General features: G+C 61.5%; 50 protein-coding genes, 1 tRNA gene and 1 pseudogene (1 of these 52 running past the window's edge). 24 read left to right on the top strand and 28 right to left on the bottom strand.

Annotated features, from left to right (window positions below; all coding sequences use genetic code 11):
- The 3 genes and pseudogenes from ABIA45_RS19680 to ABIA45_RS19670 form a co-directional block, all read left to right on the top strand.
- A pseudogene (locus ABIA45_RS19680) lies at window positions 1-1221 on the top strand (NAD-dependent malic enzyme) (it extends 380 nt beyond the left edge of the window).
- 387 nt (window positions 1222-1608) lie between these two features.
- Complete coding sequence (locus tag ABIA45_RS19675; protein ID WP_157284698.1) at window positions 1609-2127, top strand: septal ring lytic transglycosylase RlpA family protein; 519 nt, start codon at window positions 1609-1611, stop codon at window positions 2125-2127.
- Between the two features lie 101 nt (window positions 2128-2228).
- Window positions 2229-2384 carry a hypothetical protein gene (locus tag ABIA45_RS19670; RefSeq protein WP_172787410.1) on the top strand — a complete coding sequence of 52 codons (156 nt, stop codon included), beginning with the start codon at window positions 2229-2231 and terminating at the stop codon, window positions 2382-2384.
- Between the two features lie 303 nt (window positions 2385-2687).
- Here ABIA45_RS19670 and ABIA45_RS19665 read toward each other — a convergent pair whose 3' ends face one another.
- The 3 genes from ABIA45_RS19665 to ABIA45_RS19655 all read right to left on the bottom strand — a co-directional run bounded on the left by ABIA45_RS19665 (window position 2688) and on the right by ABIA45_RS19655 (window position 4473).
- Window positions 2688-3008 (bottom strand): hypothetical protein, encoded by a 321-nt coding sequence (locus ABIA45_RS19665; RefSeq protein WP_275519361.1) that lies wholly within the window; start codon window positions 3006-3008, stop codon window positions 2688-2690.
- Between the two features lie 84 nt (window positions 3009-3092).
- Window positions 3093-3365, bottom strand: coding sequence for a hypothetical protein (locus tag ABIA45_RS19660; protein WP_275508461.1), 273 nt, complete (start codon window positions 3363-3365; stop codon window positions 3093-3095).
- Window positions 3366-3507: 142 nt separating this feature from the next.
- Entirely contained in the window at window positions 3508-4473 is a 966-nt protein-coding gene (locus tag ABIA45_RS19655; RefSeq protein WP_404653292.1) for a LysR substrate-binding domain-containing protein, read from the bottom strand.
- Between the two features lie 60 nt (window positions 4474-4533).
- Here ABIA45_RS19655 and ABIA45_RS19650 point away from each other — a divergent pair, with 60 nt between their 5' ends.
- Complete coding sequence (locus ABIA45_RS19650) at window positions 4534-5922, top strand: MFS transporter (RefSeq protein ID WP_404653291.1); 1389 nt, start codon at window positions 4534-4536, stop codon at window positions 5920-5922.
- An 85-nt stretch (window positions 5923-6007) separates the two neighbouring features.
- On the opposite strand, the gene ABIA45_RS19645 is transcribed toward ABIA45_RS19650, so the two are convergent.
- Complete coding sequence (locus ABIA45_RS19645) at window positions 6008-8692, bottom strand: alpha/beta hydrolase fold domain-containing protein (RefSeq protein WP_404653289.1); 2685 nt, start codon at window positions 8690-8692, stop codon at window positions 6008-6010.
- Window positions 8693-8883: 191 nt separating this feature from the next.
- On the opposite strand from ABIA45_RS19645, the gene ABIA45_RS19640 reads away from it, so the two are divergent.
- Together ABIA45_RS19640 and ABIA45_RS19635 are read left to right on the top strand one after the other, a co-directional pair.
- Window positions 8884-9132, top strand: a complete 249-nt coding sequence (locus ABIA45_RS19640; RefSeq protein WP_036025032.1) for a hypothetical protein — start codon at window positions 8884-8886, stop codon at window positions 9130-9132.
- A 77-nt stretch (window positions 9133-9209) separates the two neighbouring features.
- On the top strand, window positions 9210-10694 hold the full coding sequence (locus ABIA45_RS19635) for a carboxylesterase/lipase family protein (protein ID WP_404653288.1): 1485 nt from the start codon (window positions 9210-9212) through the stop codon (window positions 10692-10694).
- 7 nt (window positions 10695-10701) lie between these two features.
- Here ABIA45_RS19635 and ABIA45_RS19630 read toward each other — a convergent pair whose 3' ends face one another.
- Window positions 10702-10881 carry a hypothetical protein gene (locus ABIA45_RS19630; protein WP_036006694.1) on the bottom strand — a complete coding sequence of 60 codons (180 nt, stop codon included), beginning with the start codon at window positions 10879-10881 and terminating at the stop codon, window positions 10702-10704.
- A 154-nt stretch (window positions 10882-11035) separates the two neighbouring features.
- Between ABIA45_RS19630 and ABIA45_RS19625 the strand changes: the two genes are divergently transcribed.
- A complete protein-coding gene (locus tag ABIA45_RS19625; protein ID WP_404543302.1) occupies window positions 11036-11830 on the top strand; it encodes a DODA-type extradiol aromatic ring-opening family dioxygenase in 795 nt (264 codons plus the stop codon).
- 48 nt (window positions 11831-11878) lie between these two features.
- On the opposite strand, the gene ABIA45_RS19620 is transcribed toward ABIA45_RS19625, so the two are convergent.
- The 3 genes from ABIA45_RS19620 to glgC are packed head-to-tail and all read right to left on the bottom strand — an operon-like array spanning window position 11879 to window position 14885.
- On the bottom strand, window positions 11879-12139 hold the full coding sequence (locus ABIA45_RS19620) for a SemiSWEET transporter (RefSeq protein WP_036006700.1): 261 nt from the start codon (window positions 12137-12139) through the stop codon (window positions 11879-11881).
- Window positions 12140-12171: 32 nt separating this feature from the next.
- Window positions 12172-13626 carry a glycogen synthase GlgA gene (gene glgA, locus ABIA45_RS19615; protein WP_271543738.1) on the bottom strand — a complete coding sequence of 485 codons (1455 nt, stop codon included), beginning with the start codon at window positions 13624-13626 and terminating at the stop codon, window positions 12172-12174.
- On the bottom strand, window positions 13623-14885 hold the full coding sequence (glgC, locus tag ABIA45_RS19610) for a glucose-1-phosphate adenylyltransferase (RefSeq protein WP_157284691.1): 1263 nt from the start codon (window positions 14883-14885) through the stop codon (window positions 13623-13625). Before glgC ends, glgA begins: the two co-directional genes overlap by 4 nt.
- A gap of 341 nt (window positions 14886-15226) precedes the next feature.
- Here glgC and ABIA45_RS19605 point away from each other — a divergent pair, with 341 nt between their 5' ends.
- The 3 genes from ABIA45_RS19605 to ABIA45_RS19595 all read left to right on the top strand — a co-directional run bounded on the left by ABIA45_RS19605 (window position 15227) and on the right by ABIA45_RS19595 (window position 18449).
- Window positions 15227-15682 (top strand): hypothetical protein, encoded by a 456-nt coding sequence (locus tag ABIA45_RS19605; protein WP_404653287.1) that lies wholly within the window; start codon window positions 15227-15229, stop codon window positions 15680-15682.
- Between the two features lie 634 nt (window positions 15683-16316).
- The gene (locus tag ABIA45_RS19600; RefSeq protein ID WP_271543743.1) at window positions 16317-17162 is read left to right on the top strand and encodes a CmcJ/NvfI family oxidoreductase; all 846 of its coding nucleotides are present in this window, start codon (window positions 16317-16319) and stop codon (window positions 17160-17162) included.
- A gap of 117 nt (window positions 17163-17279) precedes the next feature.
- The gene (locus tag ABIA45_RS19595; protein ID WP_404653284.1) at window positions 17280-18449 is read left to right on the top strand and encodes a Gfo/Idh/MocA family protein; all 1170 of its coding nucleotides are present in this window, start codon (window positions 17280-17282) and stop codon (window positions 18447-18449) included.
- A gap of 200 nt (window positions 18450-18649) precedes the next feature.
- On the opposite strand, the gene ABIA45_RS19590 is transcribed toward ABIA45_RS19595, so the two are convergent.
- The 4 genes from ABIA45_RS19590 to ABIA45_RS19575 form a co-directional block, all read right to left on the bottom strand.
- Window positions 18650-19960, bottom strand: a complete 1311-nt coding sequence (locus tag ABIA45_RS19590; RefSeq protein WP_157284164.1) for an ABC transporter substrate-binding protein — start codon at window positions 19958-19960, stop codon at window positions 18650-18652.
- 149 nt (window positions 19961-20109) lie between these two features.
- The gene (locus ABIA45_RS19585; RefSeq protein WP_404655707.1) at window positions 20110-20490 is read right to left on the bottom strand and encodes a hypothetical protein; all 381 of its coding nucleotides are present in this window, start codon (window positions 20488-20490) and stop codon (window positions 20110-20112) included.
- A 171-nt stretch (window positions 20491-20661) separates the two neighbouring features.
- Window positions 20662-21765, bottom strand: a complete 1104-nt coding sequence (locus ABIA45_RS19580; RefSeq protein WP_404653283.1) for an NAD(P)/FAD-dependent oxidoreductase — start codon at window positions 21763-21765, stop codon at window positions 20662-20664.
- A gap of 279 nt (window positions 21766-22044) precedes the next feature.
- A complete protein-coding gene (locus ABIA45_RS19575) occupies window positions 22045-23277 on the bottom strand; it encodes an SMP-30/gluconolactonase/LRE family protein (protein WP_036006753.1) in 1233 nt (410 codons plus the stop codon).
- 179 nt (window positions 23278-23456) lie between these two features.
- Between ABIA45_RS19575 and ABIA45_RS19570 the strand changes: the two genes are divergently transcribed.
- From ABIA45_RS19570 to ABIA45_RS19550, 5 genes are all read left to right on the top strand, one after another.
- On the top strand, window positions 23457-23720 hold the full coding sequence (locus tag ABIA45_RS19570) for a hypothetical protein (RefSeq protein ID WP_271544286.1): 264 nt from the start codon (window positions 23457-23459) through the stop codon (window positions 23718-23720).
- A gap of 390 nt (window positions 23721-24110) precedes the next feature.
- Window positions 24111-25673: a 2-isopropylmalate synthase gene (locus ABIA45_RS19565; protein WP_036037552.1), complete on the top strand. Its 1563-nt coding sequence runs from the start codon at window positions 24111-24113 to the stop codon at window positions 25671-25673.
- A gap of 290 nt (window positions 25674-25963) precedes the next feature.
- A complete protein-coding gene (locus tag ABIA45_RS19560) occupies window positions 25964-26968 on the top strand; it encodes a TRAP transporter substrate-binding protein (protein WP_271543753.1) in 1005 nt (334 codons plus the stop codon).
- Between the two features lie 198 nt (window positions 26969-27166).
- Complete coding sequence (locus ABIA45_RS19555; protein WP_157284152.1) at window positions 27167-27763, top strand: Spy/CpxP family protein refolding chaperone; 597 nt, start codon at window positions 27167-27169, stop codon at window positions 27761-27763.
- Between the two features lie 166 nt (window positions 27764-27929).
- A tRNA-Lys gene (locus tag ABIA45_RS19550) sits at window positions 27930-28005 on the top strand.
- A gap of 384 nt (window positions 28006-28389) precedes the next feature.
- Here ABIA45_RS19550 and ABIA45_RS19545 read toward each other — a convergent pair.
- Window positions 28390-28641 carry a hypothetical protein gene (locus ABIA45_RS19545; protein ID WP_404653282.1) on the bottom strand — a complete coding sequence of 84 codons (252 nt, stop codon included), beginning with the start codon at window positions 28639-28641 and terminating at the stop codon, window positions 28390-28392.
- Window positions 28642-28907: 266 nt separating this feature from the next.
- On the opposite strand from ABIA45_RS19545, the gene ABIA45_RS19540 reads away from it, so the two are divergent.
- The 3 genes from ABIA45_RS19540 to ABIA45_RS19530 all read left to right on the top strand — a co-directional run bounded on the left by ABIA45_RS19540 (window position 28908) and on the right by ABIA45_RS19530 (window position 30928).
- A complete protein-coding gene (locus tag ABIA45_RS19540) occupies window positions 28908-29501 on the top strand; it encodes a hypothetical protein (RefSeq protein WP_404653281.1) in 594 nt (197 codons plus the stop codon).
- 112 nt (window positions 29502-29613) lie between these two features.
- Window positions 29614-30216 carry a hypothetical protein gene (locus ABIA45_RS19535; protein WP_404653279.1) on the top strand — a complete coding sequence of 201 codons (603 nt, stop codon included), beginning with the start codon at window positions 29614-29616 and terminating at the stop codon, window positions 30214-30216.
- A 376-nt stretch (window positions 30217-30592) separates the two neighbouring features.
- Window positions 30593-30928: a DUF3768 domain-containing protein gene (locus ABIA45_RS19530; RefSeq protein WP_404653278.1), complete on the top strand. Its 336-nt coding sequence runs from the start codon at window positions 30593-30595 to the stop codon at window positions 30926-30928.
- Between the two features lie 446 nt (window positions 30929-31374).
- Here the strand turns inward: ABIA45_RS19530 and ABIA45_RS19525 are convergent, their stop codons facing one another.
- The 6 genes from ABIA45_RS19525 to ABIA45_RS19500 all read right to left on the bottom strand — a co-directional run bounded on the left by ABIA45_RS19525 (window position 31375) and on the right by ABIA45_RS19500 (window position 38574).
- Window positions 31375-31830 carry a DUF6527 family protein gene (locus ABIA45_RS19525; protein ID WP_404653276.1) on the bottom strand — a complete coding sequence of 152 codons (456 nt, stop codon included), beginning with the start codon at window positions 31828-31830 and terminating at the stop codon, window positions 31375-31377.
- Complete coding sequence (locus ABIA45_RS19520; RefSeq protein WP_404653275.1) at window positions 31827-32996, bottom strand: ThiF family adenylyltransferase; 1170 nt, start codon at window positions 32994-32996, stop codon at window positions 31827-31829. The genes ABIA45_RS19525 and ABIA45_RS19520 overlap by 4 nt, the downstream gene beginning before the upstream one ends.
- A complete protein-coding gene (locus ABIA45_RS19515) occupies window positions 32971-33714 on the bottom strand; it encodes a multiubiquitin domain-containing protein (protein ID WP_404653273.1) in 744 nt (247 codons plus the stop codon). Before ABIA45_RS19515 ends, ABIA45_RS19520 begins: the two co-directional genes overlap by 26 nt.
- 99 nt (window positions 33715-33813) lie before the next feature.
- Window positions 33814-37209 carry a UvrD-helicase domain-containing protein gene (locus tag ABIA45_RS19510; protein WP_404653272.1) on the bottom strand — a complete coding sequence of 1132 codons (3396 nt, stop codon included), beginning with the start codon at window positions 37207-37209 and terminating at the stop codon, window positions 33814-33816.
- A 1-nt stretch (window position 37210) separates the two neighbouring features.
- Complete coding sequence (locus tag ABIA45_RS19505; RefSeq protein ID WP_404653271.1) at window positions 37211-37792, bottom strand: hypothetical protein; 582 nt, start codon at window positions 37790-37792, stop codon at window positions 37211-37213.
- Window positions 37789-38574, bottom strand: coding sequence for an RNA polymerase sigma factor (locus ABIA45_RS19500; protein ID WP_404653269.1), 786 nt, complete (start codon window positions 38572-38574; stop codon window positions 37789-37791). The genes ABIA45_RS19505 and ABIA45_RS19500 overlap by 4 nt, the downstream gene beginning before the upstream one ends.
- Window positions 38575-39082: 508 nt before the next feature.
- Between ABIA45_RS19500 and ABIA45_RS19495 the strand changes: the two genes are divergently transcribed.
- The gene (locus tag ABIA45_RS19495; protein WP_404653268.1) at window positions 39083-39262 is read left to right on the top strand and encodes a hypothetical protein; all 180 of its coding nucleotides are present in this window, start codon (window positions 39083-39085) and stop codon (window positions 39260-39262) included.
- A complete protein-coding gene (locus tag ABIA45_RS19490; RefSeq protein ID WP_404653267.1) occupies window positions 39253-39900 on the top strand; it encodes a DUF5677 domain-containing protein in 648 nt (215 codons plus the stop codon). Before ABIA45_RS19495 ends, ABIA45_RS19490 begins: the two co-directional genes overlap by 10 nt.
- A gap of 52 nt (window positions 39901-39952) precedes the next feature.
- Here the strand turns inward: ABIA45_RS19490 and ABIA45_RS19485 are convergent, their stop codons facing one another.
- On the bottom strand, window positions 39953-40702 hold the full coding sequence (locus ABIA45_RS19485; protein WP_404653265.1) for a hypothetical protein: 750 nt from the start codon (window positions 40700-40702) through the stop codon (window positions 39953-39955).
- A gap of 209 nt (window positions 40703-40911) precedes the next feature.
- Between ABIA45_RS19485 and ABIA45_RS19480 the strand changes: the two genes are divergently transcribed.
- Entirely contained in the window at window positions 40912-41745 is an 834-nt protein-coding gene (locus ABIA45_RS19480) for a hypothetical protein (RefSeq protein ID WP_404653264.1), read from the top strand.
- Window positions 41746-41934: 189 nt separating this feature from the next.
- On the opposite strand, the gene ABIA45_RS19475 is transcribed toward ABIA45_RS19480, so the two are convergent.
- The 5 genes from ABIA45_RS19475 to ABIA45_RS19455 form a co-directional block, all read right to left on the bottom strand.
- Window positions 41935-42789, bottom strand: coding sequence for an endonuclease/exonuclease/phosphatase family protein (locus ABIA45_RS19475; protein WP_404653263.1), 855 nt, complete (start codon window positions 42787-42789; stop codon window positions 41935-41937).
- 332 nt (window positions 42790-43121) lie between these two features.
- Window positions 43122-46475, bottom strand: coding sequence for a P-loop NTPase fold protein (locus ABIA45_RS19470; protein ID WP_404653261.1), 3354 nt, complete (start codon window positions 46473-46475; stop codon window positions 43122-43124).
- 504 nt (window positions 46476-46979) lie between these two features.
- On the bottom strand, window positions 46980-47453 hold the full coding sequence (locus ABIA45_RS19465) for a hypothetical protein (RefSeq protein WP_404653260.1): 474 nt from the start codon (window positions 47451-47453) through the stop codon (window positions 46980-46982).
- A 351-nt stretch (window positions 47454-47804) separates the two neighbouring features.
- Window positions 47805-49670 (bottom strand): esterase/lipase family protein, encoded by a 1866-nt coding sequence (locus tag ABIA45_RS19460; protein ID WP_404653258.1) that lies wholly within the window; start codon window positions 49668-49670, stop codon window positions 47805-47807.
- A gap of 368 nt (window positions 49671-50038) precedes the next feature.
- Complete coding sequence (locus ABIA45_RS19455) at window positions 50039-51229, bottom strand: hypothetical protein (RefSeq protein WP_404653256.1); 1191 nt, start codon at window positions 51227-51229, stop codon at window positions 50039-50041.
- Between the two features lie 837 nt (window positions 51230-52066).
- Here ABIA45_RS19455 and ABIA45_RS19450 point away from each other — a divergent pair.
- The gene (locus tag ABIA45_RS19450; protein ID WP_404653254.1) at window positions 52067-52414 is read left to right on the top strand and encodes a DUF2958 domain-containing protein; all 348 of its coding nucleotides are present in this window, start codon (window positions 52067-52069) and stop codon (window positions 52412-52414) included.
- A gap of 492 nt (window positions 52415-52906) precedes the next feature.
- Here ABIA45_RS19450 and ABIA45_RS19445 read toward each other — a convergent pair whose 3' ends face one another.
- Both ABIA45_RS19445 and ABIA45_RS19440 read right to left on the bottom strand, forming a co-directional pair.
- On the bottom strand, window positions 52907-53491 hold the full coding sequence (locus ABIA45_RS19445; RefSeq protein ID WP_404653253.1) for a hypothetical protein: 585 nt from the start codon (window positions 53489-53491) through the stop codon (window positions 52907-52909).
- Between the two features lie 87 nt (window positions 53492-53578).
- Window positions 53579-54316 carry an HNH endonuclease gene (locus ABIA45_RS19440; protein ID WP_404653252.1) on the bottom strand — a complete coding sequence of 246 codons (738 nt, stop codon included), beginning with the start codon at window positions 54314-54316 and terminating at the stop codon, window positions 53579-53581.
- Between the two features lie 14 nt (window positions 54317-54330).
- Here ABIA45_RS19440 and ABIA45_RS19435 point away from each other — a divergent pair, with 14 nt between their 5' ends.
- Window positions 54331-54492 carry a hypothetical protein gene (locus ABIA45_RS19435; RefSeq protein ID WP_404653250.1) on the top strand — a complete coding sequence of 54 codons (162 nt, stop codon included), beginning with the start codon at window positions 54331-54333 and terminating at the stop codon, window positions 54490-54492.
- Between the two features lie 89 nt (window positions 54493-54581).
- On the top strand, window positions 54582-55991 hold the full coding sequence (locus ABIA45_RS19430) for a DUF2130 domain-containing protein (RefSeq protein WP_404655705.1): 1410 nt from the start codon (window positions 54582-54584) through the stop codon (window positions 55989-55991).
- A 103-nt stretch (window positions 55992-56094) separates the two neighbouring features.
- Here ABIA45_RS19430 and ABIA45_RS19425 read toward each other — a convergent pair whose 3' ends face one another.
- Window positions 56095-56499 (bottom strand): hypothetical protein, encoded by a 405-nt coding sequence (locus ABIA45_RS19425; RefSeq protein ID WP_404653249.1) that lies wholly within the window; start codon window positions 56497-56499, stop codon window positions 56095-56097.
- Window positions 56500-56821 lie beyond the last annotated feature (322 nt).

The following is a 56821-nucleotide window of genomic DNA, read 5'->3' as shown; positions in this document are numbered from 1 at the left end:
CCAGGCCAGGCTGATCGTCGTCACCGACGGCGAGCGCATTTTGGGACTTGGCGATCTCGGTGCCAACGGGATGGGTATCCCCGTCGGCAAGCTCTCGCTCTATTCGGCCTGCGCCGGCGTGCATCCGGAAGCGTGCTTGCCGATCGTGCTTGATGTCGGCACCAACAACGAAGAGCTGTTGAACGATCCCTATTATCTCGGCCTGCGCGAGCGGCGGCTGACGGGCGAGGCCTATGACAGCTTCGTCGACGAGTTCATGCAGGCCGCGCGAAAGACGTTTCCGGGCGTGCTGATCCAGTTCGAGGACTTCGCCAATCATTCGGCGTTCAAGCTGCTGCACAAATATCGCGACGAGGCCTGCGTCTTCAACGACGACATCCAGGGCACCGCGGCGGTGGCGCTCGCCGGCCTGTTCTCGGCTCTGCGCATCTCCGGCGGCAAGCTGAAGGATCAGAAGATCCTGTTCCTCGGGGCGGGCGAGGCGGCGACCGGCATCGCCGATCTCGTGGTCTCCGCCATGATGGCGGAAGGCGCGTCCGAGGCGGACGCGCTTCGCCGCAACTGGCTGGTGGATTCCCGCGGTCTCGTCGTCAGCGGCCGTGAAGGCCTTTCTGGCCATAAGCTCCGCTATGCCCATGCCGGTCAGGCGCCGATCGCCGACTTCCTCACCGCGATCAAGACGCTGAAGCCGACGGCGATCATCGGCGTCGCCGCGGTCGGCGGCGCCTTCACGCCCGACGTGCTCAAGGCGATGGCCGAGCTCAACGAGCAGCCGATCGTGTTCGCGCTCTCCAACCCGACCTCGAAAGCCGAGTGCTCGGCGGAGGATGCCTATCGTTACACGGAGGGACGCGCGCTGTTCGCCTGCGGCAGTCCGTATGATCCGGTCAAGCTCAACGGCCGCAGCTTCGTGCCGCGCCAGGGCAACAATTCCTACATCTTCCCGGGCGTCGGCCTCGGCGTCATCGCCAGCCGCTCGCGCCTCGTGACCGACGAGATGTTCATGGCGGCGGCCCACGCGCTCGCCGATTGCGTCGGCAAGGAGGACCTCGCTCAGGGCAGCCTCTATCCGGCACTGCCGCGCATCCGCGAGGTCTCCGTGCGCATCGCGGCGGCGGTTGCGGATGTGGCCTATCAACGCGCGCTCGCCGACGGACCCGCGCGCCCCCCAACGACGTGAAGGCCCTGGTCCAGTCGCAAATGTACGAGCCGAAGTACTGAGGGCCAGGCCGACGGTTGATCTGGTTAGGCGCTCGCCAGGCTTTTGGTATTGCCGCGGCTCGTTCACCTCTCCCGCTTGCGGGAGAGGTCGGCGCGAAGCGCCGGGAGAGGGCTTTCTCCTCTTGGGGAGATTGTCCCATTGCGGAAGCACACCCTCTCCTCAACCCTCTCCCGCAAGCGGGAGAGGGAGCGGACCTCCGTCGTTGCGCAATCAAGCCTCATTTCATCGCGCCTAAAGGGGGCCGATCTGTCCCGATTCTGAACAGGTCACTGTGGTGGAATCGCCACAGCTGGCGCGAAACGAAGGCGGCCCCAGAGCCGCTTTTGTTCCGACAAGGTTCTGCCCTCATTGCCCACCGAAACTTGGGGTTGTTCGGAGGGCGCATCATGTCTCGCATTGCAAGTGCCGAAACTGCCCGGATGTCGCTGGCGAGCTCGAGCCGGTTGTTGGTCGCAATCCTTGGGGCCGCATCGCTCGCCGCCTGCTCGCAATCGCCGGTCGGCCGTCAGAAAGCCGATCTCGCCGGAACAACCCGGCAAGCCGCGGTCGAGCGCCCGCACAGGGTGGCGGCGCTGCATCCGCGCCCGATCAGCCGGGCGCGCGTCCCCGACCGTGACGCAAAGCAAACCGCTTCGCACGGTATCGCCAGCTTCTATTCGGATACGCAGACCGCGAGCGGCGAGAAGTTCGACAGGAACGAATTGACCGCGGCGCATCCCACCCTGCCGTTCGGCACCAAGCTGCGCGTTACCGAGACCTCCTCCGGCCGTTTCGTTACGGTCAGGGTCAACGATCGCGGGCCCTTCGTGCGCGGACGCGTGGTCGACATCTCGCCGTCCGCCGCCGAGGCGCTCGGCATGGTCGACAAGGGCATTACCAATGTCAGGCTCGAAGTCGTGCAATAGGGCGCCACGCGTCGCGACCGTGCGGGACGCTTAACCGGCTGTTAGCGGCTTCTCAAGCACCATGGCTGTCCGCACAATTCGGGGCTTTGGGGGGGCGACGCTTGAACACGATCCAGCATCTCGAAGATCAGGCTGCGCGCGCCGAGCGGCTCGCCAAACGGATCACGGATACGCTGACGATCGAAAAGCTGCTGACCTTCGCGGGCGAACGCCGCCGCGAGATCGAGGTCATCGCCGGCAAGCACCGCCGCAACTAAAGCGCGATGCGGTCAGGTTTGATTGCTACAAGGAAGGTGCATTTCCTCTCCCGCAAAGCGCAGGGCTATCGCATACGACTTGTGACGGCGGCCTGCGCGCACGCCTCGTCCTTCGAGACGGCGCTGACGCGCCTCCTCAGGATGAGGCTAATCAGCATCAGTACTCGTTGAAACTGCTGACGCGCACTCCGCCCCATCCTGAGGAGCCCGCCCAAAGCGGGCGTCTCGAAGGATGGACGCAATGCGATAGTCTTTCCCGCAAGCAGGGAGGGAGCGCACCTCCGTCCTTTCGGCAAGCGAGCTTCATTTCATCGCGCTTTGAGAATGGCTTTCGATGAAGTCGCTGAGATAATCGGGGAGCTCTATTCCATAGATGTCGCAGCGCGCGCGGATCTCGCCGGCGACGTCGCACGAGATATCCCTCATCCAGTGCTCGAGCGTGTTGAACGAGATCACCTTGATCGGGTCATTGAAGCAGCCGGCGACGAGCTCGCCGATCGTGGCGTCGAGATCGCTACGCTCGATGCGGATTTCGGTCGCCTCGTCACGGCGATCGACCACTACGAACAGGGTCTGGTCCGCTCCGTAAGGCACGATCGGTGATGATACGCCGGCGTCAAACATCTCGAGGCGCTCACGTCATTGCTTTGATCCCTGACAACGGGAAGAACCGGAAGAAGGTTCCTGCTCGCGCGCTTGTGAGGGGCGTCAGAGAAATTCTCTCAAGCGCGACAGCTCGAGGACGTGTTCGGGGGAGAGGATTTCGGTGACGAGCGGCGGCTGCGCCACGGTGCGGATCTCGTAGAGATGGCGGGTCGTCGCCGGCTTCTGCATGAAAGCCGAGATGCAATCGTCGAGCGTGCCTTCGATGAGCTGGTAGGGCTCCCGGTCAGGCTGGCGCTGATTGGCTAGTGATGGCCATTTATGCAGCACCGCAAGCGCGCCGAAATCGACCTTTGAATCCCCGACCACGTCCCCCATCGCCCTGCCTCACGCAAAACACGACCCCAGCACACGTGCTCGCGTGCCGGGGCCCATAAACCTATCGCTGCATCTCAATGCCACGAAGCCCCAACGCGGCAGCCGGGAAATAGTTCCCGGCCAATGCGCTCCGGCGCAACGCTCAATCGCTGGGAATCTTCGGAATGTGCAATATCCAGCGGACAAACGCCTTCACCCGGGGATCTTTGGCCATTGCCGCGGGCCAGCGCACGATTTGAGCCTTGCTCGACGGCAAGTCCCATGATGGCGGAAGCACCCGTACCAGCCTGCCGTCCCTGAGCGCATCCTGGACCAGCAGCGAACGCGCAAGCACGATCCCATTGCCGGCCAGGGCCGCGGCTATGGCGGTGGCTATCGTCGCAAAACGTATCTTGGCGGGTGGCGGGCGGCCGAGGCCCAATCGTTCAAACCAGGAGGTCCATGACCATTCGACCCCGCGGTCGTCGCCGGTCGGGCCCTTGTGCAGGAGCGGCAAGGATTTGAGGCGCGTCACGTCGGTCAGTGGCTGCTGGCCAGGCAGCAGGCGTGGGTGGCAGACGGGGTAAACATGCTCGCGAAATAGCAAGCGCTGCGTCGACGTTGGCCTCAAGCCCGCCGCTGGTTGCCACACAACCGCTACGTCGAGATCGGTCGACCTCGCATGTGCGTCGGCTTCACGTACGGCCAGCTCAACCGGTATGCCCGGATGCTCTAGCGCAAAATCGGGCAAGCGGCGCACGAGCCAATAGTCGGCAAGCGCTGCACCGACGCCGACTTTCAACGCCGGCGGCGGAGCGGCGGCGCGACAAAGCGCACGAAAATCCGCCATCCTGTCGAGCAAACCGGCCAACTCGTTCGAGAGCGCAATACCGGCGGGCGTGGCGCACAAGCCACTCGGCTGCCGAATGAGGAGGGGCGTCCCGACGAAGTCCTCGAGCTTGCGCAGCCGATGACTGACCGCGCTCTGCGTGAGCCCGAGCTCCGCGGAGGCGCGCGTGACGCTCGCATGTCTCAAGGCTGCCTCGAACGCAATCAGCCCGTCAAAGGGAGGAAATGAACGCATTGCATCATCATGAATCATTTTCATACCGATGTGAATGCATTGCATTGGCGCAGGCCTCGCCCCCGCATGCATATCGGTACCAGACGCTTTCAAGATGGGACAACGATGATCACGCCTGAACCCGACCTGCAGTCCAGAGGCCGTTGGCACGACCTGCTGCCGGCGATGATGCTCGGCATGGCGGCCTTTCTGACGCAATTCGACGTGACCGCGGTTGTTGTCGCGATGCCGGCCATGGCCGCCGAACTCGGTTTCGGCAGCGCTGCCTACGCCTGGGTGATGGATGCCTATAGTCTGGCATTTACCGGTGGGCTGCTCGCTGCGGGCGCGCTGGCCGACAAGTATGGACGTCGACGCGCTCTGCTTGGCGGCAACGTCGTGTTCCTGGTCGGATCGATCATTTGCGGCTTCGCGGCGGGCGGTTCAATGCTGTGGGCCGGGCGCGCAGTTCAAGGCCTCGGCGCGGCGTTCGTCATCACGGGTGGCATTGCGCTGCTTGCGAATGCCTATGCTCGGCCTGACGAGCGCGCCCGCGCCTTTGCATTCATGGGCGTGCTCTCAGGCATCGCCATGGCGCTCGGACCAGCGCTCGGGGGACTTGTTTCGGCCTGGTTCGGATGGCGCTGGATCTTCCTCGCCAATATCCCGCTTTGTCTGCTCACGCTTCTGGCCGTTCCGCGGTTGGTCGCAGAGTCGCGTGATCCCGCCGGCCGCCCGCTGGACTGGAGCGGTGTCGTGCTTCTCACCCTTGCGCTTGGTATTGCGATCGAGAGCCTGCTGGAGGGAGGTGAAGTGCCGGCCCGGATTGCAGCGGGGCTCGGATTGAGCGCCTGTCTGCTCGCCATCTTCGTGATGCAGCAGCGCCGGCGGCCCGTTCCGATTTTCGACCCCGCTGTGTTCATGCGGCCGGTCATGGTCGGCATTTCCTCGCTGCTGATTGCTGTTTCCGTCGGATACTGGGCGGTTCTCGTCTATCTGCCTCCGTTCCTGAACGCAGCGTTCGGCTGGGCAGGCCCGTCCGTTGGCTTCGCAATGCTCTTGGCGACGTTGCCGATGCTTCTGCTGCCGCCCTATGGTGCTCGCCTCGCAACACGCTGGGGCTGGCGCCGGCTGTTCGCGACGGCGATGCTGGCGCTGCTGGCAGGAGATCTCATTCTGGTCCTGGCGGCGAGCGGCTGGCTGCTGAATGCGCAAGTCGTTCTCGCTGCGGCGGCGACCGGAATGCTGTTGACCGGGATTGGCGCAGTCCTGGCGCATCCGCAACTGTCGAGCGCTGTCGTTGCGCTGGTGCCCCCGGCCCAAGCGGGCATGGCCTCGGCGGTCACCGTGGTCATGCGGCAGGCCGGATTTGCACTCGGCATCGCAGCGCTCGGTGCGATTCTATCGGAGGAAGGAACGGCTGCCGATTATGCGTGGCCGTGGCTTGTTGCGGCTCTTGGATCAGCAGGCGGCCTCATCGCCGCAGCGATGTTGCTGCCCGACCAGCAGCCTTAGCTGTATCCGGCGCATACAGCCGGCTGCCGGCGCCACACCAATCGCGACGCCGGCCGGGAAACGGTTCCCGGCGGCCTGTCGCCACTCAGCTCGCGGCCGCCGCGATCCTGCGCCCGGGGCTGTCATGCTCCTGGTTGTTCTCGCCGCGGCGGACCTCCGGCGGCAGCCCGGCAAAGCGCCGCAAGGCCTCCGCCATCTGCACCCGGCCCGACACGCCTGTGATCACCACGTCCACCATCGCGAAGGACGAGTGGAAGTGGCCGCGCGCCTTCAGTTGCTCGACCGGCACGCCCGCTGCGGCCATTGCCTCGGCATAGGCGATGCCCTCGTCGCGCAGCGGATCGAACTCGCAGGTGACCACGAGCGCCGGCGGCAGGCCGGCAACCTTGCCGCGCAGCGGCGAGACCCGCGGGTCGGTACGGTCCGCCGGCGAGCAGTAGAGGTCCCAGAACCAGTACATCAGCGAGCGCGTCAGGAAGTAGGCGGTCCCATTTTCGTCGTAGGAGGGCCGATCGAAGCTGCAGTCGGTGACCGGGCAGACCAGAAGCTGGCCGGCGATGGCTGGCCCGCCGCGGTCGCGCGCGAGCTGGCAGGTGACGGCCGCGATGTTGCCGCCGGCGCTCCAGCCGGCGACCAGTACTGGGCCCGGCTTGCCGCCGAGCTCGGCGGCGTGCTCGGCGATCCAGCGCGTGGCCGCATAGCCGTCCTCGGCGGCCGTCGGGAAGCGATGCTCCGGTGCGTGGCGATAACCGACGCTGACGAACATCATGCCGGTCCGCCGCACCATGTCGCGGCAAAACGGCTCGTCCGATTGCTCGTCGCCGAGCACCCAGCCGCCGCCGTGGAAATAGACAACGACCGGGTGCGGTCCCGGCGTCGCCGGCTTGTAGACGCGGTAGGGCAACGCACCGCCCGCGACAGGCAGGGTGCCGTCGACGATCTCGCCGATTGGCCGACCCGCAGGGCGGCCCTTGTTGAACTCGTTGACGAAGGCGCGGGCGCCGAGCGCGCCCATCGACTCGATCGGCGGCAGGTTGAGCGAGGCGAGCAGGTTCAGCACCAGCCGCACGTCCGGCTGCAGCCGCACCACCTCGCCGTCATTGCATTGCACGGCGCCCTTGGGGCCGGTGAGCTTGAAGCCGAGCATGCCGCGGCTGACCACCTCGTCGCAAATGCTGCGATAAGGGCCGACGCCGCCGGTATAGGGCATCAGGCCCTGCACCTTGCCGGGCACGTTGGCGCCCGTGTACCAGGTGTTGGCGAGACGGTGCAGCGTCAGCATCGAGCAGTCGGCCATGTGCCTGTTCCAGCCGGCCTGTGCCGTCTCGGTCGGCTCGATTGTGGTGAAGCCGGCATCGCGCAGCGATGCAAGGCGATCGACCACCCAGTCGACATGCTGCTCGATCGACACCGCCATGTTCGACAGCACCGACGGGCTTCCGGGTCCGGTAATCATGAAGAAGTTCGGGAAGCCCTCGACCGTGAGGCCGAGATAGGTCTGCGGTCCCTGCGCCCAGACATCGGACAGCGACTTGCCACCGCGCCCGGTGATCGGATGCACGGCACGGATCGCGCCGGTCATGGCATCGAAGCCGGTTGCGAAGACGATGACGTCGAGGTCGAAGCTGCGGCCGTTCGTGGAGATGCCGCTCGCGGTGATCGCCTTGATCGGCTCCTTGCGCAGATTGACCAACGTGACGTTCGGCCGGTTGTAGGTTGCGTAATAATTGGTCTCGAGGCAGGGGCGTTTCGCGCCGAAAGGATGGTCGTCCGGCATCAGCGCCGCGGCGGTCTCGGGATCCTTGACGGCGACGCGGATCTTTTCGCGGATCAGGTCCTGGACGATCTTGTTGCCGTCGACGTCGACGGCCTGGTCGGCCCAGAGCTGCGTCAGGATGTGGACGAGGTCGCCCGCTGCCCAGGCGCGCTCGAACCGCTCGCGGCGCTCGGCATCGCTCAATTGCCAGCTCACGACCGTCTGCTGCGGGTAGGGCACGCCGGCCATCGACTGCCGCGCCTGCTCGCGATAGGCGGCGCGGTCGCTCTGCAGCAGGCTCAGGCGGTCCGCGGGCGCCGGGCCGTTATGCGCCGGCAATGCGAAATTAGGTGTGCGCTGGAACACCGTCAGATGCGCGGCCTGCTCGGCGATCACAGGGATCGACTGGATCGCCGAGGAGCCCGTGCCGATCACGGCGACGCGCTTTCCGGTGAGATCGACGCCGTCATGCGGCCAGCGTCCCGTGAAATAGACCTCGCCCTTGAAGTCCTTGACGCCGTCGATCTCCGGCGGCTTTGGCGCGGAGAGGCAACCGGTCGCCATGATGTAATGGCGGCAGGAGACGGGTGGCCCATTGTCCGTAGTGATGAGCCAGCGCTCGGATGCTTCGTCCCACCTGGCTTCGGTGACCTTGGTCTTGAAACGGATGTCGCGGCGCAGATCGTAGCGATCGGCGACGAAGCCGAGATAGCGCAGGATCTCGGGCTGGGTCGCGTATTTCTCCGACCAGGTCCAGGCGGTCTCGAGCTCCGGATCGAACGTGTAGCTGTAGTCGATGGTCTGGATGTCGCAGCGCGCGCCCGGATAGCGGTTCCAGTACCAGGTGCCGCCGACATCGCCGGCCTCGTCGAGCCCGACTGCCGAGAACCCCGCCTTGCGCAGGCGATGGAGAAGGTAGAGGCCGGCAAATCCGGCGCCGACCACGGCAACATCGACCTGCTGAGCGGTTCCGCGCTCATCGGAGGCACGTGTGGCAACCATTGCGTCAGGCATGGTATTCCTCCCGGATGTCTTGTTTTGGCGGCAGGCTATCGCCGCAGGCTCAGCTTGTCATTACAGCAAGTGCAATCTCAGGGTGGTCGTTTGCGGCGGCTTCGTGACCGCGCGAAGGTTGCGGCACCACACGCACCGCGATGCACAATGGCCGTGATCGCCCGGGGTAATCAGCCATCGTCCTTCTGTGTATGCTTGCGCTTACAAGCCACGCGTACCGCCCGGGCGTCATGACAGAGTTGAGTGAGCGAACCAGAGCGAACATGGACGTCGTCCTCGAGCAGACATGCCGGCAACTGCCGCATGGCGGCGATCACGACAGCCGCAGGTTCATCGCCGAGCGCCTGATCGAGGCGGCACGGGCGGGCCACTCCACGCTGGGCGAGCTCGGCATCGTCGCGCGCCACGCGCTCGCGGAGCTGATTGGCAAAGGCGGTTAGGCTCAAGGCGCGAGGCTTGCCTTGCCGACGGCTCTGGACATAACCTGCCGAAACCCTTCATCGAGATGGTTGCGAAGATGCGGGCCTTGCTTGCATTCGTTGCGGCTATTGCAGTCTTGTGTGGCGCCGGTTCGGCCGCCGCTCAGCCGGTCGGACAGTTTCCATTCGCGCTGACCCGTGAAGGGCAGATGCTCGGCGCCGTGGAAGGCGAGGTGGCCTCCTTCAGGGGGCTGGCTTACGCGGCGCCCCCGGTAGGCGCGTTGCGCTGGCAACCGCCGCAGCCGACGACCGAAAGCTCGGAGATGCGCACCGCTTACGAATACGGCGCGCCGTGCCTTCAGCCGGCGCTGCCGGCGGCGAGCGAGGATTGCCTGACGCTGAACGTGTTTCGTCCTTTCGGGGTCGACGGCCCGTTGCCGGTGATGGTGTTCATCCCTGGCGGCGCGTTCGTCACGGGCACCGCGAACGATCCGCTGTTCGATGGCGCCAAGCTGGCGCAGGCGGGCCTCATCGTGGTCACCGTGAATTATCGCCTCGGCGCGCTCGGCTGGCTCTCGCATCCCGCGCTGTCGGACGCCGGCTCCGGCAATTTCGGCCTGATGGACCAGATCGCCGCGCTGCACTGGGTGCACGACAACATCGCGGCCTTCGGCGGCGATCCCGGCAACGTCACGCTGTTCGGCAGCGATGCAGGCGCGACATCGATCGCGCTGCTGATGTTGTCCGCGCAAGCGCGCGATCTCTTCCACAAGGCCATTCTGCAATCGGTGCCCGGCCGCGCGCGCCTGCGTTCGGCAGATGAGGCCGAGGCCGTCGGCCGGGAGTTCGTGGCCGCGCTTTCGGTGAACATGGATCTGCGTGCAGTCGAGCCGCGGCGCCTGCTGGCCGCCGAGAAACAATTGCTGGAGACATCGCCAAGCAGCTTTGCACCGATGATGGATGGACGTCTTGTGAGCGAGGACCTCGCCGCAGGTTTTGCGGCCGGACGCCAAAGCCGCATTCCCCTGATCGTCGGCTCGAACCAGGATGAGACCGGCTCGGAGAACGAGACCGCGATCAAGGAGGAGCTTGCGCCGCCGGGCGCGGGCGGCGGCGAATTGCGCAAGCTCTATCCCGATCTCACCAGACCGTCGGATCTCGCGGCAAGAATTTACACCGACAAGGTCTTTTCCGAGCCGGTGCGGCTGCTGGCACGTCTGCACGCGGCAGGCGGCGCGCCGACCTTTCGCTATCGCTTCGCCTATGTGCCGGAGGCCAGGCGCGCCAATCCGGACGTCGGCCACGGGCGCGAGCTGCAGTTCATCTTCGGTGCGGAAGGCGTGCCCGGTGCGGGCATCCTGTCGCGGCGCGATCGCGAGGTCGCAGGCCGCATGCGCGCCTATTGGATAAACTTCGCCCGAAGTGGCGATCCCAATGGTCCCGACCTACATGGTCCCGACCTGCCACGCTGGGACGCAGCTGGCGGCGATCGCCTGCTGCTGATCACGAACGATGGCATCGCGAGCGGTGACGATCCGTTCGCGGATCGCCTCGATCGGCTCGCAAATGAGGGCAGGAGATGAATCGGATTTAAGCCGCGAGCTCGACGCGCGGCGCCGGGCTGAGCCGGTCTTCCTCCAGATAGTCCATCGCGCCGTCCTTCTCGACGGCATAGAACTGCTGGCCATCCCGCGACTTGAAGGCGGCGCGGACGACACCGCGGCGGCCCTTGTCACTGTTGACGACGTCCCCCAGCGCAAACTTCCTCATCGCACGTCTCACTTGTCTTCAGGCCGACTGCTTCGGCCCAGCGGGGATTCTGGGCGGCAAATCGTTAACGACTTGCTAACCATGCCGCTTTGCCTATGCTCACCGCCGATCGTGCGGACCGCTCGCACGCGCCTGTTGTCAACGAGACGAGCCGATGACGCGATTTCCGACCCTGTTCCTGTCGCATGGCGGCGGCCCCTGGCCCTTCATGGAGGACAGGCGGGTGCAATACGCCAGGACTGCCGAGGCGTTCGCGAACCTGCCGCAGCTTCTGCCCGAGAGGCCGAAGGCGGTGCTGGTCATCACCGGGCATTGGGAAGCCGACGCCTTCACGGTCTCGACCTCGCCGCATCCACCGATGGTGTACGACTATTACGGTTTCCCCGAGCATACCTACCAGCTCAAATATCCGGCGCCGGGCAAGCCCGAGCTTGCCGCGCAAGTGAAGGCGCTGCTCGCGCACGCCGGCCTCGATTGCCGCGAAGATCCCGACCAGGGTTTCGATCACGGCACGTTCGTTCCGCTCGGGCTGATGTATCCGAATGCCGACATGCCGATCGTGCTGCTGTCGCTGAAGTCCAGCTATGACGCGGCCGAGCACGTCAAGGTGGGGCAGGCGATCGCATCCTTGCGCGACGAAGGCATCCTGATCGTCGGCAGCGGCCTGACCTATCACAACATGCGCGGCTTCAACCGTCCGGAGTCCAAGCCCGTCTCGTATGATTTCGAGGCCTACCTGAACGAGGCAATCAGCAACCCCGATGCGGCGCGCCGCAATGCCATGCTGGTCGATTGGGAGAATGCGCCGAGCGCCCGCCTTGCGCATCCGCGCGAGGATCATCTGCTGCCGCTGATGGTGGCGGCCGGTGCTGCGGGAAGCGACGTCGGACGGCGCGTCTTCGTCGACGAGGTCGCGCATGTGGCGATGGCCTCGTATGTGTTTGGGTAATGATCTCTTCTCCGTCGTCCCACAAGCGGGGAGAGGCGAAGAAAAGCCTCACCCATATCTCAGCTTCATTACCAGAATGCCGCCGGCAAGAACCATGGTGACGGCGTTCGCCGCGACCAGAGGGGCATCGCCTGAAAGCAAGCCGTAGATGAGCCAGAGCGTGAGGCCCAGCATCATGACCAGAAACATGCCGAGGGAAATGTCGCGCGCCGAGCGGGTCTTCCAGACCTTGATGAACTGCGGCGCGTAGGCGACGGTGGTGCAGGTGGCGGCGGCAAAGCCGAGCAGCTTGATCGCGAAGGGGTCCATGTCCGGCTCTATAGCATGGATTCGGCTCTGCCTCACGCGCGGGCCGTCATCAGCCCGCGGTACAGCGCGGCATAGTCGCCGGCGCGGTTGCGCCAGGAGACGTCGGTCGCAAGGCCGCTGCGTTGCAAGCGGCGCCAGGTCAGCTTGTCGTGGAAGGCGGTGTTGGCCTTGCGCAGCGTGCCGGCGAGGGCATCCGCCGTCACGGGGGCGAACTTGAAGCCGGTGGCATCGTGGCCGGACGCGTCGGCCTCGCCGATATCGACGATGGTGTCTTCGAGGCCGCCGACGCGCGAGACGATCGGCACCGCGCCATAGCGCAGCGCGCAGAGCTGGGTCAGGCCGCACGGCTCGAAGCGCGACGGCACGATCAGCGCGTCCGAGCCGGCCTGGATCAGGTGCGCCAGGATTTCGTCATAGCCGATCACGACGCCGATCCGGCCCGGATTGGAGCGGGCCGCGGCCTGGTAGCCATCCTGCAGATCGCGGTCGCCGCTGCCGAGCAGCGCGAGCTGCATGCCTTCGCGCAGGATGGTTGGGATGGCTTCCATCAGGAGATCGAGCCCCTTCTGCCACGACAGCCGGCTGATGACGCCGAGCAGTGGCGCTTCGTCCGAGGAATCGAGATTGAACTGCTGCTGCAGCACCGCCTTGTTCGCGGCCCGGAAGGTCAGGTCTTCCGCGCCGAAGCGGTAGGCGATGTGCGGATCGGTTTGCGGATTCCAGACCTCGGTGTCGATGCCGTTGAGGATGCCGCTCAGCACGCTCGATCGTTCACGAAGCAGGCCGCCGAGGCCCATGCCGCCTTCGTCGCTCTGGATTTCCTTCGCGTAGGTCGGCGATACCGTGGTGATGCGATCGGCAAGGCGCAAGCCGGCCTTCAAGAAGCTGATGCCGCCGAAATATTCCAGTTCGCTGACGTTGAAGGCATGCCAGGGCAGGCCGATCGATCCGATCAGCTCAGGGGCGAACTTGCCCTGGTAGGCCATGTTGTGAATGGTCATCACGGTGCCGGGCCGCGGACGATTGTCGTAGTGCAGATAGGCCGGCGCGAGCCCCGCCTGCCAATCGTGGGCGTGCACGACATCGGGCACGAAGGCCGGCGCGAGGCCGTGGCCGATATCGGCCGCCACGCGCGACAGCGCGGCGAAGCGCACGCCGTTGTCCGCCCAGTCGATGCCATCGGTGGTGACATAGGGGTTGCCCGGCCGCGCATAGAGATGCGGCACGTCCAGCACGAACAGATCGAGCCCGGCATGCGAGCCCGCCAGCAGCCGGCCGGGGCCTCCGAAATAATCCGGCCAGCGCCGCAGTTCCTCTGTGCCGGACAAAAGGCGCATCACGTCGGGATAGCCCGGCAGCAAGGTGCGCATCTCGACGCCATGCGCCTTCAGCGCAACCGGCAGCGCGCCCGCAACATCTGCGAGGCCGCCGGTCTTGATGAGGGGATAGACTTCAGAGGCGACCGCGAGGACGCGAACAGGCATCATGTATTGAGCCTGTCGATCATCGGCTGGGTGATCAGCGAGATGCCCTGCTCGGTGGTGCGGAAGCGCTTTCCGTCGAACTCGGGATCCTCGCCGACGACGAGCCCTTCCGGGATCTCGACGCCGCGGTCGATCACGACGTTCCTCAAGCGGGCGCCGCGGCCGACATTCACGTAGGGCATGATCACCGCGTTCTCGACATTGGCGTAGGAGTTGATGCGCACGCCGGTGAACAGCAGCGAGCGGCGCAGCGAGGCGCCGGAGATGATGCAGCCGCCGGAGACCAGCGAACTCACCGCCTGGCCGCGCCGGCTCTCCTCGTCATGGACGAATTTCGCCGGCGGCGTGATCTCGGCATAGGACCAGATCGGCCAGGCGCGGTCGAACAGGTCGAGCTCGGGCACCACGTCGGTGAGGTCGATATTGGCGGCCCAATAGGCGTCGACCGTGCCGACGTCGCGCCAATAGGCGGGGGTGTCGGTGCCGGAGCGAACGCAGGAGGTCGAGTATTGGTGCGCCATCGCGCGGCCGTTCTTGACGAGGTAGGGAATGATGTCCTTGCCGAAATCGTGGTTCGAGTTCGGGTCCTCGGCATCGCGCTTGAGCTGATCGAACAGGAATCTCGCGTCGAACACGTAAATGCCCATGCTGGCGAGCGAGACGTCCGGCTTGCCCGGCATCGGCGGCGGATCTTTCGGCTTCTCCAGGAACTCCTGAATCCAGCCGTTCTCGTCGACATGCATGATGCCGAAACCGGAGGATTCGGTCCGCGGCATCTCGAGGCAGCCGACGGTGACGTCGGCGCCGCTCTCGACGTGCTGGCGCAGCATCACCTCGTAGTCCATTTTGTAGATGTGGTCTCCGGCCAGCACGACGATGAAGCGGCAGGCGTGGGATTCGATGATGTCGATGTTCTGGTACACCGCGTCCGCCGTGCCGACATACCACATGCTCTCGGAGACGCGCTGGCTGGCGGGGAGGATGTCAAAACTCTCGTTGCGTTCGGGGCGGAAGAAGTTCCAGCCCATCTGAAGGTGCCGGATCAGGCTGTGCGCCTTGTATTGGGTCGCCACCGCGATACGGCGGATGCCGGAGTTCACCGCGTTCGACAGCGCGAAATCGATGATGCGGGATTTGCCGCCGAAATAGACCGCCGGCTTGGCGCGGCGGTCGGTCAGCTCCAGCAGGCGGCTGCCGCGTCCTCCGGCCAGGACAAAGGCCAGCGCCTGACGGGCAAGCGGCTCGGGTCTCGCGGCACTCATGTGATCCTCCCACAACTCTGGCGCTCGCGAGAAGCCTCCCGGCCGCGCACATTGGAACCGATAGTAATGGCACGAATAGTAAATCGTGAAGGTGGTTGTTGGTTGCGAATGCACGGGAAGCTTAATGCCTTGCCGGGTGATCGGGCCTCAGCCACCGTCGCGCGGCTGTCACAGGCGGCGACGTCGCCGGGCACCGGTTGATCAGAACGGAGGCAAGCGTCTTGTGCGGTGCACGCAAACTCCAGGCTTTGAAATTCAATGCTTTGACTTGGCGCGAGGATGTCCGATCATGGCGCTGCGATCCTTTATTCCAAGCGAAAGGTCAGACAGGGAGTAAGACGATGAGGATCTGGAAAACGGCAATTGCCTGTTCGTTGGCCGGCGTGGTCATGGCGGCCCAGATCGGGCAGGCCACGGCAGGCCCGATGCCGACCAATGTCGCGGCGATGAAGGCTGCGGCCGGTGATAATGTCACACCGGTGCATTGGCGCGGCGGTGGCTGGGGCTTTGCCCTCGGTGGTCTCGCAGCCGGCGCGCTCATCGGCGGCGCCATCGCCAGCAGCGCGCCTTACGGTTACTATGGCAGACCCTATTACGGTGGCTACGGCTATGGATATCCGGGCTACGGCTATGGTTACGCCCCCGCCTATTACGGCGGCTACGGCTACGCACCGGTCTATCCGCGATATTATCGGCCGTACCGTCCGTATTACAGCTATGGCTATTACCGGCCGTACCGGGTTTACCACCGCCCGTTCGGTGTCTATCCCCGTCCCTACTACCGCGCCTATTGGTGAGCACCGCGCGGCTAGAATGACAGCCACACGATCAGGCTCATGCATGCAACATGCATGAGCAGGATCGCGGCGAGATGCAATGGCGGGCTTGAGGTGAAGCCTGTGCATTCGGTGGGCTCCGCCTAGTTCGATCCCGCGGCCGCGAAGCTGCGGTCGGCGGCTGCGGTCAGCGAAATGGCCGACCGATCGATGATGGCGTGGGCGCCGACGAGCAGGCTACGATCGATCTGTATTTCCGCTGGAGACTGATCAAGCAGAAGCTGGACGCAGCGGAGATCGTGGGCCGTTCATTCACGGACGCAATCGAAGGCGAAAATGTAATGCTCCGTCGTCATTCCGGGGCGCGACGAAGTCGCGAGCCCGGAATCCATTCATCGACAGACATTGCGGCTCGATGGATTCCGGGCTCGCCCTTCGGGCGCCCCGGAATGACGACTGTGGGTGTGAGAGCTCACGAGTCACTCAAGCATTCGTGAAGCGCGACGAGCACGTTCCAGCGCAATCGCCTTCTTCGAAATATTCCTTCTGCATTCTCACCGCCCGACAACACCCTCATTGCTATTTGCACCGCAGCTCTTGCGGCATGGCGCACTCCCGCAAAGATCAATCCGACGACCACATCGGGAGACCGGCCATGGGCCTGCAAGAAACAAAAATCGAATCGCTTCCCTTCGTCACTGCCGAACTCAACTATCTCGCACCGATCGAAGGCAAGCCGCGTACCTACGCGTTTGATCCGCCGCCGGGTGAGCCCAAGAGCACTTCGCTGCCGGAGCCGCATAAGGTGCCGATCTTCGATGCGCGGCTTATCGCGCAGAACTTCTCGCTGGATCGAGAGGGCTTTGCGTTGGTGCGTCACCCGACGCAGGTGAAGGATTTCTACAACGAGGACGAGGTGAGGGCGGTCTACTATCCCGCCGTGGAGGCCTTTCTGCGCGCGACGCTGAAGGCCGACCGCGTCGTCATCTTCGATCACACCGTGCGCAAGCGTGTTGAGGGCGCGCCTGATATCCGCGACGGCGGCCCGCGTCAGCCTGCCACGCGCGTCCATGTCGACCAGACCATCACGTCCGGCGCCAACCGCGTCCGCGAGCATCTGCCTGATGAAGCCGAAGAGCTGCTGAAGGGGCGCGTGCAGGTGATCAATCTGTGGCGGCCGATCCGCGGTCCCTTGCGGGATTCACCGCTCGCCATGGCCGACGGAACCACGGTCAAGCCGGAAGACCTCGTCGCTTCCGACCTGATCTATCCCAACCGCCGCGGCGAGACCTATTCGGTGAAGTACAATCCGAACCACCGCTGGTTCTATTTCCCGGAGATGATGCCCGACGAGGCGCTACTGCTGAAGTGCTACGATTCCGCAACCGACGGCCGCACCCGTTTCGGGCCGCATACCGCATTCGTCGATCCGACCACGCCGGCCGATGCCGCGCCCCGCGAGAGCATCGAGGTCCGCACGCTGGTGTTCCACCAGCAGTAACAAAGTGTGATGGCCCTGCCGGGTCCATGCATCATGGGCGCGGGCGTCGTTCAGGTCTCGGTGGATTAGGCCCCCGAGCACGCTATAGTGCCGCCCAAAGCAAGACAGGGGGGCGCTATGACTGGGATCAAGGTGGGACTCGTCGGCTGCGGCTTCGTGTCGGAGCTGCACATGTATGCGTTCCGGCGCGTCTATGGCGTTGACGTCGAGGTCGCGGCGGTTGCTGCCCGCGGCGACAAGGTTGTCGCGTTTGCCGGGCATCACAATATCCCGCGTGTTTACCGGAGCTTCGCCGAGCTGATCGCCGACCGCGATCTCGACGTCGTCGACATCTGCACCCCGCCCAATCTTCACGCCGAGATGATCGTCGCCGCCATGCAGTCCGGCAAGCACGTCATCTGCGAAAAGCCGTTCGCCGGCTATTTCGGCCGCGAAGGCGATCAGCAGCCGATCGGCAAGCACGTGCCGAAGGCGCTGATGTATGAGCGCGTGATCGAGGAGATGGACAGGACGCGCGCCGCGATCGAGCGCACGGACAAGCTCTTCATGTATGCCGAGGACTGGATCTACGCGCCGGCCGTGACCAAGACCGCCGAGATCATCAAGGCGACCAAGGACAAGATCCTGTTCATGAAGGGCGAGGAGAGCCATTCCGGCTCGCACGCCGCGCATGCCGCGCAATGGGCGATGACCGGCGGCGGCTCGCTGATCCGCATGGGCTGCCATCCCCTCTCGGCCGTGCTGTATCTGAAGCAGGTCGAAGCCAAGGCGCGCGGCGAGCGCATCCATGTGGCCAGCGTCACCGGCGATGTCGGCAACGTCACCGCCGGGCTCAAGCCGGAGGAGCGCAGCTACATCAAGGCCAATCCCGTCGACGTCGAGGACTGGGGCACGCTCACCGCCACTTTCTCGGACGGCACCAAGGCGACGGTGTTCTCCGGCGACATGATCATGGGCGGCGTGCGCAATCTGATCGAGACCTATACGAGCGGCGGCTCCCTGTTCGCCAACATCACGCCGAACAATCATCTGATGAGCTATCAGACCAACGAGGAGAAGCTCGCTTCCGTCTACATCACCGAGAAGGTGGACCGCAAAACCGGCTGGCAATATGTCTGCCTCGAGGAGGAATGGACGCGCGGCTATTTGCAGGAGATCCAGGACTTCATGGAATGCGTCGCGACCGGGCGCCAGCCGCTTTCGGACCTCGCGCTGGCGTATGAGACGATCAAGGTGAACTACGCGGGATATTGGGCGGCGGAGGAGGGGCGGCGGGTGGTGTTGTGAAAGCAACGTGTCTCCGCAGGCACGCTTCCCTTCTCCCCTTGCGGGAGAAGGTGGCGCGAAGCGCCGGATGAGGGGTTGTTTCCGCGCATCCCAATGAGAGTTGAACACGCGGAGGGAGACCCCTCACCCGTCTCGCCGCTAACGCGGCGAGCCACCCTCTCCCGCAAGGGGAGAGGGTGTACACCGCCCGTGCCGCCCCCTCACGCCCCGTAGGTCGAGCCCTTCGGCAGCGGGAAGACTGGGTCCTGCGTGCGGATGTTGGTCGGCCACACCACGGAGATGTGCGCGCCGGCGTTCTGCATCACGACCGGCGTCGAACGTTCGTTCTGGCCGGAGAGCGGCGTGCCCGGCGGGAAGAATTTCACGCCATAGCCCTGGATCGTGCCGCCCGCGGGGATGTCGACGTCGAGCGCCGCTTTCCGGATCGCCTCGGGCTCGAAGCTGCCGTACTTCTCCTTGGCGACCGGCAGCACGTTGTTGAGCAGCACCCAGGTCTGGTTGAAGCCCATCGAGCAGTGCGGCGGCACGTCGGTGGCGCCGGTCTTGGCCTGGTAGCGACTGACCATGGTCTTGATCAGATCGCCCATGCCGGGCGCGAGCTTGGCGGGATCGAGCAGCTGCGCCGGCACCGGGTCGATGTTGCAAAAATGGTCGATATCGGCGCCGAACGTGGCGCGCAGCTTGTCGAGCTGGCTGTAACCGGCACCGGCTCCGAACAGCATCTTGAAGCGCAGGCCGCTCTCGCGGGCCTGGCGCAGGAACAGGGTGATGTCAGGGTTGTAGCCCGCGTGCGAAATCACGTCGGCCTTGGCCCGCTTGATCTTCGTCACCAGCACCGAGAGATCGGGCGCCGAGGCCGAATAGCCTTCGCGCAGCACCACCGGAATGCCGGCCTCTTTCGCATAGGCTTCGTCAGCGGAGGCAACGCCGACGCCATAGGGGCCGTCCTCGTGAATCAACGCGACCTTGACCTCCTTCGGGTCCATGCCGAGCTTGGCTTTGGCATGCTCGGTGAGGAAGCTTGCAAAGGCCTGGCCGTATTGATCCGAATGGATCTGCGCGCGAAATACGTGTTGCAGATTCTTGTCCTTGAACACGGCGGTCGAGACCGCGGTCGTGATCCAGAGGATCTTCTTTTGCTGCTCGACCTTGGCCGCGAGCGGCACCGCATGCGAGCTCGCATAGACGCCGTTGAGGATGTCGATCTTCTCCTGGCTGATCAGGCGTTCGGCCTCGTTGATCGCAACGTCCGGCTTGCTCTGCGAATCCGCGGCGACCGGAGCAACCTTGTATTTGCCGCCGACACCGCCTTTCTCGTTGACGAGATCGATGGCGATCTGCGCGCCGATCGAGGAGGCGACCGAACCGCCGGCGGCGAAGGGGCCGGTGAGGTCGTAGATCAGGCCGATGCGTATAGTCTCGGCTTGTGCCTGGGCGCGGGTCCAATCGAGGCTGAGTGCGGCGGCGGCAGCCGCCGAGGTCTTCAGCAGCTGCCTGCGTGAAGTCGGCATCCTATCCTCCCTCAAATCCGTCGTTCGATCTTGTTGTTGTTCGCGAAGTATGGGGAGCGGGACGGCGGAAAGTCAACATCGCGAAAGTCGAGTTTCGTCCTCCGCGGGCCGGGAGTGCAATTGCGAAAGGGACCTCCGCACACCCGCGATCACTGCTCCAAGCGCCGCGCCAGATAGCGCGCGGTCTTTCCAACGGCCTTGGCCAGCTGATGCGGCGTTCCCGATGCGACGATATTGCCGCCTTCGTCACCGGCACCGAGATCGATGATCCAGTCGCTGTGCGCCACGTCGTCCATGTCATGCTCGACCACGATCACGCTGTTGCCAACGATCCGTTCGAGCTGCGCGATCAGGCGCTCGACGTCGCGCGGGTGAAGGCCGGTGTAGATAGTCCCGAAGGCGAGCGAGGATTTCCCCGAGCCTGATACGCCCGTGAACACGACGAGGGCGTTGCGAGGAATGCGGACGTCGACGTTTCTCAGATTGTGCTCGCGCGCGCCCCGGACTCGCACGAAGCCGTCGTCCTGCATCAGGTCGGGTTGTCTTGGTCGATCGTCCATCTGGCTGCTCCGGGCCGCGTCGGGATTAACGGCAGGATCGCAGGATGGGTCCGTTGATGCCGGCGGGACGGTTATGATCTGACGAAGCCGAAAGCGTTCAGATTTCGATGGGCATGCGCTCACAACGCAGGGAGCGAGTCCTTATGACCACTGCCTCCGCGGCACATCAAGTGGCGGAAGGCGGGCCGGATCGAACGGCGCGAGGTCGACGTTGCGTGTCGCGCCTTCGACAATCAACTCCGCGAGTGCTTCGCCGGTTGCAGGGGCATTGAGGATACCCCAGACCCCATGGCCAGTCGCAACGTAGAGCGCTTCTTCCTGCGGCACGCGGCCAATCAACGGGGAGCCATCCGCTGTCACGGGGCGGTAGCACGCTTGTTTGGCGATGATCTTCTCCGGTCGGAACAGCGGCGAAAGTCGCTCTGAGATCTGTTGCAGCCTGTGCATGAGATTTGGCTCGGGCTCCACACGGGCCGGATCCGTAGGGAAGGTGTCTGTGTCGGGACAAGCGGTCACATAGGTGGTGCCGTCCGGGCGGGGGAACACCTCGATAGGGGTGACTTGGCCGCGAATCTCCATCTCGAGAAACAGGGCGTCCGCGGATACATGTGTGCCCGTGTCGTAGAGAACGCTGGGGCTGCGTTGCGCATACAGGGCGGGCAGACTCATCCACTTCGTGGCGAGCAGGGACCATGGACCCATTGCGATCACCACGGCGTCGGCCTCGATGATGCTATCGCCCACCCCGATGCCCTTGACGGTCGTGCAACCCGCCTCGCGCAGGATGCCCGTGAAGAGGCCATGGCGCAGCTCGGCGCCTTGCGCGATCGCCGCATTCATCATGGCCGATGTGAACTTCTGGGGATGAACGATGGCGGTCGTCTCGGTCGTGCCGATGCGCTGCGCGATGTGGATGCCGTTGCTGAGCCAGTCGAATGTAGAGCGCGTGTTCCGGCGCGGATCACCTTCGGGAACGACCCGGCCGCTGTATGCGCTCATCGGCCGGTAGTCCCAATGCCCGAGAAGCTCCAGGGGCAGTTGCGCGTGAAGCTTAAAACTGTGACGGGCCAAGGCGTCGAGGGGCGTGCCCGCGCACCAGTCGCGCGCCAGAAAGCCGCCGGCTTTGCCGGAGGCTGCAGCCGCCACGGCGGTCCGTTCGACGACGATGACATCGACACCATGCCGGCGGAGGAAATAAGCAGTGCAAGCTCCGATGACGCCGCCGCCACAGATTACAACACGCATCGCCTACTTCCTCACGGAGCCGATCGTTGCGGCCACAATCCGGCTCGCATAGCATACAGCCGCTGCTATTGCGATGCCTGCGGCGGCAGCATGGGATCGAAGGCCTCGTCGCTGTTCTTGTGAATGACTGCTTCTCATGCAAAGGCGTCGACGCCGGCGCCTCTCGCAATTTCACGTAAATCTCTCAGGGTCGTAGGGTGAGCACCATCTCGTTCCGTATCGGAGGGAGGGGTGGGCGCGCTTCGCTTGCCCACCCTACGCTAGCGGTGCACTCTTCGCTCAGCCCGGCCCTGCGCCCTGCGTCGCCGTATACACGGCGTAGAGCGATTGGCTCGCGGCCATGAACAGGCGGTTGCGCTTGGGGCCGCCGAAGCAGACGTTGCCGCACACTTCCGGCAGACGGATGCGGCCGAGCAGCTTGCCCTCCGGCGACCACACCGTGACGCCGCTGTAGCCGACGGCGCGCCCGGCATTGCTGGAGGCCCAGAGATTGCCGTTGACGTCGCAACGCAGGCCATCCGGTCCGCACTTCACGCCGTCGATCACGCAATCGGTGAACTTCTTCAGGTTCGACAGCTTGTTGTCGCTGCCGACGTCGAACACGAAGATCTCGCCCTTGCCGCCGGGGCCGGTGTCGCCCGGTCCCTTGCCGGTCGAGGCGATGTAGAGCTTCTTGTAGTCGGGCGAGAAGCAGAGCCCGTTCGGGTCGGGCACCTGGTCTTCGGTGACGACGAGGTCGATGCGGCCGGAGGGATCGATGCGGTAGCAGTTGGTCGGCAGCTCGCGCTTGCCCGGCACGAAGCCGGCCGGCTGTCCGATCCGCGGATTGAGCTTGCCGCCGGCATTACTCGGGCCGCCCGCGACGTCGGGCTCGCCTTCGTAGAGCTGGCCGCCATACGGCGGATCAGTGAACCAATAGCTGCCGTCGGGATGCGCGGCGATGTCGTTCGGCGAGTTCAGCTTCTTGCCCTGGTAGGACTCGGCGAGCACGGTGGCGGTGCCGTCATGCTCGTAGCGCGTCACCCGCCGTGTCAGGTGTTCGCAGGAGAGCTGGCGGCCCTGGAAGTCGAACGAGTTGCCGTTGGAATTGTTGGAGGGCGAGCGGAACACGCTGACGCGGCCGTCGTCCTCGGTCCAGCGCATTTGCCGGTTGTTGGGAATGTCGCTCCACAAGAGATAGCGGCCCTGCGCACTCCACGCCGGGCCTTCGGCCCAGAGCAGCCCGGTATAGAGACGCTTGATCGCGGTGTTGGGCTGGGCGAGATCGTTGAAGGACGGATCGACCGCGATGATGTCGGGGTCCCAGAAATAGGTCGTCGGCGCGCCGCCCGGGCCGAAATCGCGCGGCGGCGTCGTGATCGTCGTCGGCGGTGCGGCGGGCCCGGTCTGGGCCAGCGCGGGGCCCGCCAACGTGGCCGCGGCGCCGAGCGCCAGCCCCCCGACCAGCGTTCGTCGTGAAAGCGCAGCATCGTGCGCACGCTGCTCCTGCTCAGGAGCCTCCTGGCGTGTCATCGTGTCCTCCCGGTCATGTTCGGCCCGCCGGTTGATCCGGCCGAGCGAGGCGAAGGTTAGTCCGGTCCGCGTCAGGTTGCGAGGGGCAGACTTGAAACCGCGGCGTGATCGCGGGTCGCAATTTCGTCACCTTCGAGTGCGTTTGGATTGAAGGGCGCTAGGGGATAAAGCCGGAGCTCATTGTGCAAGTCGTCATCCTGGTCATCCTTCTCTCGTTTGCCTTTGCGGCTGGCTATTTCACGCGAGATTACGTCTCCCGAAAAAGGCGCGCGGAGGCACGCCGCTGGCGCGAGTACGCTGAGCCGGACTGGCTCTCAGCCAATGCGCCGGCCAACACCAACGAGATCGCGAAGACCGGCACCCCTGCGCCCACTGGCGAGCTCGGCCAAATGCTGAACCGTTGGGAGAACAGGGCGCGCGCCCGCCGCACCGGCACGGCGTAGGCCTATCGCTTTTAGGTCACCTATGTTGACCATCTTTTGGCGTTGCAGTTGCGGCCATTTCTCGTCTAGAAACGGCCACATCGGGCCCCTCCCGGAAACCAACCGTCAATGGTTTTGACCGAGGATTTGAGGCTCTGCAGGGTCTGGCAATGCTGATTCGCGGCCAAATCGAGGGGATTTCGGGGGAGGTGGCTCTGGCCGCCGCCGCGATCCCGGCTGCACTGCTGCCCACCCTCCTTATTGGCGGCCTTCTTCTTACTTGCCCCTGAGGGCCGGCTGGGCGCCATGCGCCTGGGCGCTCAGGGGTTGGTCGAGATCAACGGACACCTCAAGCGCCAAGGGACTGAAACGGGCTCTGAACGGCGCAAACGCTCAAAAGGAAATCTAGGAATGGCCACCGTGAACAAGTCCGAGAAGGACCGCGTCATCATTTTCGACACCACGCTGCGCGACGGCGAGCAGTGCCCCGGCGCGACCATGACCTTCGAGGAGAAGCTCGAGGTCGCCGAACTGCTGGATGATATGGGCGTCGACGTCATCGAGGCGGGCTTTCCGATCACCTCCGAAGGCGACTTCCAGGCGGTCAGCGAGATCGCCCGCCGCTCCAAGAACGCCGTCATCGCAGGTCTGTCGCGCGCCCATCCCGCCGACATCGACCGCTGCGCCGAGGCCGTGAAGTTCGCCAAGCGCGGCCGTGTCCACACCGTGATCGCGACCTCGCCGCTGCACATGCGCGTGAAGCTGAACAAGACCCCGGAGCAGGTGATCGAGACCTCGGTCGCCATGGTCGCGCGCGCCCGCAACCAGATCGACGACGTCGAATGGTCGGCCGAGGACGGCACCCGCAGCGAGATGGACTTTTTGTGCCGCATCGTCGAGGCCGTGATCAAGGCCGGCGCTACAACGGTGAACATCCCCGACACCGTCGGTTATACGGTGCCGGAGGAATATACCCACTTCATGAGGACGCTGATCGAGCGCGTGCCGAACTCGGACAAGGCGGTGTTCTCCGTGCACTGCCATAACGATCTCGGCATGGCGGTCGCCAACTCGCTGGCCGGCATCACCGGCGGCGCGCGCCAGGTCGAGTGCACCATCAACGGCATCGGCGAGCGCGCTGGCAATGCCGCGCTCGAAGAGATCGTGATGGCGATCAACGTGCGCAACGACAAATTCCCCTACTGGAACAAGATCGACACCACCCAGCTCACCCGCGCCTCGAAGCTGGTGTCGGCGGCGACCTCGTTCCCGGTGCAATACAACAAGGCGATCGTCGGCCGGAATGCCTTCGCGCATGAGAGCGGCATTCACCAGGACGGCGTGCTGAAGGACGCTTCGACCTACGAGATCATGCGCCCCGAGATGGTCGGCCTGAAGCAGTCCTCGCTGGTGCTGGGCAAGCATTCCGGTCGCCATGCCTTCGTGCACAAGCTGGAGGAGATGGGCTACAAGCTCGGTCCGAACCAGTTGGAAGATGCGTTCACGCGGATGAAGGCGCTGGCCGACCGCAAGAAGGACATCTACGACGAGGACATCGAGGCGCTGGTCGACGAGGAGATGGCGGCCTCCCACGACCGCATCAAGCTGACCTCGCTGACCGTGATCGCCGGCACCCACGGCCCGCAGCGCGCGACCATGAAGCTCGACGTCGACGGCCAGATCAAGATCGAGGAAGCCGAGGGCAACGGGCCGGTCGATGCCGTTTTCAACTGCATCAAGCGCCTGGTGCCGCACGAGGCCAAGCTCGAGCTGTACCAGGTGCACGCAGTCACCGAAGGTACCGACGCGCAGGCGGAAGTGTCGGTGCGGCTGGCGCAGGACGGCCGCTCGATGACGGCGCGCGCGGCGGATCCGGATACCCTGGTGGCTTCGGCCAAGGCCTATCTCGGCGCGCTCAACAAGATCGTCATGAAGCGCCAGCGCGACAATGTGACGACGGCGGCGGCGAGCTGACAAGCGAAGCTGCGAGTTCTTACTCCTCTCCCGCTTGCGGGAGAGGTCGGCGCGTAGCGCCGGGTGAGGGCTCTCTCTTCCCGAGGATTGTCCCGTTGTGGAGACACCCTCTCCCCAACCCTTTCCCGCGAGCGGGAGAGGGAGCGCAGCAGTGCTTGCGGTATTCACCATGAATGCCTGTCCTGCTAAGAGCCAATAGCGGCCCTGCAGGCGAGCCGCTATTGATGTAGCCGGCATAAGATTGGTCACCCGGCGCCGCCGGGGGCTCAAACGAACAACAGGGAGAGACTATGCGCACCTTGGCGATCGCCGCCTCCATCGCGGTTCTGGCACTTGGCTTGAGCGGGCCGGCATCGGCCCAATCACCGATCATCATCAAATTCAGCCACGTTGTCGCCACCGACACGCCGAAAGGCAAGGGCGCGGAGAAGTTCAAGGAGCTCGCCGAGAAGTACACCGGCGGCAAAGTCAAGGTCGAGGTCTATCCGAACTCGACGCTCTACAAGGACAAGGAAGAGCTCGAGGCGCTCCAGCTCGGCAGCGTGCAGATGCTGGCGCCGTCCAACTCCAAGTTCGGCCCGCTCGGCATCCGCGAGTTCGAGGTGTTCGACCTGCCCTACATCCTGCCCGACATCAAGACACTGCGGAAGGTGACGGAAGGGCCGCTCGGCACCAAACTGCTGAAGCTGCTGGATGCCAAGGGCATCACCGGCCTTGCCTATTGGGACAACGGCTTCAAGCAGATGAGCGCGAACAAGAAGCTGATCACGCCGGCCGACTATCAGGGCGTGAAATTCCGCATCCAATCCTCGCGCGTGATCCAGGCCCAGTTCAAGTCGCTCGGCTCGCTGCCGCAGGTGATGGCGTTCTCGGAAGTCTACCAGGCACTCCAGACCGGCGTGGTCGACGGCCAGGAGAACACCTGGTCGAACATCTATACCCAGAAGATGCACGAGGTTCAGAAGTACATCACCGAGACCAATCACGGCTACATCGGCTACGTCGTGATCGTGAACAAGAAGTTCTGGGACGATCTGCCGGCCGACATCCGTGACCCATTGTCGAAGGCGATGAAAGAGGCGACCGAATTCAGCAACGCGCAGTCGCAGAAGGAGAACGATGACGCGCTGGCCGAGATCAAGAAGAGCGGCAAGAGCGAGATCATCAAGCTGACGGCCGATCAGGACGAGGCGATGCGCAAGGCGATGGAGCCGGTCTACAAGGAGGCCGCGGGCCGCATCGGCCAGGGGCTGATCGACGAGTTCCTGAAGGAAGCCAAGAGCCCGACGAACTGACCTCGACGGGGCGACCCCAACGAAGGGCTTCCGCGCAGCGCACGGAAGCCCTTTTTGTTGCAGATCGTTTCAGTTTGCATCTGAACGGACATTCACGGCAGTTACATCTCTGCAAGGACCCCTTCCTGTCCAAGTTGTAAGTTGCGCGTCAGCCCCCTCGCGCTCATCCTCACGGGCACCTTTCCAGAGGAGGTCAGGATGAAGAAATTCACCATCGCAGCCATCGCCGTGCTCAGCATCGCCGGCTCGGGCGCGGTCTACGCCCAATATCATCGCCCGTGGATGGAGCACGTCCGCCACATGCGCATGAACCCCGAGGACCGGGCCGCTTTCGTCGATGCGCGGATCGCCGCCGTCCATGCCGGCTTGAGGCTTAACGCAGATCAGGAGAAGCTGTGGCCGCCGGTCGAGGCGGCGGTGCGGGAGTTCGCCAAGCTGCGCATCGACCGTGCCAATGCGCGGATGAATGCCGGGCCGGGCGATGCCGACAGGGCCGAGGATCCGATCGCCCGCCTGCGCCAGCGGGCCGAGGACATGGGCGCCAGCTCCGCCGCCCTGAAGAAGATCGCCGATGCCGCCGATCCGCTCTACAAGACCCTCGACGAGGGCCAGAAGCGGCGTCTCGCCGTGCTGACCCGGCACCGCGGCCCGTTCGGCGGCGGCGAGGACGGCCCGCGCCACTACCACTTCAAGGAGCGCATGGACCGCATGATGGAACGGGGCATGGACCACTTCCACCATGACCGCTTCGACCGTGACCGCGGTCCCGACCGGGACCGGGAGGGCCGGCTCTGAACGGACCGGTTCTCAGGCCGTAAACCCTGGCGAAGCCGCTGGAATCCAGCGGCTTTTCGCATTTCCGTTCCTGTGGACGAGACCTTGGAAAACTTACGTCCGATCGCTTGCCATACCCGGATCGCTTTGCTAAACGACCGGCCTCGCAAGGCCTTGACCGCCTTTCGGGCGCATAGCTCAGTTGGTAGAGCAGCTGACTCTTAATCAGCGGGTCCCAGGTTCGAGCCCTGGTGCGCCCACCATATAAATCAAGACCTTAGCGAGAGAAACCGTTTGAGAGAGCCGAACTAAAACGGTTTTTCAAACGGTGTTTTTGACGGCCGTTTGGCGAGTCCACTCTCGGCATTGTGATCTGCTCTACTCGTCGCGGCAGAAGCCAAGGCGACTAGAAGTCCGCCTCACAGAACCGCTTCCTCAACGTTGTGTTGAGTCAGAGCCCGACGAAGCCGGCATGCTTGCCCCTCTGTCCAATGCCATCGGCGACGTATTGCGCCAGCTGCGCGGCGCTTCCATTCGAAATAGTGCTTAAAGTCGACGTGAACCCTCATGTTGTTCGGCCGGTACGCCGCCATGCGGTGATAGAGCAGAACCGGTCCCGCCTCGAGGCGCCGATATAGCTGTCGAATTTAATGGGCGATGGCGTCGCGCGTCATCTTCCAGCTTCTGTCTAAAATGACGGGAAGTCTCCGGCGGTCTCCCAAAAATTCTCGTTTCAAAGAGACGATTGGTGGAGCAGGCTCTATTGCGACCGCCGCCAGACGAGCCCAGTCGGGCTTCGCCAACTGATAAGCTTTTGAGAGAAAGCTTATCAGTTCGCGTTCGGTCCAATGTCGATCGGGCAAAAGAGAGAATTGCGGCGGCGCGAGTGGCAGATCCACTTGGCCACGTGCGTTGCGCGCTTTGAAGCGGCTTCAGCTAATCTAACGGAAGCTGATCAAGGCAGGACAGCGTTGCGATGGTGGTCAGGCTCATAACCTGAAGGTCATAGGTTCAAATCCTATCCCCGCAACCAAATGTCGATAAAATTAGCTAGTTAGCAAATTGCTAGCCGGCTGATTTGATTTTTAAGCCTAGCACAGAGCTAGCATAAACATGACGCCGTTCCCGATCTGTGCTATGTTCCTGCATTCAGGAGCATAGGCCCATGGCAAGGCACGAGATTCTTGGCGGCTTGGTGCAGATCTATAAGCGCGGGCGTATGTGGCACTGCTCCGCATCGATGGATGGCCGCCAGTACCGCGAAAGTACCAAGGAGGAAGACCTCCCCCAGGCAAAACAATTTGCGGAAGATTGGTACCTGGCGCTACGCGGCAAGTCCCGGGCGGGTCTTCTCACCAAAAAGGGGGAAAAGACGTTTCAGGACGCCGCCGACATCTTCACCGACGAATACGAGATCATCACCCAGGGTGAGCGCAGCAAGAAATGGGTTGAAGGCCATCGAATTAGGCTCAAGCTACACCTGCTCCCCTTTTTCGGTCCCATGGGCCTATCTGAAATCAACGAGGGGACGGCCCAGGAATATCGGGTCTTTCGGATGACCGGCAAAAAGCCCGGCACGAAAATCACTGAGCCGGACGATAACGCGCCTCACAAGCCTCCGGCGCGAAGCACGTTGCATGACGAGACCGTCACCCTCCACCTCGTGCTGAAGGCCGCGGTCCGCAAGAAATGGATCGCGCATATCCTTGACTTGTCGCAGCCTTACAAGGTATCGGGCAAGACTGAGCATCGCCCCTGATTTAGCCTAAGAATATAAGCGGCTCTACAAGGCGACCGGCCAATATGCGCGCCGGCCACAGCGGGAGAGATTTCGCTGGGATGCGGAGCAGCTTCACGACTTCGTGGTGTTCATGGCCAACACAGGCCTGCGCCCCGATGAGGCGAAGAACCTTCAGCATCGCGACGTGCAAATGGTGAAGGACGAGGCCACCGGCGAGCTCATCTTGGAAATCGACGTGCGCGGCAAACGTGGCGTCGGCTACTGCAAGAGCATGCCCGGCGCCGTGAAGGCCTACCAGCGCCTGCTCAATCGCGGCAAATGGGAGCCGCAGGGCCGCAAACCACGAAGTGAAAAAGAAAAGGCCCGCCGGCCGGAGCCACTCCCGCTGAAATTGCCCGAACCCACCGATCTGGTGTTTCCCGGCGACCACAGCGGTCTCTTCAACAAATTTCTTGGGCAAGAGAATCTGAAGTTCGATCGCGAGGGGAAGCCTCGCACTGCCTATAGCCTGCGGCACACCTACATCTGTCTGCGTCTTATCGAGGGGGCAGACATTTACGCACTCGCGAAGAACTGCCGTACCAGCGTCGAGATGATTCAGAAATTCTATGCCGCGCATACCAAGGATATGCTCGATGCGTCTTCTATCAATGTTCGCAAACCTCGCAAGCGCGGACAGGCCGTAGAAGCAAGAACTGATGAGCCTTTCTTTCTGCTGCGAGCACGCACGTGATCGTCTTTGAACGAGACGTTTACCGGCTCGTCAGGAGAGCGCCGCTTGCCGGGCGTGGTTCCTCGGGGTTCAGCCCCGTCTTGATTATCTGAATGCAATTCATTCTCAAATGCCGTTCGCGCAGCGTCGTGAACTGTCCGCAGTCGACTTGAAATGGAATTCTTCATGCAGCCCTAAAAGGCGCACCGCAACCAACGACCTCTCTTGTGCCGGCTTTTGCCAAAGCGCGCGGGCCAGTCAAGGCCGTTCGCTTCCTTCGTGCAGCTCCACGCCCTGCGGGTGACTTCGTCAGCCTGTGATCGTCACGCTAATTCGCTTTGGCTCTGGGGCGGGCATCGAGGCCGCGATTGGCGCGGGCTCAGTGCCAAGGGGCCGCATGATGACATCTGCTTACACTTCCAAAGTCCAGCAACTTAACGACGCTTTCCGCAAAACCCTCACCGGCGGGAAGGTTTGCTACACCGCCGGCGTATCGGCACTTGGGGAATCCTTCGTCACCAGGGCTCTCGCTCTTGTGCGCAGCTTCGACGCGTTCTCGATGGAGAATGACCCTTACGGAGAGCACGATTTCGGATCAGTCACCATCGACGAGGCCAAGCTCTTCTGGAAAATCGACTACTACGATCTTTCACTTCAGTTCGGCTCGAATGATCCGTCCGACCCCGCTCAGACCTCGCGAGTCATTACGATCATGCTAGCTGAAGAGTACTGACGCGATGACAAACGGTCGGTTCTAGTGTCCCGACCGTTCAGACAATGACAGCGAATGGCGAATTGGCTTTACGTTAAACGTCGCTAAATTCCTTCGGTTCGGGAAAGTCGCTGTATCCGGCGTACATAACGTAGCCGACGTAGCTCACATATTCGACACGCCCGACAAGACCGGCGTAGGGTGAAAAGGACGAAGTCCGCTTGCTTCTCTTGGAATTGTTGCGATCAAGCGGCCGTTGCGGATTTCGCCGAGGTATCGACCGTCACGCCCGTAAACCTCGTCTCCCCTGAATTGCCTGACATGTTTCCCGGAATGAGTCCAGAGGTTCTCACCGTCGCGATACCCAAAATACGTACCCGACCAGGTCCAGAGATTCATGGCACACCTATTCGCCGTCCGGAGGCCAAGAGAAAGAACGTGGCCGCCATCGCGTTCTTCCCTTGGGTTCAATCGCCCCAGCCAAGTTTAGACATCAGTCGTCGCAGGAGACCCTTATCATGAGCCTCGTGGCCCTTCCCGACCGGCGCCGGAGGCGAATTCAACTCGGTCGCCTCCCGCGTTCCATAGAATAAGGCTTTCGCTTCCTTATCGCGCACCCGTTCGCTCGCGATCTGCTTGTCGGTCCATGGGGCTGCCTCGACAACCCGCCCTCGATCAATGAAATAGTGAGAGCGGCAGGCAATGTTCCAGTTCCCAACCGAGGGTGATAACGAGATCGTTTCGCCGTCAAAGGTCATACGCCAGTCGGTCGGCGTGAACGGCGTCACCACCTCTGCACCACAACCACAACAGCAGCTATGCGCGGACGTGGCGTACTCGATGGATACATAGAGCACGCCAGGGGCAAGACGTTCCGGGATATGCTCGACGAACTGGTGCTTCAGGCGCTGATGTCGTATCATTCTTCGTCGCCGTTCAGAAGCATGTTGCCATCTGTCGTGTACGAACTGTGGTGCTCTCGCTCAAGATCGCGGTAGAAGCCGCAGAGCTTTTTCCACTTGATGACGGCCAGCGCCGCGTTCAGGGCGTTCAAGTCTGCGACTTGAATATTGGAGGCGTAGATGTCGTCCTCGCCGCCGCCTTCGAACGACACACGACTGCGAAAATGGCTGCGGTTGGTCGGTGTGCTCGTCGTCAACCTCAATATGCCGCCGAGCGAATTGTCGACCAGCTCCAGTCCCATGCCGACATCGACGAACGACACGCCGAGCTCTTCGAGCTTGGTGACGACCCGTTCCTTTGCCTTGCCTGCATCCATGCAGATGAAGGCGAATGTGATGCCTTCGAGCAGATACAGATTGGCCTCGCTAAGCGAACCATAGGTCGCGATCCGTCGGTGCATCCGCGAGTAAATGCCCTTGAGGTAGTCGACCTTCTTCGGAGCTTCGCGCAGCTCGTCGATCGACGGTGCCCCGGGGGCGCGGAACGCGTTGTGCTGTAAGAATTCATCGCTGTCAAAAAGTCGGATGTCCTGAGCCGACGTCTTGGCAACGAGATCCAACACATACGAGCCTGTGCCTCCAAGGCCGATGATCGCGACCTTCTCCTTGGCGAGCAGCTCGCTCAAGGCCCCGATGCCGACTCGATCAGACGCCGTCTCGGTGTAGTTGAAGACGCTGTCTTCCTCTTCCTCCGGCACGCGGAACGTTCGGGGATTGGCTTTCGGATCAAGGACCCTGGCAGGCCCCGAAAGGATCGCCGCGTACGTGGTCATCTTCTCGTAGTAGTCCGCGTAACCTTGTGCGGGCTTACTTGAGAAACTGTGCCTCGCGGTGACACCGTTGCCGAGATTGAAGTCGCCGCTCTGATGCGAAATCTGCTGGATCCGGCTACCGTCCGGATTGCAGGGGTATTCGCCGTCGAAATGCACGACGTGCGTATCCGGTCGTTGGGTCTTATCTCCAGCCATGTTCAGGCTGGAGATAATAGTGCCGCTGCGCACCTGGCGCTGGCCGTTGACGTAGGGGATCTCGCGCATGAGGAGCAGCCCGCCCCGAATCTGCACGAAGTAACCCTCGTCACGAAGGCGCTTGAGGTCGGAGCTAAGATTGAACGGTTTTGGTGACATTGAAGACCGTGCCTTTCTTCTTCACTTCGACCGAGCCGCCAGGACCCAGTTCACTCGCATGCGGTACCGAGGCCGCGTGCCGATAGGTCATCGAGAACACGACGTTCGCCTCCGTCTGGCATCCAGGAAAGGCGAGCTGCACGACCTGCTCGAAAGTGACACGCGATTCGTGAACGATGCGGGGCCTCGCGTTGACGATGATCTCGAACGTCGGAGGGGGCTTCGGGGCCGTGATAAACCGCTCCACACCGGGTGCAGTCAGATCGACCAGCTCGGCCCGCTCGATCAGGCGATCTTCGCCGCCGCGCACTTCGAGAAAGACAGCGTCGTCATTGCTGACTTCCGCGAGCTTGTAGAGCGCGGCGCCACTGATGGCCGGCTTGCCCCAAGCCAGTTGATGTCCATTCAGCGTCAGCTTGTACTCACGGTCGGTCTGGAAGCCGACGAAGCGCTCGGCGCCGCGGCCGCGGAGATCGAAGGTCTCATCCAGCCGCACATCCTCGAAGTCGCCGTCCGGCAGGATCGCAAACAGGCTGAAGTCGGATTGTGCGTCGACGCCGGCGGCCGACAGGATTTGCCGCCCGAGCGGCACGGGGTCGTTGACTGAGATAACGCGGAAATCGAGATCGCCCTGCGCGTAACGGATACGGTAGGCTCGCGCCGGCCGTAACGCCCTGTCTTCGCGCAGAGCATCGCCAATATCGTCGTATTCCAGCATTTCTTCGTTATTCATGGTCGTGAGGTCCTTGAGGTTGGCCGGGCGAATGTCCGGCTCTAATCCTCAATCGGTGCGACCAGCCGAGACCGGTAACTTTGGTCAGAATTTTTTTGGCAAAGCCCCCGACGGGGTCGGCCCACACACAAAGAATGCCGGGCAGCCGGGACAGGTGCGCGGGGACGGGTCCGCGGGGAACAATCCGAGCCTGATATCCCGGAGAAAGTTACCGAGCTTTTCCTTCCGGCTTTTCAGCTCCTTGTCGGAGAGCGGGATGGCCTGTGCCGTTTCATCTGCTAGGTGGACAAGCTCGACGATCGCACCTGGGAAGGCCTGCTGCGCCGCAAGAAGAAAAGCCGCCGCTCCCACGTCCTTTGCTTCGGCCGACCGTTGATGACCGGTTTGTACGCGTCGCAGCATGCGCCTTCCGTCAGGCCTCAGCAGTACATCGTCAGGCCGGACAATGATTTCTTCCGTGCCGAATCTGAGGCTAAGGGCGGTTGGCGCTTCCGCCGTGCAGCCGACACGGATCGAGACGAAGTAATCGATCATGGCCGCTGCAAACGACTTGAATTCGCCGGCATAGCCATGATCGGCAAGGCCCTGAGCGGCCAACGCATCAGTAACCATTTTGTCTAGGGCCGCGGCATCTGTCGTGCCGTTGGCAACCACCGCCTGATAGACCGTCCGCACCACTTCGTGCATCTGCATAAACGGCGTTGCGGTCCGGCGACCGCCAATTTGCAGCACATGCGTGTAAAAGAACCGCCTGGCGCAGGATTCATAAAGTCCGATCTGAGCGCTGCTGAAGCGCAAACCGCCTTCGATCGCCAACGCGATGTCCGCATGTTCCGGGGGCGGAGGCAGCGTTCGGGCCGGTCGGATGTGCTGGCGCGCCAAGTTGTCGCCGATTCGACTTAGGAACGGCGAGAGCGGCCGGTTGTGTCCGTTCGACTTCTGCGTCGGTGCGTAGATAAAGAGTCGGTCCCGCGCTCGCGACATAGCGACGTAGAATAGGCACTCTTGCTCTTCCGCCTGCTCGGCTCGAAACACCTCGACGGCGCCACCCTTGCCGTCTTCTACCATCCCGTCGGGCGGCGGACACGGTGGTGCAGGCGGCGTCCTCGGAATCGTGTCGCTGTTAAGACCAGGCACATGCACAACAGAAAATTCCAAGCCCTTGGCGCCATGAATGGTCATCAAGCGAACGGCATCGATGCCCTGCGCCGCCGCCGGCAGCTGTCGAAGGTCACGATCGTCGCCCAGACGGACCAGCCGACGAACGCGCTCAAGCAGTCGGGGAATGGGAAGGCCTTTGCCCGCGGGCTGAACGCGAATGAAGTTCATCAGTTGCCAGATCGCAATGCCGCGCGTCCGATCGGCGACATCCGCGGACGAGGCGATACGAGCAATCATTCGGGTTCGATCAAGTAGAATTGTCGCTAGCGCGATCCACGCAGGCGTGGCCGGATCGAGGCCCTCCATAGCTGATGCCATTGTTTCGACGGCCGTCTTACCTTGCGCCGAAAGATTCGCGGCCAGTTCAGCGTCTCTTAGCCATTCTGCCGGCTTGCCCTCACGTCCTCTGAGATTGTCGAGAATGGTCGCGACGTCGATCATCGGCATCGCGAAATCAGGTAGGCATGCTACCCGAACCAGCCCCATCGCGCGGCGATCGCTCAGGATAGTGAGTAACGCAAACAGGTCCTTGATCTCGGGACGCTCGAAAAGGCTGCCCAGAAATAGCACCGGAATGCCAAGGCGTTCGAGGTCTTGCCCAAGATTGGAGAGCTTCTCGTTGCCGGTGCAGAGGACAGCCTGATCGCGATAATTGTGTCCCGCCCGACGCATCTCTTCGATAGTGTCCGCCAAAGCCACAGTCTGCTGTGGGGCCCGATCAACTGTACGCAGTTCGGGCGGTTTGCCTGCGGCTCCGCGCGTTGCTTCGAGGCCGCTCTCGGGATCACCAGCCTTCATGGTGATGGCAAATGCCGAAAACGCGTCTACAACTTCACCCACCGAGCGATAGTTCTTTTTAAGACGACCACGAACGCCAGCTGGGAAATCCTGTTTGCCGAAGCGGACCATGTTGAAGGAGGAAGCACCGCGAAAGCGGTAGATCGATTGCTTGGCATCGCCCACCACCCACAAATTTTTGCCGGAGCTGCGCAGGGCCACGAGAAGCCGGACACTACTGCGATTCACATCCTGATATTCGTCGACCAACACGTGATCATACTGGTCCTGGATATGTGCGCGGATTGCGGCATCTCTTTCGAGCAGTTGAACGGGAATCGACACAAGATCGCCGAAGTCGACGCGATGCGCCTGCTGCTTCAGCCGCTCATAGGTTTCGTAGACGCGGGCCACCTCAATGGCTCGGGCAGCTACTTCGCGCTCCCCGACGGTCTTAGCCTGACGCTGCATTTCCAGTGACAACTCGGCATACTTCGTTGCATCGACCACTTCATCCTTGGCCCGCGAGATCGCCGCCAGAATGTCAGCAATGATCTGGGTAGGATCATAGAGATTGCGGTAGTGCGTCAGGCCGAGGCGTGGAAATTCAGCTTCAAGCAGCTCAACCGCTTCCGTCCGATCCATCATTTGTGGATCCTGAGGAAGCCCAAGCTCCTTGTGAAAACGCCGGATGAGGTCGAGGCCAAAGGCATGAAAGGTGCCGATCCACATGGCCGCAGCGGCTTCTTTGCGCTTAAGCGCAATTCGCTCGGCCATTTCGCCTGCGGCCTTATTTGAGAATGTGAGCAGTAAGATGCGCCGCGGATCGACACCGTCCGCCAACAATCCCTCGACACGCGCTGTCAATGTCTGCGTCTTACCGGTGCCAGGCCCCGCTTCGAGAAGAAACGCCTCGCCGCGATGGGTTGCGGCCGCCTCTTGCAATGAATTCAGCGGGCGATCGGCTCTCTCGCGACCGTCATCCGTAGTAAGTGGCGGTAACAGGAGCGCGTCGAAAAGCTGCTGCGCAACGACGTCGAACGGCGCACCCAACCGTTTGGCGATGGCGGATGCCGTCTCGTTGTCCTCGATGTGAAGTTTACGCGCAGTGCTGCGCGGTAAGAGGAACTCGCGAGCGAACAGGTCCATCTGGACTTCGCGCCGCTGACGACGCCCATAGTCCACAACCCGGTCTATTCCGGTGGGAGCCCGCTCTGCCGCACGAGCGGGATCGATATCTTGTGCGGCTTCGACGCTGTTATCGTCTCCAAGCTCAACATGGCCAATCTCGTGAGCAACCAGGAAAGCCTGTTCGAACGCGCTTCCGGCCATCTCATGAATGATCAGTCGATCCGCCGGTACGTAAGTTGCGCGACCGCCATCGAGCACGGCAGCACCAGGGGTCGCCGTCTCGACGTCGATACCACGCCGTTTCGCTTCAGCCACCGCAAATTCGTATGGCTTCCACGGATCCAGGCCGCTGGCGACGGCCTGGAAATGGAGGTTGGCTGCAGCCTGCCGCGCGAGCTCGACCCCGTCCATCTCAGCCGTCGCCCGCCATCAACTTTGCGCGCTTCTCTTCAGAAACGCCCGCATCAATCAGAATACGTTCAAAGCTTAGATTTAATTCCACTGCCGGCTTATCATCCGCCCGGTAGCTACGCGCGAAAGTTGGCTGAGCGGGTAGTGCTAGTGATTGCTTGAGAACGTCTACGGTCGTGCGTACCGCCGCGGCGAACAAAGCCCAAAATCCACTTGGCACTGAGTTGAGATCAACACGGCGCTCACGGAAAGCGGTAACGACCTGGCGCGGCACATCGAGACGCTGGGCGACATCGCGCAGTTCGTCGACAGATAGATTGGCGAGCGGATCAACCAAAGCTCGCGGTGCCGCCTCCACATGGCGAGTCCATGCCCTATTGATAAGCGCTTCTTCCTGTGATGATAGCGGAGCATCATCCTCTGCAATGCTGCGCGACAATTCCCGCGACAAGTCGACAAGCTCGGCAGCGAACTGGGGAAATTCCACGATGTAGCGCTCAAGGGTTGCGCGTCCGTGGTTGGGCTCGACCGCAAAAGCATCGAGGACGTCTTCTCGAGACAAAAGATTCGGTGTGGTCATCATTCATCCTCTCCGGAATTGAGGATTGCGCGAAGCGCGGCTAGAGCTTTGTCGCGGTGCGACCGGATCGTCTTTTCTGACTTCCCAAGCGCCTTAGCAATCGTCATGGCATCCAAGTCTTTGGAATCGATGGGAAATCCTTGTCGTAACATTTCGATGATCCTGATTTGTTCTGCGGGTAAGGTGTCAATCGCCGCATCCAGTCGGGACCGGTAATCGGTCCCGTCGATTTCCCCGGACGCAAAAGGATCAAAGCTGCCGGCCGCCTTCTCGACTTCGGCCGCGAGTTCGCCAGTCTCCCCGTCATACTCCAGTGGTTGCGAGCGATTCTCCTCTCGCCAAGCCTGCTCCCGAGCGTCACGGTTCAGGTTTGCAAGGCCTCCATCAAACTGGACCTCGAAGAAATCCAGCTTCTCTGAGTATGCGCTTCGATCTGTCGCTAAGAGGCTCGTGAAACGGTCCAAGACCTTCTCGCGGATGCGGTTCGTGGTGAGCGAGACAGTCATGCCATCCTGTGGCCTCGGAAGAGCCCTCAGTACGCGCGCGAGCAATATTTTGTAGAGGCTCTCGAAATGCGTCTCGGAATTGTCGGCGCGAGAGGCGCGAATAAAGTATAGGAGACACTCGCTCGGAACGAAGTCAGGGCTGGACTTGCCGCGGATGCCGCATCGCGTCAAAAGCTCCGCGCGTGGCAGCTTCGCAAGCTCGATCAACTTGGCCTCGACTTCTGGCCTTCGCGTGTAAAGCTTTCCGTCTCGGGTGCGCTTTCTGAGCGGATCAATCAATTTATAGCCTCGTTAAAACTTACAGCCATACAACCATTACGAAATACTATCACGCGGTTCAACTCAATGCGACTTTTGGGCGGTCAAGCACAGCCAGCGCCTAATCATGGATGCCGAAGGGGTATCGGTGACACGATTCTGCATTATCGGGGCACAAGGCCCGGACAGCGCAGCGCCTGCCGAACCGCGACTAAGTTCGGAAGAAGAATGCGGCGCTCTGGGGCGATATCAGGCAAGCGTGATAGCGCTTCAAGGCTCCGCTTATGAAGCGCCAGCAGTTCACTTCGTGATAGTTGTCGCAGATTGACGGGTTGAAGATATTCCATGATGACCTCCGTTGTTTCGGCCTGCAATTGCGGCCGTGCGGAGGACGTGCGCCACCTGTGGCTGGCGGCATCGCTTGCAATTCCTTGCGAGAGATCGAAACAATGTGGAGAAGGCATAGCGTGCAACGCGGCCTTGCCGCCCTAGGTCACGAGGCGGCGAATAACGCAGCACGAAAGACCGCATGAAGCGGCAGAAAAGGAGGGAAAAAATGGAAGCATCTGAACCCGCCGATACTTCGGCGCCTGAGGGCAGCGAAACAGCGCGAATGATCGGCTACGCTCAAAGGCTTTCGAGGTTGTTGGCGCTGCGCAAGTCACGATTGATCCAAGCTGGGCGCGAAACCCTAGAGTCGTGGCGCTGACACTTCTTAGCCGCAGCCTTTCCAATTTCCGGGCGGCTCTGCTGCTTGCGCGCCAAAGTCACGTCATGGAAGCGCGAACACTTGTCCGCTGCCTCTATGAGAACCAGCTCTGGATTGGAGCGCTTCGCGAGCGAGGCGAAGCATTTGTCGAAGAAATGATCCAGGACGAGGCCTACAATAGAAGCGCGCTGGCAACGCTGACGCTTAAGCTGACCAGCAAGCACGGCGGTGACGTCAATAGCGCGGACAGTCTGACGCTGCGCGATATCGTCAAGGACCACGCCAAACGCTTTCCTCGGCAGAATAAGCTGCAAGCGTCCAAAACTGCGGCGGCCGGCGTCGTTGAGCTTTCCTATGTGGAGTATATGCGTTTCTCGCTCGACGCCGTCCATTGTTCAGTCACAGCACTCGGCCGCCATTTGTCACACGAGAAGACGGCCGACAGTATGGAGCTATTGGTCAGCGTCGAAGCGAATACAACGGTCGAAGAGCAACATGACACGATTTTGCACGCCTGCAACGCGCTGCTCGGCACGGCGGTTGCCGCAAACGAACTGCTCGGATTTACCAGCGCGAGTGAACAGCTTGCGAGACAGTTTGATGAGTTTCGGGCGGCCGGCTGGTTCAATCGCATCTAGGCATTGCTCTGCTACCGAAAGCGCGGGCAAACCGTGAGCCGAATTACCTCGCCTACAGCGAGAGAATCGTTTTGTAGGAATGGCTTGGTGCGCCGCTGCTAACGCCATCGAGAAACTGCAGGATGTCGTAAATGTCGATATAGTGGATGCGGCAGAACCGCCCCTGCATCCCGCCGCGAACGACCATGCCACAGAGCGCGTTGGCCGTCAGATCGAATACGGGCGATCCACTAACACCCGTAATGTCGCTGAACTCCGGAGCCGCGAACTCGGCCACCGCCGTGCGCAAAATGGGATCGGAGGAGCCGTACCCAGCGTCCTGAAATTCGAGGCGGCAATAGCCGATCGTAATATCCGGTGGAACGATAGAGGTCTTTTCTTTGAGCACTCCGGCGACCAGCAGCCGGTGCCCCGGCTGGCTGGCTCTCGTTGTCGTCGCGTCAAGCGGATATACGCTGCCCTTGAAGAAATCAGCCGGGATATCAGACGAAAAACCGATGACACAAATGTCTTGGACATCTGTACCAGCTGCGCCATCGACTGGAGAGGACGGGTAGTAGATCCCCGCGATCGGTGCAGGCTTGCTGCCCTTCTTCGCGTTCTTCTCCTGCGTGACAAATAGTTGTCCGTGACCAAAATCCTTGAAGACGTGGCCACAGGTCATACCGTAGGTGATCCCTCGGAAGTTCACGAGAAAGAGCGTTCCGCCATGCGTAGCATAGAGGAATTCCTCAAAAGGCGTCTGGAAGAACACCGGCCTGACGGCAGCCGTAAAATCCGGAATGGGGGAATCGAGCGCCATCGCCTATTCAGCACGGCCTTCTGCCTTTTCGGCGCCGGCTGACTGATAATCTGCAGCAAAGCGTGGTGCAGGGGCCAGCAAGAGGATGACATTTCGATTAGCTGGTCTATCATCTCCTGTCCGTTACTTTCGGCAAGTTATTCCCGGTTTCGGGGCCGTCCTTTTTCGCGCTTATGTGTTCGATATTGCGCAGTTAAACAGTTTGGTGAATGATGAGACGAGGCATTACGGAGGAAGAACTTCGGGGCGCGGACGAGGCCCTCAAAGAGATTGCAGCCGCTAACCGGCGTGCGGCCCAGATAGCGTTCGATAATCACGCAGACCTAGTTGCAACAGTTGAGCTGCTGCCCGACATCGACAAGCTTAAGCTTGGATCGCGCGACGAATTTCTTAAGGGCTACCTGACTCGCGAAAAGCGTATCCTCGGCTCATTTGGGTCTTTGTTTTATTGGATTATGGGGCTCTCCATCCTCGCATCCGTTGTGCCTGCAATTGCCCTCATACTTGTTATGAGCCAGGCAAACGACCGAAATCCCGTTGCGCCGGTCGTTCTGTATAATCTCGTCTCTCTCGCTGTTCAGTACGGTATCATCTTTTTTGTGGCGAAGCTTTGCGCCGAGTTTGTGTGGCTACGCTCGGCGAAAATCGAGAACGAAGCCATCAATGCGAAGGCTGATGTGGAAAGGCTGATAGGCATGCAAAAAGATATTGAGAAGAAGGTTGAAGAGCGCGCCGCTCAAATCAAGGCGGGTGATAACGCAATCATTATTGTGAACTCAACGACCGGAAATATCGAACAGACCATTGAGACCCGCCAAGACATGCGCGATCCGCTAGCTTTGCTGATTGCCTATGCTGAACAGTCCGGCCGTCAGGACGCGATTGAGGCGTCGAAAAAGATCGCTGAGGAAGCTAGCAAAGCGCAGCCGGATAAACCTGAGGTGTTCAGGCTTTGGAACACCATCGTCGCAGCAATTCCGAAGATTGGCGACGTCGTTGAGATTACTAAGATGATTATGAAGCTCGTTTCCACCGTGGGCTAAGACGATCAAACTGCAAATGTGAATGGCTCAGCGTCTGCGGATGCTGACGCCGAGTTGTCTTATGAGCAGATCCTTGACTATAGAGGACGTTCCCGTCTTCATTCTGTGCCTTGTCTCGCTCACCGGAGGCGCGCGACCCGGTATCCGCCGCTTCGCGTCGGCGCCAGGCTGACCCTCCCCTGATCGTCCCTACGGCAGCGAGAAGGTCGCCACGACCGGCCGATGGTCCGAATAGCCTTGAGTCTCGCGGTTGCAGTAAGCGGCGGTGCGAAAGAGGATCTCAACGTTTACGGCTGAAGGCCCGAGATTGCTTGTGTGATAGACCTGATCAAGCATTGAATTGAATTCGGGATCGCACTGCGTCTTGATGGGAATTGACGGCGCATTCCACACCAGTCCGCCGTCCTCGACCAGCTTCCGGAAGGCTGGAGCCGTGACCTGCTCCGTGGTCTGTCCGGGCTCGATCGGAATGTTCGTGTCACCGAGCAGAATAACGGGCGCATCCTGCTTCTTGATCCAGGCCGCCAGCAAACTTGTTTGATGCGTGCGCTGGTCAGCGCCTTCGCCGCAGCATTTCAAATGCACCGTTCCGACGTAGAATTCCCTCTTGCTGGGCACATGCTGAAGACGAAGAAACAGCGCCCCGCGCAGGCGCCAATCGGTGCGGCCATACTTGCTTCCGTCGTCACGCGACCGGAGCGCGTGGAATTCGACGGTCTCCAACTGCCGGAAGATGTCCGTACGGTAGAGAATCCCGAGATGATCGGATTGCCGGTCGGTGTTGACGCCGCTCTCGCTGAACACAAAGCGCCATTGCTCGGGGCGGACACCGCGGGCGGCGTCACGATAGAGCTTCATGGCCTCATAGTCCTCGACTTCCTGAAGCGCCCAGATATCGACATTTGTCACTTGGCCGATCGTCTCGGCGACGCGGGCAGGCTGCGTGTCGTCATCGGACTCAGTGTTGAAGGTGGCGACGCGAATATCGAACGCACTTGCGGCAGATGAAACGAACAGAGCCGCGAACAGAATAATCCAGCGCATGACAAACTCCCTTGTTCAACCCCTGGGGCCTCGGCTCACGCCGAGGATGTTCAGCTGCACCCGATCGCCGGATAGAATCTGGCTTTGGGCGTCATCGCCCTTTTTGCAGGTCGTGGCCGCCGGCTTGAGATGAGTTCCAGAAGCGAGGTCAACGTCAATGGCATTGCCCTGCGACCCGGCGTCCGTCATCCCGCCGTCATCTATTTCCGCGATATGAAGGGTAGTCCTTCGCATCACCCAGCCATTCTCTAAATTTGCCAAAGCCGCCTCGCCAGTCGGAACTCGCGTACTCGTCGGCTCACCAGCGCAGTGACAAGCCCGACCACCGAGTGCTAGCGATTTCGTGGCCGAAACGTAAATCGGGCTGCCTCGGAGAATGCTTCCGTGAAGCGTTCGCTGCCGCCCGTTCGATCTTCGAAAATGGCGTCGTGCGGCACCACGTTTTCTGAAGATGAGAGACCCGTGCCGCTGAGGCGGGTCTCCGCAGGGTTGCCGTTGGCGGCGGCAATGTAGACGGCGCGTACGGCAGTGAGCACGGCAGAGCGCATTCCTTCTTGGTCGAGCCGATCTCGCAGCGCCGTCTGTTCTTCATCCAATTGGCCGGCGGCGTCGCTGTCCGCCACTACGCAGTTCACGAGCGGATGCCGGCCGGCTAGCGGCACTTGCTTGTTGGCAACGTCGATGAGCAACGCTGCGGTTTCGGTCGTCAGACCAACCTCGCAAGCAAGTGCAAAGAGCAAGTACGGATAGAGCGGCCTTGCGCCGCTGCGTCCATGCTCCAGATCGGGGATGCCAGTTGATCCCCGCATCACTCGGATCAACCGATAAGTATTGACGAGGCGTTTGAGGCCACGCGGTGATTTTCCGGCGAGCGGCGCCATGGCAGCCAACGCCCGGCGTTCAAATGGCGACATCGTCGCCTGCCGTTGCGTCTGGCGCTGGAGGAGGGTCGGATCAGGCGTGGCATCCACCGCTTTCATTCCACGGCTCGCGGTCGATTGAGTTGAATGGCTGGACTCATCAGTGCCGGGCTCCTCGCCTTTGACGACAGACGCATCGATGCCGTTCACGAATGTTTCGACCGTAGCGGAACTGCCGATAGGACGCATCCAGATCGGCAGCTGAAAAATCTTCTCGAGATAATCAGCGACGGTCGCGCCAATGGCTTGCGGCGCCTGATCCGGCCCCCCGGGCGCTGCGAGTTGGCCGCTATAAACCTTGCCCACAGCACGATGCAGCCAGCGCGCGTCTACCGCAACGACGACAACGAAGAGATCGAACGCAAGAAGAAGGTGGATGGCTTGCAGCACCTGAACGACGTGCTGCTCAGAACAGCGGTCCAGATCATCGATATAGACGACGATGCGCTCGATGTCGGGAATATGTTTCAAGTCGACGGCCTCGCCGGTCGTGGGATCGCTAACTTCTTTACCCTCTATGACATCACGCTTGTCGCGCATGATCTGCTCAAGGGTCTGGAAGCAGCGCCTGACCGAAGCCAGAAGCCCCAGCTTCTTGCGGATTTCGGCGAGTTCCGGCGAATAATTGATGAAGTAGCGAAGCAGGCCCTCGCGTGATCGTCCCTCTGCCGCAACGCTGTAGGTTGTGGCAAATTCCGCCGCACGCTTCTGCTCGGCAAGCATGCTGTCAAGCTTCTCGCGTTCCTGCCGGACGGTGTCGGCAGCTTCACGCCGCTTCTTGTTGAGCTCGGCCTCCCGTTTTTCTTTGCGGGCGAGAAACTCCGCCGCCAGCGCAAGGATCGGCGTCGCCCGGCGAATCCCGACACCGGCCGTGCCAACCAGGGCTCCGAGTGCCGTCAGGAACGGGGCTGCACTGACAGCTTGGGTCCAAACGTCGCGGAAGCTGCCCGGCCCCAGGAGCCAGACGGCGAAGCCTGCGACCATGAGAAGTAGAACGAGAGCGACCGGGATACCGAACAGCGCACCTCGACCGAGACTGCGACGAAGCACAATGAAGAGAAGCGCGGTGCGTCCGGGCAGTTCAAGCAGCGCCGACAGCAGCGACGATAATTTCTTGGGATCGCGTTCGCTGGTGGGCACGCCAGCCGCCTCCAGTATGCCTTCGAGTTGCTTTTTGTTTTGCTCGGCTTCGTAGTTTTCTTTGACCTTGCTCGGGTCCGCCATTTCCGTCTTGCTGAGCTGCTTAGGCTCAGCTTTGGCGAGGAGCTCACCGACCATTTCGCTGGCGACAGTGGCGGTCACGGGTTCGTTCTCAAGCTTCGCCAGAGTGGTTTCTGCCGCGTGCAAAGTCGCGCGCTGCAGGTCGACATTTGCGGCAACCTGGGACCCAGCCTCTGTATCTTTACGCAGTCGCTTGGCGATTTCCGTAATCAGACCTTTGCGCAGCTTGCCATTAGCCTTCTCGCGCCCGTCGATCGTATCGGCGATTTGTTCGAACAGCTCGGCCGTGAGGGAAGCCCAAAGGTTTTCAGCATCAGCATGACTCCAGGCATCAAAATTGATCTGGACAATTTTCTGTGCCGCAGGAGCAGTATTCTTCGGTGGCGTCTGATCAGAAATCCGGTCCTGGAGCATCCGAAGGAGAGTGCTTTTTCCGGAGCCCCATGGGCCGAATACGCCGACTGCGACCGGTGGCTTGAGATCCCGAAGCATGAGAAGATCGGCAATTGCCGCAGCATCGCTACCCGTGTTCAGCAGGTCGGCTTCCGTCCTATCATTGGCGAAAGCGTGCGTTTCGCCAATGGATTGCGCGGGCGCACTGGCCCGCCGCATCTCGTCGATGATGGGGGCCCAGGCCTCCAGACTATCGCCGAGGTCCACGTAGTGCCTGATTTCCTCAGCAACGATGTTGGTCAGAATGTCACGCCACCGTACGAAATCCAGGCCTGCGGACGTGCAGGCGACGCGGCCGATTTCTTCAAGTATGAGGGCCGCGAGGAAATGCCGGACCCCGCCTTCCGCGAACCTATTGTTGGTCCTTTTGCGGAGCGACGACATGGCCAGCAATATGGCCACGAGCTCAGGGCCAACGATGATCCCATTGTCGCGATCGATTTCGGGCTCATCGGGATACGCGAACTCACCGAGTTTAGCCGGCCTGTCTCCATAGTTTTCAGCAATCTGCGGAAGAAAGATGCGCGGCCTTTCGCCCAGACCGTAGCCGATGCGAGGATGGAGCCGAGTATCAAGCACCTGGTGTGGTCTCAGGATTTTCTCGTTTCCAAGTCGCGTCGCCGCGATACGCAGTACACGATCGAGGTTTACCGATACGTAAGGGACGCTGCCATGTGTGCTGCTCTCTGGCCACTTGAAACCAAGGATATCCCGCAGGAGTACGCCACGGCCACGCGCTGCCTCCAGCGGATCTTCTACAGGTTCGCTGCCAGCCACCTTGGGCGCAGCTGGCTCTTCGTCGGCCGCTCGAAGCTCATTCGTATCGGGTTCTTCGGCGGTCGGTTGCCGTTCATTCGTAGCCACGTGGCCGCCCTCTCCGCGGCGCAGCTTTGCCAGCTCCTCTTCGAGATCGAGCTGAAGCTGCGTCTTGGCCCAGGGGGCATCCTGAGAAGACAAAGATTCAAGACCGTTGAAATCGCCCTTTGAACCTGATGTTGTGACGTGAGGCTTGTTGCGGGCTGCTTCGAGCCTGGCAATCTCTCTTTCCAACGCCGCCATCCGCTCGCTGACGCTGTTCGTGCGTTCTTGCATGACTTGCCCCTGATGCTCGTCCTGGAAGGCGCTCTAAAATTCGAAATGCGCAAGGCGCTCTAAAACTGGAACTGCGTAGTGAGGCAGGCACGGGAGTCGATGATCCTCACTGGCTGCTGCACGAAGCCTACGCTACTATCAAGGACTGCGCCAGCGTAAGTAGCCCGCGAAAGTTGCGTAGCCGTTTGCTGGCGGGGGATCCCATCTGAATGGATGATGAGACGGATGTACGGATGTGCGGCGAGAAGCGTCGTCAGTACCGCCATGCCGAGACGTGTTATCTTCCGAACTCCAATTTTAGCAGCACGCTGTTTTGTGAATATTCGGCTGGGGCGCATCCGCTTCGCGGCCGGGCTGTCGTGAACGGAGCCGCAAAAAGGCGTCTCCGCCATCCGGCTTCCATCCCTCGCGCACCATCATGTATCGCTCGCCGAGGCACTCGGTCCCGCTTGTTTTCTTTACGTCGATGGGTGGGGCAGGATTGTGATCGCAGGCGCTAAGCCATCAGAACCACTTCTGAAAGATCTTCGGACGCGCTGTTCGCCCACGTTTCGGCCGCTCCGGGAGCTGGCCTTCCAATGCCACAATTTCAGCCAGACGGGCATTTGCCTGGGCTGATGCCAGGCCCAGCCGCTGCAATTTTCGCCCGAGGCCGCTGCGTGACGTCCATTCGCCATTTGCCAGCGCTGCGCTGGCGGCATCCTTCTCACGCCAATACTGCTCGCTGTCGCGATCGACGGGCCCTTCCGGTCCGATCCTTCCGAGATAATAGCCCGCCGCGCTGCGGCAAACCTTGATCCCGGTCTCAGCGGCCTCCCGCTCGTGCATTAGCTGAAAAGTGGCCGACGCAATCATGGCCGTGGTACAGATTGCCGCGAGGAATTCACGGCTCGGGCTATCGGGCAGAGGCTGCTTGAATACTTCCGCATAGTCCGCCTGACAGGCTGCGAGGAATTTGGCTTCCGCATCATTGGTCATCAACCCATTGTAGCGGGACGAGAGTTGAGAACGGGCTAGCGTAGCGCATACCCGGCCGAATGAGAGAGTGTTTCCTACCACCGTGTGCGCATGTTCGACCAAGGCGCGTCCACTTGCCGGAACGGGCTGTCGATAATCTGAACTTGCGTGGTGATCCGCTGTTGTAACGCATGATTTTTGACGGCAATTATGTTTCCGCGCGTCTCGGCAAGTCTTTCCAATTGGCGCTTTACGAAATCGCCTTCGGACTTCGCTAACTCGGCGGCTTCACTTGAGGGCAATGACATCGCATCATCGCCGGCTCAACGTAAGCCATCGCCTCGGTGACATTTCAACCGAGGACCCGTATGATCAAACCCGCGTCACGACGAATTTCAGCAACGCAAAATAGCCGATGAATGCAAAGCTCAGTGCGATTGTCTGCCAGTCTTCCAAACGGTCGACCAGCCAGATCGGTCGCACTCCTATCGCATACTGGAGTAGCGGAATTGCCATGAGAGCCGGCACCGCAACTCCGAAAATGAGAATGAGCAGCGGCAATCCAAGATGTGATCTCGCAAGCGGCACGAGCCAGGCCGCTCGGGATTTGACAAAAGCGGAAGCCGGCAGCGAGGGTGGCACGTCCCCTTGAATGATGAATTTGGCAATATGCGGCCATTGGCTTTCGACGATCGCCGCACTGTGCTGCCCGTTGGCGAAATCGCACGGCTGAGTGATGTTGGGATGTCTCCCTGCCTGAACGAAGCCGTCAAACCCTGCGCTGCCGAGGTCGAACTTCGGCCAGTGTTCCACACTCTTGGGAAAGAGCGCAACGACCCAATCCGCCGCAGCAGGAACATTGTGCAGTTTGACGATCCGGCCCGCCCGCAAAATGCTCAACCAGTCGTAATCAGATCGGACCACGCTGCCAGCAAAGAATACGTGCTTAAAACGCGTGGCTGCGTAGTCGACCAAGGCGCGCGCGGCAAGATAGGTTCCATTGGAATGGCCGACATAGCTGAAAGCGGCGTTCGGAAATCGAGCAATCGCCGCGACATACTCGTCCATGAACCAATCAACCTTCTGTCGCCTCACCCAAGGCAATATGAAGGGCAGCATGGCGAAATAGCCGTAGCTCGGCGTTCGCGCTTGAACAAGAGATGCTGACCCGGCTGCGTGCTGACGCACCTCCTTCGCGATATGATGTGTCCAAAAGCCGTCGTCTCGAATGCCATGCATGACGAACACGACGTCCGTGGTGCTTGTATCGACCTGCGGTATATCGTCAGCGAGTAACGAGGGATCGCTTGCGATGAGGTCGAGCGCAAAGTCCGGTTGGGTGAGTGCGGCGACGAAAAGCTGTTGTCGAACCTGACCGTCAGGCGTGTTGGAAAAGCGTGTTGCTTTGGCATGGTCCGTGTTGGGCATTTCGATATAGAAGTAGCGCCGATTGCCCGGCGGTGCTGAGGCATCGCGGCCGTCTACTACGATATCGACAAGGTCTAGCGGCGATGTGAAGCTATCCTGCCGGCCCACCAGCTGAACGACAATCGGATCACTGGCGAGGGACACCGGCCGCTGCAAGTCGTTGCCCGTGACCGCGTGAGCTCTTATCGCCGCATGCCAGCGGCGGAACGCCAGCCAATGCAAGCGCGTCTGGGCGATGAAAGGTGCGCCCCGCCTCGCGTCAAACGCAGTTGGTTGCCAATTGCTCGGCGACAGGTGCCCGATCAATCCAAGCAGGTTGAGGATGAAGGAGGAATACCAATCGGTGCGCCCAGTGATGTGCCAACCGCGGTTAAACGCGCTGATCGTCACAAGACGCTCGACCTTTCGAGACCAATCTCGCGGCGCCACCTGATTGAATGCGGGTTCGCGCTCGAATCCCGGCGGATCACCGGCCGCGAGCAGGAAGAGACGACGGACGAAGACGCCGCCGAGGCTGAAGCCGATAAAGACAATGCGCCTCACATCGCCACGTTGTCGGACAATCTCGTCGATTGCATCCAGGAGATCGACGATGATCTTCGCCGAACGGACGGATCGGAGACGGAAGGCGTAGGGCAGCGGCGGAGCGTAGATGTCAACGCCTTCAGCTGAGAACGCGGATTTCGTCGCCTCAATCACACCGCTCATTTGCATCGGGCTGCCGCCCCAACCGTGCAACACGACCGCCAATACTTCGGCTGGGCCGGCATGCCACGGCTGGAAACCTCTGACTTTTTCTGCGTTCGTCATAGTCGCTCTCCTCCGTGGTCAGCAACGAGCGGGACCCGGAGGCGCCGGCCTCCGAGGCGAGGATCACCTCGGTTGGCTGCGGCGCTATCGATCGCAGATTTGCCGCAAAGTCGACGGTGGACGGCACGCTTGCGGGAGCGTTGTGCCGGGTGGGACAAAAGTGCTGCATCCCTGATCGCACCAATAGTCGCAGAGCGGCAACATCCGTCCGGCCAATGCGGATGAGCATTGGTTTCGCATGGCATTGGCGCGCGCTACATCCTGAGCGGAGAGCGTGCCGACACGATTACCCTGCGCCCCGACAGGAGACGAAATCAGAACTGCCACAAGTAGCATCAATATTTTCCGCATGAACGCTCCCTCGCTCGTCAGCCTCCAACGGCCTGTGTGGCCTTGGTGGTTGGCACTTCGTTGGCATCACGATTGATATTCAGGAGGCTGTTGAGGATCGCCAAGATCGGCAAGGTGCGATCAACCGGGCCATTCTCCGCATCCCCACAGACGATGCGGTTGTTAATGCCGTGAATGTAATAGAGATTGCCACGATACTCGACGCTAAAGCGCACATCTCTGCCGGGCTCGCGGCCAATATGGAACGGGATGCGCGGACAGCCTTCCAGTCTCCCGTCGCGCCGGTAATGCCGTTGATTATCCTGATCGGCGACAATTGCGCCCAGGTAATTGAAGACCTGCTCGACGGACCGCAGATGGAATTTATAGTGACGTCTGAGATTCGCGCCTACCCCGCAGGCTCGCGCTTTCTCCCACGGAAATTCAACCTCACTCTCGCCGCCGGGCCCTTTCACGATACTGTTGTCAGCGAAGGACACCGCGACATAGCCGCTGCCGTCGTGAAAGCACACGACCGTGTCATTGGGCGTCTGCCTGATGAACTGCACCTTGCCGTCCGGTGCCTGTTCGATCTCGAGTCCGTTCGCTTTGGCTTGGATGGTCGTATCCGCCGCGATCGTGACGGGCGTCCCGAAGGCGCGACGGCTTCCTGGTAACGAAGCCACGAAAGGTTGCCGCTTCTGCGTGAGCCTGTTCGCGAGCTCAACAAAAGCGCTGTCTCTCGTCGCGCTAGGCGCTGGGTCCGCCCAGGACAAGAACCGCGATGATTTGCCGATCTCATGAATTTCGATGTTGCTTACCAGCAAATGAAAGACGGGTTCGATCGAGCCGTAACCTCGCGCGCGCTCCACGAAATAGGCAAAAATCTTCGGACTGATCGGGTTGAGGATACCGAGATAAAATTGCTTGGTATTGTTCGGGGCAAGATCGAATGTCGGGCCCGTCGAGGCGGAGAACGGGCCCGCTTGAGACGAGCCGAGGCCGCTCCAGGGGATTGTCGAGCTTGTCGACACGCTGGCATCGAGCGAGCCGCGGATCTGCGACAAGTCCGGAAAATAAAGCGGAGCTTGGTCCCGGCCGCGGAGCACGTTGACGGCTAGCGCGCTGTTCGTGACCTGTTCGATCGTATGGCCGTAGTCGAGCGAGTTCTTCTCGATGATAGGCGCGAGCGAACAGCCCGTCATTGTCAGAGCCGCAATGGCCACCATGAGACGCTTGCACACGACAATACCACTAAAAAATAAGCACCGGCATGAAAGTCTAGGGCAAGTCGCGCGCAAGAGTCTGTGTCTCGATTGCAACAATCATGGGTAGTTTTCAAAGGCGAGCGCTCGGGCGCCGTTCATTGGTCTGCTGCACGATCCCGTCGATGACGCGTGGCGCGGAGGACTCGGCGGACCAGCGGCAAGGTTGGTAAGGGGCCGTGCTGCCTTTCTTTACGGCCTGGCGCCGTCGGTAAGTCCAGTCAGAGCCCTCAATTCTTGCGCTGACGAAGGCCAAACTTCCGGATTCAGAATCCCCGGAAGAAGTGGCGCGTCCACCTTGCGGACCGGGCTGTCGTGAACGGAGCCGCAAGCGGCGTCTCCGCCTTCGGCTTCCATCCCTCGCGCTTTACAATGTATCGCTCGCCGGGGGCTCTCGGGAAGGCGGCTCGTGCCGTTGGCCTGAACGCTATCACTCCCGCATTCCCGGGAGCCGCAAGTGACCGGTCTCGCGATTGCACTCGGTCCCGCGCCTTCAAGTGGCGCTCTTGCGGGTGCCCCGTTGCGCTCCGCGCCCTAGCGGCAAGGCCGCCGTCCTCTTTTGAGTGGCGGCTGACCGCCGCCGTTTGATGGCTTGCTAAGGGGCGCCGCCCCTCGCGCGGGCAAGGTATCCCGACACGCCGCGCCGCATCCCCGCGTATCCCGCGAGCGGGAGCCCTCGCGCGGACCCTCAGCTTGCGCATCGGGAGCCCCACCTTGCCCTTGCTAACCCCGGTCTCGCCGACGGGCAGAGGTTCATGCGCGGCGTTTCGCGCAGAACCTCAACCCTGAAGAAGAACCAACATGAAAACTTTTCACCAAGACCAGCGCCGGCAGTTGCTGGCGAACGGCCACGCCAATGCGGGCCGGGAGCAGACGCAGGATTTCCCACCCGTCGTGAAGCTCTTCGCGCCCTGGGGCGGCGCGAGCTGGCTGCTTACCGAGCTTGATCCCGATAATGAGGATATCGCCTTCGGCCTCTGCGATCTCGGCATGGGCTGTCCCGAACTCGCCAGCGTCAGCCTCAGCGAGATTGGCGCCGTGCGCGGGCCGATGGGCCTGCGTGTCGAGCGCGATCTCTACTTCAAGGGCGAGAAGCCGCTTTCCGCCTCTGCCGACTCGGCCCACCGCGAAGGCCGCATCATCGCCTGACTCTTTTCATCACCACAACCGCAAAGGAACCCACCATGACACTCGCCATCCAACAAATCCCGCTCTCGAAAACTCATCCCCGCCAACCTCAAAGGGCTGGCTGCCGGAGGTGCTGCGATAGGCGGGCCCTTTCCTGAAAATTCGGGCTGCGCCCCACGAGGCGCGGCCTTTGGGCGGTCACTCGCAGGCTGTTCAGAGGGCATTGCTTGCCCCTTGGCTTCGGAGTTCAAACTGTCGCTTCGATTGTTTGCGTCCTGACAGGCGTACCGGGGATTTGACCTGCGCATATTGCCGCATGCAGGCCGCACATACTCCAGTGTGGCGATGAAAGTAAACAGGACGCCAGGCAGATTTGGTAGATTGAATGCCGGCAAGAAGAAGAAAAAGGCAAACTATCTTGCAGTTTCGCAAACTCGCTTTGCGAGTTCGCTGCGGGCCGCAGGCGGCCCGGAACGAGGCGACGGAAATCGCCTCCATACCCAACCAACTTTATCATAACCGGGGCCAAAGTGCGCTCCCGGCAGGGAGCGTGCTGTGCCGACTTTTCGGTATTCGCAGAGCTATGTCACGCGTGGCGGCGGGAGCATTGTTGCGACCGCCGCCTACTATGCCGCCGAAAAGCTGCACCAGCGAGGGCGCGGCGAGGCGCAGGCCAATGCCGCCTATCAGGCGGGCGAGAAACTGGAGCGAGGTGGCCGGGCATTCAATTTCGAGAACGAGGCGGATGGCGTCCTGCACAAGGAAATTCTGACACCCGACGGCGCGCCGGACGATCTTCCTATACCACGACGGGTGCTGAACGTTGGCGCGCAGCCGGTCCAGCGTCGCCAGCCAATCCCTCGTGAGGCCGAGCCGGAAATACAGCCATGACAAGCGGGAAACGTAGGCGCCGAGGGCGTTCACGTCGATCCGCAGCAGCCCGGGCCCAACGCTGATCCGGCCAAGAGCGGGTGCCGTATTGGTCTTATGCCAGATTGTATATTGCGTGATGTCCGCGCGCGTCGCGATCAAAGCCCGCTCGAAGTTGTTGTCCTTGATCGCCTGGTCGTAAGCCTTGCCAATGTCAAAGCCTTGCAACCGCTGCCAGCAACACTCCTTGTACTTCTTCCCGGACGCGCAACGGCAGGGCTCGCTCCATTTTGGCTTCCTGCGGCTCGCCTGCGGCTAAGTCGCAGCTGGGGATTTTAGGCGGGCATCGAGCCGCTCGAGCACCCGATGCGACGCGGTTACGCCTCCGATCACCCTCAGCGCCGCCTCCGGCTCGTGCGGGTCACCGCTGGTTCGGATGCCGCCGAAAATCCGGAATACCCAGATTGACATCTCCGAGAAATCCAGGCCTTGCGCGCCCTCATACACGAGCGCGCCGGCACCGAGATCGCCGGCGATGCGGCAGCGGGCGTTGGCGGCGAGCAGCTGCCGGTGCATCTCCTCGCCTTGTCGATTGAGGAATCCCGCCCAAACGCTGTGCTTCTGCTGATCGAGCATCGCTCCGAAGTGGTGGAACAGCAGCCCCTGTGTGATGAACTTGAACAGTTCGTCGACGCGGGTTGCATCGAACGGCAGTGTCATTGACGGCACGAGCATGCCGCTTTGAAGTATCAGCTCCTGCCGCTGCTGAGAGGCCAATTGGGCCTTCAGCTTCGCGTTTTTCGCCAATCGCGGCTCAACCATCGTCGACAGGACGCCAATCGCATCTCGATGATTGCCGGCAAACGGCAATACCGCGGTGAGATAGTGCTCATGACCGCTCTTGACGCCGTTGCAGGCGCCGCAGGCCGGGACCTTGGGCAGGTTGTCCCGGCGGCTGATCGGCAAAAATTCGCGCGCCAGCACGTGGTCCATGGTCGCCGCAGGTGCGGTGCCGCAATAGACGCAGATTTTGCCAACGTGCCGCTTGCTCATGAGCGCAGTATACCATGACGCCGTTTCTTAGAATTCGAGTCTTTGTAAAGGTCAGCCGGGCTTCGATTCGCCCGGTGCTCGACTGCTGCCCGCAAACTCAGCCCTTATCGGAAAAACCGGGAAAAATGCCCGGAAGCGATGCGCATCGCTTGACCGTCCAGATCGGCCTGTTCTAATTTTGTTCTCAAATGCGCGGGGGGGCGATTCTGTGAGCCCCGCAGCCAGCTTTTCAACGAAACAGGAAACGCCCACCCGGGCAGCAACCATGCACGAGATCATCTGCCCCCACTGTACCAAGGCCTTCAAGGTCGATGAATCCGGCTATGCCGAGATTCTGAAGCAGGTCCGTGACGCCGATTTTGCAAAGCAACTGCACGAACGGCTGGAACTGGCCGAGCGCGACAAGCAGAGCGCTGTTGAATTGGCCAAAGCCAAGGTCGGTGGAGATCTGCAGAAGACCGCCGCGGCCAAGGATGCCGAAATCCAGGAGTTGAAGTCCAAGCTTGAGGGGAGCGAGGTCGCTCAGAAGCTTGCTGTCACCGAAGCGCTCAGCGTGGTCGAGAAGGAGCGGGACACGCTGGCACACGCGCTCGCGCAGGCGGAACGCGAGAAGAAGGCTGCCTCAGAGCTTGCTGAGGCGCTTTTGGCCAGCGAGCAGCACAAGATCACGGCCGCCAAGGAAAAAGAAATCCAGGAGCTGAAAGCTAAGCTTCAGGCCGTCGAGCTGGAGAAGAAGCTCGCCGTGACCGAAGCCGTCGGCACGATCGAAAGGGAGCGCGACGAGCTGAAGAACGGCATCAAGCAGGTCCAGCTTGAAAAGCAGCTGTCCGAGCAGTCGCTCAAGGACAAGTACGAAACGCAGATCAAGGATCGCGATGACGCGATCGAACGTCTGAAAGATATGAAGGCCCGCCTGTCGACCAAGATGGTCGGCGAGACACTCGAACAGCACTGCGAGACCGAGTTCAACCGGGTGCGCTCGATGGCCTTTCCGCGGGCGTACTTCGAGAAGGACAACGACGCGCGGACCGGCAGCAAGGGCGATTACATCTTTCGTGACTCGGACGAGGCCGGCACCGAGATCATCTCCATCATGTTCGAAATGAAGAACGAGAGCGACAGGACCGCCACGAAGAGTAAGAACGAGGACTTCCTCAAGGAACTCGACCGGGATCGGATCGAGAAGGGGTGCGAGTATGCCGTCCTGGTCTCACTGCTCGAACCCGACAGCGAACTCTACAACGCCGGCATTGTAGACGTCTTCCACCGTTATCCCAAAATGTATGTTGTCCGGCCGCAGTTCTTTTTGCCGATGATTACGCTGTTGCGGAATGCGGCCATCAGCTCGCTCAAGTACAAGGCCGAGCTGGCGCTCGTCAGGGCGCAGAATATCGATGTCACCCAGTTCGAGAGCCAGCTAGAAACGTTCAAGACCGCATTCTCCAAGAACTACGATCTTGCTTCCCGGCACTTCCAGACCGCCATCGCCGAGATCGATAAGTCCATTGATCATCTGCAGAAGACGAAGGATGCGTTGATCGGCGCTGATCGCAACCTGCGCCTCGCGAACGACAAGGCCCAGGACGTGACAATCAAGAAGCTGACCAAGGGCAATCCGACCATGGCAGCAAAATTTGCGGAGCTTAAATCCCCGCCTGCCGAAGCCGCGGAGTGAGGCAGCTTCACAATGCCTCGGTGGCCCGTGTAATTGTGTAATCGCATTCACGATTTTACGATTCAACGACAGTTTGGTTGGGCTGAGTCTAAAGGGCAAGCTGCTAGCTATCCGTTCCCGTGGAAGCCGTGCTCGTCACCAATTTCTCAAAGGTCACCTTTATCGGCCGGTGGAGGCGACCGTCCTGCCAGCTTAAACCGATCTGCCGCTTGGATTTGCCGATCAGCACGTCGATGGCCGAAGGCCTGTACAACCAGTTCTTGAGGCCTGGGCTTTGCTGGACGTTTGGAGGTGCGATCATCATAACGAACTCCAGGCCCAAGTTGGACCACAACCCGACAAGCTCCTTCTGGGCGTCGCCGTACCATGGCTGCAGCTGGAAACGCGTGTGATTGATCAGCCGCGATCCCGTAGGCATGGCGCCGAAGCGGGCGGCTTGGCTGGGTCGGGTTTTGGGCCGGTTAAAGAGCTGTGGATAACCCAAAAACTCCAAAACACGCTTCGGCACGTTAGAGCACGTTTTAGCGCGTGTTAGACACGATCGACACGAACAAGCACGAATACGCGAAAATCACCAAAAATCCGCGAGGATTGACCAACGCCCGAACCGGGACGTAACTAATCAAATCCCCCGAAGGACAGCTCTGATTTTTCTCAATGGAGAGCTGTGCCGTGGTCTCAATATCCCGTGATGTTCACTCTTGGAAAAACGCCGCGGCCCCTTTGATCGACAAGGGGCCCGTCAGTCATTTCCTGGTTGTAAGTCTGGACCACCGAAGAATCCTTCGGTGCTTTTCGCTTGCCGGTCCAGCAAATCATCGGGCACAAAT

Source organism: Bradyrhizobium sp. USDA 336, from assembly GCF_044908355.1.
Taxonomy (GTDB): Bacteria; Pseudomonadota; Alphaproteobacteria; order Rhizobiales; family Xanthobacteraceae; genus Bradyrhizobium; species Bradyrhizobium yuanmingense.
The sequence above is the reverse complement of the archived record's forward strand: the minus strand, read 5'-3'. Positions and strand labels throughout refer to the sequence as shown.

Excerpts from the sequence above, each read along its gene's own strand:
- ABIA45_RS19675 (WP_157284698.1), top strand. The coding sequence starts at position 1,609 with ATGTCTCGCATTGCAAGTGCCGAAACTGCCCGGATGTCGCTGGCGAGC.
- ABIA45_RS19665 (WP_275519361.1), bottom strand. The coding sequence starts at position 3,008 with ATGTTTGACGCCGGCGTATCATCACCGATCGTGCCTTACGGAGCGGAC.
- ABIA45_RS19660 (WP_275508461.1), bottom strand. The coding sequence starts at position 3,365 with ATGGGGGACGTGGTCGGGGATTCAAAGGTCGATTTCGGCGCGCTTGCG.
- ABIA45_RS19655 (WP_404653292.1), bottom strand. The coding sequence starts at position 4,473 with ATGCAATGCATTCACATCGGTATGAAAATGATTCATGATGATGCAATG.
- ABIA45_RS19650 (WP_404653291.1), top strand. The coding sequence starts at position 4,534 with ATGATCACGCCTGAACCCGACCTGCAGTCCAGAGGCCGTTGGCACGAC.
- ABIA45_RS19645 (WP_404653289.1), bottom strand. The coding sequence starts at position 8,692 with ATGCCTGACGCAATGGTTGCCACACGTGCCTCCGATGAGCGCGGAACC.
- ABIA45_RS19640 (WP_036025032.1), top strand. The coding sequence starts at position 8,884 with ATGCTTGCGCTTACAAGCCACGCGTACCGCCCGGGCGTCATGACAGAG.
- ABIA45_RS19635 (WP_404653288.1), top strand. The coding sequence starts at position 9,210 with ATGCGGGCCTTGCTTGCATTCGTTGCGGCTATTGCAGTCTTGTGTGGC.
- ABIA45_RS19630 (WP_036006694.1), bottom strand. The coding sequence starts at position 10,881 with ATGAGGAAGTTTGCGCTGGGGGACGTCGTCAACAGTGACAAGGGCCGC.
- ABIA45_RS19625 (WP_404543302.1), top strand. The coding sequence starts at position 11,036 with ATGACGCGATTTCCGACCCTGTTCCTGTCGCATGGCGGCGGCCCCTGG.
- ABIA45_RS19620 (WP_036006700.1), bottom strand. The coding sequence starts at position 12,139 with ATGGACCCCTTCGCGATCAAGCTGCTCGGCTTTGCCGCCGCCACCTGC.
- glgA (WP_271543738.1), bottom strand. The coding sequence starts at position 13,626 with ATGATGCCTGTTCGCGTCCTCGCGGTCGCCTCTGAAGTCTATCCCCTC.
- glgC (WP_157284691.1), bottom strand. The coding sequence starts at position 14,885 with ATGAGTGCCGCGAGACCCGAGCCGCTTGCCCGTCAGGCGCTGGCCTTT.
- ABIA45_RS19605 (WP_404653287.1), top strand. The coding sequence starts at position 15,227 with ATGAGGATCTGGAAAACGGCAATTGCCTGTTCGTTGGCCGGCGTGGTC.
- ABIA45_RS19600 (WP_271543743.1), top strand. The coding sequence starts at position 16,317 with ATGGGCCTGCAAGAAACAAAAATCGAATCGCTTCCCTTCGTCACTGCC.
- ABIA45_RS19595 (WP_404653284.1), top strand. The coding sequence starts at position 17,280 with ATGACTGGGATCAAGGTGGGACTCGTCGGCTGCGGCTTCGTGTCGGAG.
- ABIA45_RS19590 (WP_157284164.1), bottom strand. The coding sequence starts at position 19,960 with ATGCCGACTTCACGCAGGCAGCTGCTGAAGACCTCGGCGGCTGCCGCC.
- ABIA45_RS19585 (WP_404655707.1), bottom strand. The coding sequence starts at position 20,490 with ATGCAGGACGACGGCTTCGTGCGAGTCCGGGGCGCGCGCGAGCACAAT.
- ABIA45_RS19580 (WP_404653283.1), bottom strand. The coding sequence starts at position 21,765 with ATGCGTGTTGTAATCTGTGGCGGCGGCGTCATCGGAGCTTGCACTGCT.
- ABIA45_RS19575 (WP_036006753.1), bottom strand. The coding sequence starts at position 23,277 with ATGACACGCCAGGAGGCTCCTGAGCAGGAGCAGCGTGCGCACGATGCT.
- ABIA45_RS19565 (WP_036037552.1), top strand. The coding sequence starts at position 24,111 with ATGGCCACCGTGAACAAGTCCGAGAAGGACCGCGTCATCATTTTCGAC.
- ABIA45_RS19560 (WP_271543753.1), top strand. The coding sequence starts at position 25,964 with ATGCGCACCTTGGCGATCGCCGCCTCCATCGCGGTTCTGGCACTTGGC.
- ABIA45_RS19555 (WP_157284152.1), top strand. The coding sequence starts at position 27,167 with ATGAAGAAATTCACCATCGCAGCCATCGCCGTGCTCAGCATCGCCGGC.
- ABIA45_RS19540 (WP_404653281.1), top strand. The coding sequence starts at position 28,908 with ATGGCAAGGCACGAGATTCTTGGCGGCTTGGTGCAGATCTATAAGCGC.
- ABIA45_RS19535 (WP_404653279.1), top strand. The coding sequence starts at position 29,614 with ATGGCCAACACAGGCCTGCGCCCCGATGAGGCGAAGAACCTTCAGCAT.
- ABIA45_RS19530 (WP_404653278.1), top strand. The coding sequence starts at position 30,593 with ATGATGACATCTGCTTACACTTCCAAAGTCCAGCAACTTAACGACGCT.
- ABIA45_RS19525 (WP_404653276.1), bottom strand. The coding sequence starts at position 31,830 with ATGATACGACATCAGCGCCTGAAGCACCAGTTCGTCGAGCATATCCCG.
- ABIA45_RS19520 (WP_404653275.1), bottom strand. The coding sequence starts at position 32,996 with ATGTCACCAAAACCGTTCAATCTTAGCTCCGACCTCAAGCGCCTTCGT.
- ABIA45_RS19515 (WP_404653273.1), bottom strand. The coding sequence starts at position 33,714 with ATGCTGGAATACGACGATATTGGCGATGCTCTGCGCGAAGACAGGGCG.
- ABIA45_RS19510 (WP_404653272.1), bottom strand. The coding sequence starts at position 37,209 with ATGGACGGGGTCGAGCTCGCGCGGCAGGCTGCAGCCAACCTCCATTTC.
- ABIA45_RS19505 (WP_404653271.1), bottom strand. The coding sequence starts at position 37,792 with ATGATGACCACACCGAATCTTTTGTCTCGAGAAGACGTCCTCGATGCT.
- ABIA45_RS19495 (WP_404653268.1), top strand. The coding sequence starts at position 39,083 with ATGAAGCGGCAGAAAAGGAGGGAAAAAATGGAAGCATCTGAACCCGCC.
- ABIA45_RS19485 (WP_404653265.1), bottom strand. The coding sequence starts at position 40,702 with ATGGCGCTCGATTCCCCCATTCCGGATTTTACGGCTGCCGTCAGGCCG.
- ABIA45_RS19480 (WP_404653264.1), top strand. The coding sequence starts at position 40,912 with ATGATGAGACGAGGCATTACGGAGGAAGAACTTCGGGGCGCGGACGAG.
- ABIA45_RS19475 (WP_404653263.1), bottom strand. The coding sequence starts at position 42,789 with ATGCGCTGGATTATTCTGTTCGCGGCTCTGTTCGTTTCATCTGCCGCA.
- ABIA45_RS19470 (WP_404653261.1), bottom strand. The coding sequence starts at position 46,475 with ATGCAAGAACGCACGAACAGCGTCAGCGAGCGGATGGCGGCGTTGGAA.
- ABIA45_RS19465 (WP_404653260.1), bottom strand. The coding sequence starts at position 47,453 with ATGACCAATGATGCGGAAGCCAAATTCCTCGCAGCCTGTCAGGCGGAC.
- ABIA45_RS19460 (WP_404653258.1), bottom strand. The coding sequence starts at position 49,670 with ATGACGAACGCAGAAAAAGTCAGAGGTTTCCAGCCGTGGCATGCCGGC.
- ABIA45_RS19455 (WP_404653256.1), bottom strand. The coding sequence starts at position 51,229 with ATGGTGGCCATTGCGGCTCTGACAATGACGGGCTGTTCGCTCGCGCCT.
- ABIA45_RS19450 (WP_404653254.1), top strand. The coding sequence starts at position 52,067 with ATGAAAACTTTTCACCAAGACCAGCGCCGGCAGTTGCTGGCGAACGGC.
- ABIA45_RS19440 (WP_404653252.1), bottom strand. The coding sequence starts at position 54,316 with ATGAGCAAGCGGCACGTTGGCAAAATCTGCGTCTATTGCGGCACCGCA.
- ABIA45_RS19435 (WP_404653250.1), top strand. The coding sequence starts at position 54,331 with ATGACGCCGTTTCTTAGAATTCGAGTCTTTGTAAAGGTCAGCCGGGCT.
- ABIA45_RS19430 (WP_404655705.1), top strand. The coding sequence starts at position 54,582 with ATGCACGAGATCATCTGCCCCCACTGTACCAAGGCCTTCAAGGTCGAT.